The 41,617-nt window shown below is 45.0% G+C and carries 37 protein-coding genes; 15 read left to right on the top strand and 22 right to left on the bottom strand.

Translation table 11 applies throughout. From position 1 onward, the window contains the following. A partial coding sequence (locus QUB06_RS34790) for a transposase (protein ID WP_445251423.1) occupies nucleotides 1-281 on the top strand: 281 nt, incomplete at its 5' end. Nucleotides 282-460: 179 nt separating this feature from the next. Here QUB06_RS34790 and QUB06_RS25805 read toward each other — a convergent pair. From QUB06_RS25805 to QUB06_RS25770, 8 genes are all read right to left on the bottom strand, one after another. Then, the gene (locus QUB06_RS25805; protein ID WP_333437709.1) at nucleotides 461-2,380 is read right to left on the bottom strand and encodes a pentapeptide repeat-containing protein; all 1,920 of its coding nucleotides are present in this window, start codon (nucleotides 2,378-2,380) and stop codon (nucleotides 461-463) included. Between the two features lie 133 nt (nucleotides 2,381-2,513). Beyond that, a complete protein-coding gene (locus QUB06_RS25800) occupies nucleotides 2,514-2,831 on the bottom strand; it encodes a hypothetical protein (protein WP_333437708.1) in 318 nt (105 codons plus the stop codon). A 226-nt stretch (nucleotides 2,832-3,057) separates the two neighbouring features. After that, on the bottom strand, nucleotides 3,058-3,987 hold the full coding sequence (locus QUB06_RS25795) for a bestrophin family ion channel (RefSeq protein ID WP_333437707.1): 930 nt from the start codon (nucleotides 3,985-3,987) through the stop codon (nucleotides 3,058-3,060). Between the two features lie 25 nt (nucleotides 3,988-4,012). Then, a complete protein-coding gene (locus tag QUB06_RS25790; RefSeq protein WP_333437706.1) occupies nucleotides 4,013-4,816 on the bottom strand; it encodes a hypothetical protein in 804 nt (267 codons plus the stop codon). A gap of 81 nt (nucleotides 4,817-4,897) precedes the next feature. After that, nucleotides 4,898-6,043, bottom strand: a complete 1,146-nt coding sequence (locus QUB06_RS25785; protein WP_333437705.1) for a mechanosensitive ion channel domain-containing protein — start codon at nucleotides 6,041-6,043, stop codon at nucleotides 4,898-4,900. Nucleotides 6,044-6,114: 71 nt separating this feature from the next. Beyond that, a complete protein-coding gene (locus QUB06_RS25780; protein WP_333437704.1) occupies nucleotides 6,115-7,083 on the bottom strand; it encodes a DMT family transporter in 969 nt (322 codons plus the stop codon). Between the two features lie 56 nt (nucleotides 7,084-7,139). Continuing rightward, nucleotides 7,140-8,537: a hypothetical protein gene (locus tag QUB06_RS25775; RefSeq protein ID WP_333437703.1), complete on the bottom strand. Its 1,398-nt coding sequence runs from the start codon at nucleotides 8,535-8,537 to the stop codon at nucleotides 7,140-7,142. Nucleotides 8,538-9,051: 514 nt separating this feature from the next. Next, entirely contained in the window at nucleotides 9,052-9,657 is a 606-nt protein-coding gene (locus QUB06_RS25770; RefSeq protein ID WP_333437702.1) for a phosphoglycerate mutase family protein, read from the bottom strand. A gap of 713 nt (nucleotides 9,658-10,370) precedes the next feature. Here QUB06_RS25770 and QUB06_RS25765 point away from each other — a divergent pair. From QUB06_RS25765 to QUB06_RS25755, 3 genes are all read left to right on the top strand, one after another. Then, nucleotides 10,371-12,848 (top strand): ATP-dependent Clp protease ATP-binding subunit, encoded by a 2,478-nt coding sequence (locus tag QUB06_RS25765; protein ID WP_333262554.1) that lies wholly within the window; start codon nucleotides 10,371-10,373, stop codon nucleotides 12,846-12,848. Between the two features lie 398 nt (nucleotides 12,849-13,246). Further along, nucleotides 13,247-13,840 (top strand): signal peptidase I, encoded by a 594-nt coding sequence (lepB, locus tag QUB06_RS25760; protein WP_333437701.1) that lies wholly within the window; start codon nucleotides 13,247-13,249, stop codon nucleotides 13,838-13,840. A gap of 225 nt (nucleotides 13,841-14,065) precedes the next feature. After that, nucleotides 14,066-14,389 carry a DUF1825 family protein gene (locus QUB06_RS25755; RefSeq protein WP_333437700.1) on the top strand — a complete coding sequence of 108 codons (324 nt, stop codon included), beginning with the start codon at nucleotides 14,066-14,068 and terminating at the stop codon, nucleotides 14,387-14,389. A 351-nt stretch (nucleotides 14,390-14,740) separates the two neighbouring features. Here QUB06_RS25755 and QUB06_RS25750 read toward each other — a convergent pair whose 3' ends face one another. Next, entirely contained in the window at nucleotides 14,741-16,660 is a 1,920-nt protein-coding gene (locus QUB06_RS25750; RefSeq protein WP_333437699.1) for a transglycosylase domain-containing protein, read from the bottom strand. Nucleotides 16,661-16,967: 307 nt separating this feature from the next. Here QUB06_RS25750 and tyrS point away from each other — a divergent pair, with 307 nt between their 5' ends. The 3 genes from tyrS to QUB06_RS25735 are packed head-to-tail and all read left to right on the top strand — an operon-like array spanning nucleotide 16,968 to nucleotide 19,587. Further along, nucleotides 16,968-18,200 (top strand): tyrosine--tRNA ligase, encoded by a 1,233-nt coding sequence (tyrS, locus tag QUB06_RS25745; RefSeq protein WP_333437710.1) that lies wholly within the window; start codon nucleotides 16,968-16,970, stop codon nucleotides 18,198-18,200. Between the two features lie 42 nt (nucleotides 18,201-18,242). Then, nucleotides 18,243-18,953: an orotidine-5'-phosphate decarboxylase gene (gene pyrF / locus QUB06_RS25740; RefSeq protein WP_333437698.1), complete on the top strand. Its 711-nt coding sequence runs from the start codon at nucleotides 18,243-18,245 to the stop codon at nucleotides 18,951-18,953. Between the two features lie 37 nt (nucleotides 18,954-18,990). After that, nucleotides 18,991-19,587 carry a hypothetical protein gene (locus tag QUB06_RS25735; RefSeq protein ID WP_333437697.1) on the top strand — a complete coding sequence of 199 codons (597 nt, stop codon included), beginning with the start codon at nucleotides 18,991-18,993 and terminating at the stop codon, nucleotides 19,585-19,587. A 263-nt stretch (nucleotides 19,588-19,850) separates the two neighbouring features. Here QUB06_RS25735 and QUB06_RS25730 read toward each other — a convergent pair whose 3' ends face one another. Continuing rightward, a complete protein-coding gene (locus QUB06_RS25730; protein WP_333437696.1) occupies nucleotides 19,851-20,528 on the bottom strand; it encodes a uracil-DNA glycosylase in 678 nt (225 codons plus the stop codon). A gap of 193 nt (nucleotides 20,529-20,721) precedes the next feature. Between QUB06_RS25730 and QUB06_RS25725 the strand changes: the two genes are divergently transcribed. Further along, complete coding sequence (locus tag QUB06_RS25725) at nucleotides 20,722-21,393, top strand: phosphoribosyltransferase family protein (protein WP_333437695.1); 672 nt, start codon at nucleotides 20,722-20,724, stop codon at nucleotides 21,391-21,393. Nucleotides 21,394-21,435: 42 nt separating this feature from the next. Next, entirely contained in the window at nucleotides 21,436-21,726 is a 291-nt protein-coding gene (locus QUB06_RS25720) for a hypothetical protein (RefSeq protein WP_333437694.1), read from the top strand. Nucleotides 21,727-21,842: 116 nt separating this feature from the next. On the opposite strand, the gene QUB06_RS25715 is transcribed toward QUB06_RS25720, so the two are convergent. Both QUB06_RS25715 and QUB06_RS25710 read right to left on the bottom strand, forming a co-directional pair. Then, complete coding sequence (locus QUB06_RS25715; RefSeq protein WP_333437693.1) at nucleotides 21,843-22,226, bottom strand: VOC family protein; 384 nt, start codon at nucleotides 22,224-22,226, stop codon at nucleotides 21,843-21,845. Nucleotides 22,227-22,438: 212 nt separating this feature from the next. After that, nucleotides 22,439-23,059 carry a histidine phosphatase family protein gene (locus QUB06_RS25710; RefSeq protein WP_333437692.1) on the bottom strand — a complete coding sequence of 207 codons (621 nt, stop codon included), beginning with the start codon at nucleotides 23,057-23,059 and terminating at the stop codon, nucleotides 22,439-22,441. A gap of 55 nt (nucleotides 23,060-23,114) precedes the next feature. Here QUB06_RS25710 and QUB06_RS25705 point away from each other — a divergent pair, with 55 nt between their 5' ends. Next, nucleotides 23,115-23,582, top strand: a complete 468-nt coding sequence (locus tag QUB06_RS25705; protein ID WP_333437691.1) for a hypothetical protein — start codon at nucleotides 23,115-23,117, stop codon at nucleotides 23,580-23,582. A gap of 145 nt (nucleotides 23,583-23,727) precedes the next feature. Here the strand turns inward: QUB06_RS25705 and QUB06_RS25700 are convergent, their stop codons facing one another. After that, a complete protein-coding gene (locus QUB06_RS25700; protein WP_333437690.1) occupies nucleotides 23,728-24,054 on the bottom strand; it encodes a hypothetical protein in 327 nt (108 codons plus the stop codon). A gap of 159 nt (nucleotides 24,055-24,213) precedes the next feature. Further along, nucleotides 24,214-24,429 carry a hypothetical protein gene (locus QUB06_RS25695; RefSeq protein WP_333437689.1) on the bottom strand — a complete coding sequence of 72 codons (216 nt, stop codon included), beginning with the start codon at nucleotides 24,427-24,429 and terminating at the stop codon, nucleotides 24,214-24,216. Between the two features lie 97 nt (nucleotides 24,430-24,526). Here QUB06_RS25695 and QUB06_RS25690 point away from each other — a divergent pair, with 97 nt between their 5' ends. The 4 genes from QUB06_RS25690 to QUB06_RS25675 all read left to right on the top strand — a co-directional run bounded on the left by QUB06_RS25690 (nucleotide 24,527) and on the right by QUB06_RS25675 (nucleotide 27,068). Further along, the gene (locus tag QUB06_RS25690) at nucleotides 24,527-24,808 is read left to right on the top strand and encodes a hypothetical protein (RefSeq protein ID WP_333437688.1); all 282 of its coding nucleotides are present in this window, start codon (nucleotides 24,527-24,529) and stop codon (nucleotides 24,806-24,808) included. A gap of 311 nt (nucleotides 24,809-25,119) precedes the next feature. Continuing rightward, nucleotides 25,120-25,947, top strand: coding sequence for a PHP domain-containing protein (locus QUB06_RS25685; RefSeq protein WP_333437687.1), 828 nt, complete (start codon nucleotides 25,120-25,122; stop codon nucleotides 25,945-25,947). Nucleotides 25,948-26,488: 541 nt separating this feature from the next. Continuing rightward, nucleotides 26,489-26,698 carry a CsbD family protein gene (locus tag QUB06_RS25680; RefSeq protein WP_333105841.1) on the top strand — a complete coding sequence of 70 codons (210 nt, stop codon included), beginning with the start codon at nucleotides 26,489-26,491 and terminating at the stop codon, nucleotides 26,696-26,698. Between the two features lie 202 nt (nucleotides 26,699-26,900). Further along, nucleotides 26,901-27,068 carry a DUF433 domain-containing protein gene (locus QUB06_RS25675; RefSeq protein ID WP_333437686.1) on the top strand — a complete coding sequence of 56 codons (168 nt, stop codon included), beginning with the start codon at nucleotides 26,901-26,903 and terminating at the stop codon, nucleotides 27,066-27,068. Nucleotides 27,069-27,126: 58 nt separating this feature from the next. Here QUB06_RS25675 and QUB06_RS25670 read toward each other — a convergent pair whose 3' ends face one another. The 4 genes from QUB06_RS25670 to xseA form a co-directional block, all read right to left on the bottom strand. Beyond that, nucleotides 27,127-32,463, bottom strand: coding sequence for an AAA family ATPase (locus tag QUB06_RS25670; protein ID WP_333437685.1), 5,337 nt, complete (start codon nucleotides 32,461-32,463; stop codon nucleotides 27,127-27,129). Then, entirely contained in the window at nucleotides 32,456-32,584 is a 129-nt protein-coding gene (locus QUB06_RS25665) for a tetratricopeptide repeat protein (RefSeq protein WP_333437684.1), read from the bottom strand. The genes QUB06_RS25670 and QUB06_RS25665 overlap by 8 nt, the downstream gene beginning before the upstream one ends. Nucleotides 32,585-32,830: 246 nt before the next feature. Beyond that, entirely contained in the window at nucleotides 32,831-33,058 is a 228-nt protein-coding gene (xseB, locus tag QUB06_RS25660) for an exodeoxyribonuclease VII small subunit (RefSeq protein WP_333039756.1), read from the bottom strand. Beyond that, nucleotides 33,055-34,224, bottom strand: coding sequence for an exodeoxyribonuclease VII large subunit (gene xseA, locus QUB06_RS25655; RefSeq protein ID WP_333437683.1), 1,170 nt, complete (start codon nucleotides 34,222-34,224; stop codon nucleotides 33,055-33,057). Before xseA ends, xseB begins: the two co-directional genes overlap by 4 nt. Nucleotides 34,225-34,460: 236 nt before the next feature. Here xseA and QUB06_RS25650 point away from each other — a divergent pair, with 236 nt between their 5' ends. Further along, a complete protein-coding gene (locus QUB06_RS25650; RefSeq protein WP_333437682.1) occupies nucleotides 34,461-35,195 on the top strand; it encodes a hypothetical protein in 735 nt (244 codons plus the stop codon). Here the strand turns inward: QUB06_RS25650 and gmk are convergent. The 4 genes from gmk to QUB06_RS25630 all read right to left on the bottom strand — a co-directional run bounded on the left by gmk (nucleotide 35,192) and on the right by QUB06_RS25630 (nucleotide 40,570). Continuing rightward, complete coding sequence (gene gmk, locus QUB06_RS25645) at nucleotides 35,192-35,761, bottom strand: guanylate kinase (protein ID WP_333437681.1); 570 nt, start codon at nucleotides 35,759-35,761, stop codon at nucleotides 35,192-35,194. The genes QUB06_RS25650 and gmk overlap by 4 nt on opposite strands. A 78-nt stretch (nucleotides 35,762-35,839) precedes the next feature. After that, on the bottom strand, nucleotides 35,840-36,106 hold the full coding sequence (gene remA / locus QUB06_RS25640) for an extracellular matrix/biofilm regulator RemA (RefSeq protein WP_190659785.1): 267 nt from the start codon (nucleotides 36,104-36,106) through the stop codon (nucleotides 35,840-35,842). Between the two features lie 989 nt (nucleotides 36,107-37,095). Next, a complete protein-coding gene (locus QUB06_RS25635; RefSeq protein WP_333437680.1) occupies nucleotides 37,096-39,198 on the bottom strand; it encodes a M3 family metallopeptidase in 2,103 nt (700 codons plus the stop codon). A gap of 535 nt (nucleotides 39,199-39,733) precedes the next feature. Further along, nucleotides 39,734-40,570 carry a hypothetical protein gene (locus QUB06_RS25630; protein ID WP_333437679.1) on the bottom strand — a complete coding sequence of 279 codons (837 nt, stop codon included), beginning with the start codon at nucleotides 40,568-40,570 and terminating at the stop codon, nucleotides 39,734-39,736. Nucleotides 40,571-41,617: the final 1,047 nt, after the last annotated feature.

Below are 41,617 nucleotides of genomic sequence, written 5' to 3'. Positions count from 1 at the left end.
GTGCTTGTGTAGTCATGGATAATTGTCCCATTCACTTGGGAGAAGAAGTGAAAAAAGCGATCGAAAAAAAAGGGGCAAAATTAATATACTTATCTCCTTATTCACCAGATTTTTCACCAATTGAGAATCTCTGGTCAAAGCTTAAAATTATTCTCCGTTCTATCAAGACTACTAATTATCAAGAATTAGCCAAAGCCATAGAGTGGGCGTTCAGTCAAGTTACATCATCAAATATTTTTAACTGGTTTACACACTGCTGTTATTGTACCTCATCTTTCTGAGAAAGGCTATACTTGTTAGAGAGGTATATTGTTTGAAAATTAGAATTAAAGAATAATCTCTCACCATGAGTGGCGATCGCAGTAGCGCATTTCAGTAAGCCAAAGCTATTCTACTAAAAGGGTCGTCACCCTTTTAGTAGAGTAGCAGACAAAAAGGTCATCAAGAAGCTGGCATCAATTTATTTGTTTGTGACCCCATCTTCCAAAGACTTATACTTCGAGCCATCAGGCATAACAGCACCTGTGAGCAAAGCACCACTCAGGTCAGAAATGCTAACTTTAGCACCTTTTAGATTTGCACCACTTAGGTAGGCCCTCTTCAGATTAGCACCACTCAAACTAGCATTCGTCAAATTGACACCGCTCATATTTGCGTTACTCAAATCCGCACAAATTAAATTAGCGCCGCTGAGGTTAGCACTACTGAGATTAACCTGACTCAAGCGAGCAAAACTCAGGTTAGCACTACTGAGATTAGCACCACTCAATTTAGCCTGACTGAGGTTAGCATTATTGAGGTTAGCGTGGCTCAGATTGGCATTACTGAGGTCGGCTTCACTCAATTTGGTTTCACTTAGATTTGCCCGATAGAGATTAATAGCTACTAAGTCTGCACCAATAGCATCTACACCTCTAAGAGAAACACCATCTTCATTCAAATCTTGGAGTGCCAGAATTCTTGCATAGCTAACTTTTACGCCGTGTGCTGCATCAACTATACTCCAAGCTTGGTAATGAAATTGCTTCCGGCGATCGGGAGCTTCCTTAATGAATAAAATTAAAGCAACGACCATACTAAGAGCATCAACACTCTGCAAAATCTCTCCAATCAAAGAATTGTCGTCTGCCGCCACATAAATTATGATGAACAGAACTGCTGAAACACTAGCCACTAACCACGCGGGTTGTGTCCAAAAATTATCAATGAATTTTCCTAAAATTCCTTTAAGAACTTCACCCAAGCGCTGAATGAGTGATTTACCCTGAAATTGCTGATAACTATCAGTTATTTTCGAGAGCATTTTTTGGATAACTTCACCATCCAACTGAATAGATACTAAAGGCTTTTTCTCTTCCTCGGTTGGTGGCGCGATCGGCTTAGATTCGTTCAGTAATTGTGTCTGTGATTCTTGTGGCTGATGGTGGATGACATCTTTTTGATCTGGGACAACATTTGGTGAAGAATCTGCACCTGCGCCTTTTAACATCAAACCTGTAATTGTTCTGTAGGCATCTGTCCAGGCCAGCTTTACTTCGGGAGTCCAATCTTCTTGGAGATACTGCTCAAAAGCCATCAGCAGTGCGTCTCCAACTGGCCCATAATATTTGGGAATTACCCCATAGCCGATATGTCTGCCTCCCAAGGCATTGAGAACAGGCCCTAAAGCTTCTGGAGAGCGGAGATTTTCTACTACTAATACCAAAGCATTTATGAGCTTTTTCTGTTGCTTTTCTATCTCAATATTGGCAAACAGTGGTTTAAATTCAGGGTGAGCGAGGAAGAGGTTTTCGTAGAAGCTAGCGGCAAATTCATCAGCACGAGGTTTGATTTTATCGAAACTGCTTTCCAGTACATCAACGGCTAATTTGGGCGGTTTTTCGGGAACTGGTTCGAGTTGGTGATTATCTGCTATAATGACTTTTTTATGGGGAATTATCTTGGTTTCTAATTGAACTTCTTCAGGTGTAGAAACTACACCTGCGCCTTTTAACATCAAACCTGTAATTGCTCTGTAGGCATCTGTCCACGCCAGCTTTACTTCGGGAGTCCAATCTTCTTGGAGATAGTGCTCAAAAGCCATCAGCAGTGCGTCTCCAACTGGACCGTAATATTTGGGAATTACTCCATAACCGATGTGTCTGCCTCCCAGTGCGTTGAGAACTGGCCCTAAAGCCTCTGGAGAACGGAGATTTTCTACTACTAAAACCAGAGCACTTATGAGCTTTTTCTGTTGCTTTGCCATATCAGTTTTGGCAAACAGGGGTTTCAACTCTGGGTGAGTTGTAAACAATTTTTCGTAGAAGCTGGCGGCAAATTCATCAGCACGAGGTTTGATTTTCTCGAAACTTTGCTCTAAAAGTTCAACATTTAAAGACATATTTTTGTTTTTCTCTTGAAAGTTGACGCTCCCTTGTCTTTAGACAAGGTTTTTAAACTATCCGGCTCTGATGAATGCTTTTGATAGAGTGTTTGGAACCGGAGAGTTTCTTTGCTGACGCCAGGGCCAGATATTACAAAGTCAATTTTTCCAACTCTTCCTCCAGGGTAGCCATAAACTCCTCTGCATCCTTGATGCCCATTTCTCCTAAAGCTTTCCACTCTTCACTGCTGTAATCTAAATCGAGTCCCATCACGTCTTGAGTCCAATAAGGCAAATTAGATGGGTTTTCCATTAGCTCACAGGTTATTTTTAAGATGTCTGTTCCGGTAGTCTTTGGTCTAGCCTTTGTCGCTAAGCAAAAGGAGAGCAATTTCGCTAAATTACTTTCTGGTGGAATGGCTATTAGAAAAGCCATATTTTGTGCTAGTACAAACTTGTCTAACTTCATTGGATATTTTCCTCTTCCTAGTTTTAAGGTACTCAGCTAAGTATTTTTTTTCAAGCAAGGAAACCAACATGGCTTACCCTGCATTCCTCCTATTATTACACTATCTATAGTAGTAAGGTACTTCAGGCGCACACTACCACTATAGTTTGTGCGTAAGTGCTAACAATTTATCTTACCTCAAAATTCAATTTTTTTATTTGAGGTCTCCAATTGTTACAGTTGTTTATCATCCCCATCTTATTGGTAAATTTTTCTCCGACTTAGAGTTGAGGTGGGGATTACAAGTGAGAAACTCTTCAATGTCGTATTTGATTGTGTTGCAAATAGCATCAAGAGGCAAGTCGTTGGTATCGTAGCCAAACGGGTTTTCTATTTCCAGACCAATTTCTTCTATGCCAAGTAACGTAAAACTAATCAAACTAACAAATAGGCCTGTCCCCCATCCCAAATCTTTAACTAGCTGAAAAGGTAATAACAGGCAGTAAATTAATAACAGTTGCTTGAGATGAATGGAATAAGCTAGGGGGAGCGGCGTTCTTAAAATGCGTTCGCAGTGTCCTACAGACTCCATCATACTCTTCACAGTAGTTTGCAGAAAAACTACATGACTGTAATGTAAGACAGCATTACCACGTTGATACTGCTGTTGTAGATAATCTGCTATCCAAAAGACTATCTGTAGCGGTGGATTGTGGATTGTCTTTAGCTGCAAATACTGAGAGGGAGACATCAATTCTTCTAATTCGCTATTTACAGCTTCTGACCTAAGATACAATTTACACGCTACGGGGAAAGCAGCTACGAGGCGAATGAGTGCAATTCTTTTGGCTCGATCTTCTGGTTCAACGTCGTTCATCATTGCCCCAATTTGCCAAACCATGTTACGGGCGTCATTGGCTAAATTTCCCCATAACCTACGACCTTCCCAAAACCGTTCGTAAGCGGTATTAGTTCGGAAGACCAGTAATAAGCCTAAGACGATGCTGGGAATAATACTTCCCAAAATAGGTTGGGATACAGGGAGTTTGAAATAGTAAAGTACAGAAATAATAAAACTAAACAGACCAAACCCAATAACTCGTTGATAAATGGCTAAAATAACTGAGCCTCTGAACTGGAAAGCAAGTTTAAACCAGTTTTTAGTTTTTTTTTTCATTCTTATTTCAATAGCTGAAAAGTGGTTACACAGGTATTTTAGGCTCATCGTCATTCAATAGCCCCTCACGCAGTTGATGGTACGACTGCTCTAGAGATGACAAATCAATATCCGCACTAGATGTTCCGTTGTACTCAAAAGGATTTTCAAGATCGTATATCAGCAACAACAAATACATGAATGCCGTAAATAGAAAACCTGAAACAATCAAATTGGTATAAAACTCGTCGGTATGCGTTATTAACAAAGCAATGCTTGAGGCAATTATCAGAAGATGCAACAATCCATAGGCGGATGCCAGAAAGTCGGTATCGCGAATCCTTTGAATTCGGGCAATCAGAAGACGAATTTTTGCCTGTTCACCTTGAAGGCGAGCCATCAAAGGAGCTTCGCAAAATTTTGATAATGGAACCAGTGATTGATTGAGGCTTGTAACGGCATTATCAACTCTGATGAATGGCTTATTCTGTTTCAAACAGAGTAGGACTGATTTGAGTATCTCAACTAACCCTTCTGTAAGTAGGGTTGGATTATAGTCGGGCTGACGGGCTGCAATGAACCAATTCGTATCTTGAATCGTTTCAACCGCATTCGCAATCTGCGCGGGCATATCTTCACTGGTACGGTAATCAGTCAGCGTTCCGTTCAGCATAAACGCCAAGATGAACGTTACCGCCGCCAACAGAGAACCTATCTGACTATCGAACTTACCAATTTCCCACTGCATCTGATGAGCAATCCATTTTGCCAAGCAAAATAGCGCTGTTAGGGGAATAACTTTGAGTAAGATTCCCCACTTTGACATATCGGTAAAAGTTCTGAGATTCATTGCGTTTATCCTTGATTAAAGATGTGTTTTTGGTGAGTAACGAGTGCGATAGCGCTCCATTATCTCTGGGAAACTGCAACGTCAATTTAGCGCTTTACCAGTTTTTTCTAAAGTCGGCTTATAGCTTTCGAGGTATGTTCTAAATTCCAGATGCAGGGTATCTATACCCTCTTTTTCCAGTAGCGCTAGGATAGCTAAATTCAATTCTTGACAGGCGTCAAAGTATAAATCCCGATTGTTATTAAAGGCTCGAATATTTATGACGCGAGCATTCTGTTCAAGTCTGTCTAGCCAAACAAAACATTTGTCATGTAAGGAGTTAATAGAGCTAGGTTCTTTCTGAATTGCCTCGCAAATTAGGGCAGTTTTTGCCGCCGAAATACTGTCAATTTTTAGAGTTAAATTAATCCCAAATGATTCTTCCGAGGCTGGATTTTGCGACCAATTTTCGACAATTCCAGTAATCATTTTGGAATTGGGTATTTTTTTAATAGAATCCCATTTTGCTAGACGAAGCTTTGTAGTTCTGATGCCAATCTCTAAAACTTGAACGCTACCATCTATTCCCTGCACAATCACCCAGTCACCAGGTCGATATAGATTATCCGTGTAAATAATGATGGTACACAACCAGTCATAGATAATGTCCTTAAGCAATAAACCGAACGTGATTCCCGCTCCACCTAATAAACCAATGAGCGCACTTGCAGATGCTCCTAACAACAACTCACTCGCCTTTAACACTACAACAGCGAGTGCCACCGTCTGAAACAGACGAGGCACGTAGGGTACGAGCAAGTCGTCTAGTTCGGTTTTGGTGTTCAGCGTCAGTTTTCTCAGTATCTCTCCTAACAGTGGAGAGGCGCGGTAAACAATATATGCAACGGCAACAATAGCACTCAGACTGAGAATTTTAGCTAGCATCTCGCTCACTTGAGGCTTTATATGCTCTGCCAAAATCACCTGTACTATCCAAACTCCACCGATGAAAATTAGCCACCCTAATGGTTGCTCCAGAATCTCGACTAACTCATCGTCCAGTGTGGTCTCCGTTCCGCTAGTAAGAAGCTTGATTCTCTTGATGGCAATCGAAAAGAACAATCCTCTCAACAGTTGTGTGAGGGTGATGATAGTGACGACGAGAACTATTTTAGTCAGCGGTATGTGTGCAACAGTTATGTGTGAATCAAGTAGGGTTTCCTTGATTTGTTTCCAAATGATTTCCATCTAACTAAAAACCTCCATTACTTAAACAAATAAGAAATATTTTTTGACTTTTAACTTCCCACAGGCGTAAATTAGTCGCCTCCTTGGCTAGACTTTGCCAGGTATATACCTGCCAAAACTAAAGAAAACGCCAACCAGTTCAGAGGAGTTAACCTTTCAGCAAAGATTATCCAAGCAAGTATGGCAGTAATCACTGGATCTAGCAACAAGAACACGGCAACAAAGCCAGAAGAAAATCCTTTGAGGTTATAAGCCTGAAGGCTTTGACCCAAAACTTGGCAGATTAACGCTTGGGCAATTATTGCCAACCACCCAGCCCAAGAAGAGGGAAAAAGTACATCTTCCGTTACCAGAACGATGGGGAAAGTTAACACGGTGCCGAAAAAGGAACACCACAAAAGTATCGTTGTCGCTGAAAACTTGGCTCGAAGTTTTTCTACAGTCAGCAGATTGGCAGCAGAAAAGACGGCAGATAGCATGGCAAGTGAGTCACCTGTAAAGTTATCACTCCCTATATGCAAATCACCTAGTCCAATTAAGATCGATCCGCTGATGGCGACTACCATGCCAATGAGGAATCTGCCATCAAAAGATTGACTGAGAAACAGCCATCCTATCACCGTGGTGAAAAGCGGGGTTAGGTTATGTAGTAGATTAGAGTTTGCCACACTGGTCTGAGTTAGAGACCAAGCCCAAGTGATTAAGGTGCTTGAGAAAAAAACACTCATTGCCAGCAACAAGACTAGATCGCTGCTGGTGTAATGTTGCTTTTGGAGGAAGGATTCGTGGGAGTGTCTTTCGCTCAAGGTGTTGAACAGATTTCCTAATCCTAAGATCGCAGTAGCTACCCAGAAGCGATTGAATATTGTCGCAACTGGACCGAGTTCCCGTTCGCTCAATCTGATGAAGATGGCGGCAAAGGATAAGGCAAGGATTGCGAGAAATAAGGAAATTAGTCCAATACTCCCTTGGAGTCGCTGCGCGATCGCACCTGCTGTCTGCTCTATCTGTGGCTGTGATGGTTTCAGTTCAATTGTCATCTTCACCCCTCAAAGTAGTAATTGCGCCACGCAAAAGGTGGCGCAAGCTAATGGCATTACTCTTGCATTCCCGCATACAGCAGTCGGACAAATAAGCGGACACCATCATCATTTTTTAAAGTTGAATAGTAGGGAGCTTCACTGTTACCGATCGCACGCAAATCCGAGAGCAGTTCGGGATGGAACTGGCAAGTAAAGGAGCGTCTAATTTTCTTAGTTTCAAAGTCTTTGTAGTTAATGCAGGTTGCCGAACATTCGGTAACTATTTCACCATCTTCCTCTGCTGTTGAACAAAGAATTTCAATGGCGTCTGGCAGTTGTATTAGCCAACTCAGAGAACTACCAGCGATGATGTGCCGATAAGGAACAATAGCGTCATGAATACTGCGGTAAGCCCAGTTTGCAAACAATATTGCTTCTTCGTTGACTTCATCCGAATGAAACATCGAAATTGATACTCTGGCCTCATATTGAATTGTTGTGTCAATCACGCCTTCATGGCTGTCGGCTGTGACATCATGAGCATGAATAATTTCCCAAGGAATACCTAAAGCATCGCCGTCTGGAGACTGATAAGGCAACAACACACGATCGCCAACTTCTTTTAATTCATTGCGCGTCACGGCAAAATGCTCGTCATTCCAGCCAGTAGCAACCACTCGTCCATCACGCTTTTTGACTTGGAGTGTCTTGCCCCTTGCTTCGATGCGCTGGCAGACTTCTTGCAACGATCGGAGTGCTTTACTCTCCTTATCGCGTTCTAAAGATGTCATATCGAGGACTTGTTTGACTGCACGCCGGATGAGTCGGATGTGACATTCAGCAGCTAGTTGGTGTCCTACACAGATAAAGATGGCGGGGGCGCTGGTGGGCGATCGCGAGATCAATAGTTTTTCCACTAATGCAAACATATCCTCTCGCGGACACGCCGGACTTGTCCAGGTGGAGGCATCATAGGTTGATGGATCGCCACCTTCGACGACTACGGCATAACCAGAGTTAATTGCGGGAACAACTATTTCTGGATCGAGGACTCCGGTTGACCAAACAGGTAGTAATACTGAGTCCATATCGGCGACTTTCTGAGCAATGTAGGCGACATTTTTGGAAGCCCGAACATCTTCGCCAAGAGCGTTAACGCCTACGTGTTCCCAAGGTTCGATGATAGTTATACAGTTGCGTAACAAATTGGGATGCAACAGTAGAAACTCCAAGTCTGACTGTGAATTAATCACTTTTTCTAAAGGCTTGGCGTGTCCCCACTCAAAAATGCCGTCGCTGGCAAATAGTTCTTTTTCCAAAAGCGGGTCTTCTGAAGTTCGATCTGCTAAGAAACGACCTAACAAAATATGTGCGGATTCAAAATCTGAGCGGTCTTCATGCAAGTAGCCTGGAGTGAGTCGCCAATCGGCTGTGGTGATTTGATTATTCTTAAATTTGATAGCTTCTCCCATTTTTTTTAGACTTTGTAATCCGAAAGTAATAATTTGATTAGTTCGATTCTGTCTTTATTCCCTGTTCTTGGGATTTTAACCCGTTAGTCAGAGCAATAGTTAGTTGTTGATGTAACAGCAGCTCCCACCCTTTGCCGGAAAATTACAAGCAAATAGACAGGAATCTTGTGAGTCCCTTGATAATCAACCTTACCATAGTCGTCGAGGTTAAGGAAGTAATCGGTGGCGACTAAGCGCTTATCGTCTTCGGTTAGCTATATCAAATGCGCTCCAGCGTTTTCCTCCAGGTTGCCGATGACTAATATTCCAACGATAGTATTTCTGGTCAAGCGTGCGATTTTTGCCAGAGAGCGTTTCCTCGGTAGATGTAAATAAAAGGGTAGAGTTGGTTTTCGGTTGTGCAAATTGCCTAGGTTTTGTGCTTTGACTACCCCTACCCTAAACAAAGATATGATGGCTTATTGATCCCAAGTTGAGATTTGAGCAACGTTAAGGTTAGCAACCAACCCATAGGTCACACTACTAGAACTGTTTCTCCCCGTTCCAAGTGCGGTACTATTTTGTCTTCGTAGAAACGGGCAGCGCGAGAGTAAACTTGGGCAATCTTTTCGCCAGCCGGGGGTGCTTCGTTGTGCGAGTGCAACATTTCCTCGAACCCTTCGTAGCCTAGGGCTAGACGCAGCAGATTTAGGTTGCGACCCGCAAAAATGCCAAAGGATGTCTCGCTAATTCGATGGTCGATTTGAACGGGAGTATCGGGCGACTTTACGGCCTGACTTTCAGCAAGGGCGATTTCACAGGTTTGCCTAGCGCGTCTCATCTGGGAGACATATACTGCGTCAAACTTTGTACCTTTTTTCTTCAGGTCAACACCTGCACGGCGCGCCTGCAATCGGCCAAAGGATGTGAGGTCAACATCCAAAACTCCGGCAAAAAGGTTGCGTTCGTTACTGGTACTTTCACCGTGCCCAATAAAGTAGACACGTCCTAGCTGTTCTGCATTGAATTCTTTTGGTGAAGCGGCAGAAGTTGTTGTGGCTGCATCGTGGAATTTAGTTGTAACTTTGATCGATCCATTGTCGGTACTTTCTACCTGGTCATCTAAGTTTCTAGTCTTCATTATTTACTTTCACTACGCCTTAAACAGGATTTAGATTCTTTTCCACGATTGAAGTTTCAGACTTTTAAGTCAGACGAGTTAACGACCAAAGCACTCTGCTACGAAAGCAAGGTCTTGAACCGTGCTGAGTATAGTCTGAGCCAAACCCCTCAGAGTCTATCAACACTCACTAATTGCTCAGGAGCGATCGCACAACAGACAACATGAAGACTACCCAAATCTTCAACGAATCGGGGGCAAAATTTTAGATGAGTAAAGCCCAGCTCGCTCTCGCCCTCCCAAACCAACAGATTTTTTTATATGAACAGCAGCTTAATGTCTATATATCTTAGGACATAGATCCTGGATAAAACTAATAAGTTTTGTAAAAAAAAAAACCATACACTTCGAGAAATATCCATTTGGCACCTGCAGGACAGCCAAAAAGATTGTGCTAGAATCCATCAATACGCAGTCGTAGGTTGGGCACGGGCCGAGAAGAGCAATCTTCTTGCAGTCTAGGGGAGGTTGTAGGTCAGCCACCATTTGGGTCTTCCCAGTTGAAAGCCACCCTGCAACATGAGCCTGGAATCTGCAACCGCAGCCGAGTGCGGCAGATAGGTTGGGAGTGTCGCGCTAGAATAAGCAGTACGAGTTAACACTCGAACACAAACGCTCGTTGTGCGAGCGTGACCTCGAAACGGGCACATAGCAGCAGGTGATGGGAATAAATCATGTTTGAACGCTTCACAGAAAAAGCAATAAAAGTAATCATGTTGGCCCAGGAAGAAGCTCGCCGCCTGGGTCACAACTTCGTAGGGACAGAACAGATCCTCCTGGGTCTGATCGGAGAAGGAACCGGGGTTGCAGCGAAAGTCCTCAAATCAATGGGCGTCAACCTAAAAGACGCGCGCATTGAAGTGGAAAAAATCATCGGGCGCGGTTCCGGCTTCGTAGCAGTCGAAATTCCGTTCACTCCCCGCGCCAAGCGGGTTCTAGAACTATCCCTAGAAGAAGCTCGCCAACTCGGACACAACTATATAGGTACTGAACACCTGCTGCTGGGCCTGATCCGCGAAGGTGAAGGAGTAGCGGCCAGAGTCTTAGAAAACCTGGGAGTAGACTTGTCGAAAGTCCGCACCCAAGTGATTCGGATGCTGGGAGAAACCGCAGAAGTCGCAGCCACTGGCGGCGGTGCCCGCACCAAAACCCCAACCCTGGATGAATTCGGCGCCAACCTGACTCAAATGGCGGTCGATGGCAAACTAGACCCAGTAGTCGGACGCCAAAAAGAAATCGAACGGGTAATTCAAATCCTCGGTCGCCGCACCAAAAATAACCCGGTGCTCATCGGCGAACCCGGAGTCGGTAAAACCGCGATCGCCGAAGGTCTCGCCCAGCGCATTGCTAACAACGACATCCCAGACATCCTTGAAGAAAAGCGCGTTGTTACCCTCGACATCGGCTTGCTCGTTGCCGGTACTAAATACCGGGGCGAATTTGAAGAACGCCTCAAAAAAATCATGGACGAAATCCGCACAGCGGGTAACGTGATTTTGGTGATTGACGAAGTGCACACTTTGATCGGTGCTGGTGCGGCGGAAGGGGCGATCGACGCGGCAAACATCCTCAAGCCGGCTTTGGCAAGAGGCGAACTCCAGTGTATCGGCGCTACCACCCTCGACGAGTACCGCAAGCACATCGAGCGCGATGCAGCCCTAGAACGGCGCTTCCAGCCCGTCATGGTCGGCGAACCCACGGTTGACGAGACGATCGAGATTCTCTTCGGTCTGCGGGAACGCTACGAACAGCACCACAAGCTGAAAATCTTGGACACGGCCCTGGAAGCCGCAGCCAAACTCTCTCACCGATACATCTCCGACCGCTTCCTCCCAGACAAAGCAATTGACTTGGTAGACGAAGCAGGTTCTAGAGTTCGCCTGATCAACTCCCAACTGCCCCCAGCTGCCAAAGAACTTGACAAAGAACTCCGCCAAGTCCTCAAAGATAAAGACGAAGCGGTGCGTTCTCAAGACTTTGACAAAGCCGGCGAATTGCGCGATCGAGAAATGACCATCAAAGCCGAAATTCGCGCTATTTCCCAAGCCAAAAAAACCGACTCGGCCCGCACCGGCGAAACAGACCCATCGCCAGTAGTCACCGAAGAAGATATCGCTCAAATCGTGGCAAGCTGGACGGGCGTCCCGGTAAACAAACTGACCGAATCCGAATCCGAAAAGCTGCTGCACATGGAAGATACCTTGCACCAGCGCTTGATCGGGCAGGAAGAAGCAGTGAAAGCCGTTTCCCGCGCCATCCGTCGCGCTCGCGTTGGCTTGAAAAATCCCAATCGCCCGATCGCCAGTTTCATCTTCTCCGGCCCCACAGGCGTCGGCAAAACCGAACTCACCAAAGCCCTAGCCGGCTACTTCTTCGGTTCCGAAGACGCGATGATTCGGTTGGATATGTCCGAATACATGGAACGGCACACCGTCTCCAAACTCATCGGTTCTCCGCCTGGGTACGTCGGCTACAACGAAGGCGGCCAACTCACAGAAGCAGTCCGCCGCCGTCCTTACACCGTCGTACTGTTCGACGAAATCGAAAAAGCCCACCCCGATGTCTTCAATATGCTTTTGCAAATATTGGAAGACGGCCGCTTAACAGATGCCAAAGGTCGCACCGTGGACTTCAAAAACACGCTGCTGATTATGACCTCCAACATCGGTTCTAAGGTGATTGAAAAAGGCGGCGGTGGTCTCGGTTTCGAGTTCAGCGACAACCAAGCCGATGCTAATTACAACCGCATTCGTTCTTTGGTTAACGAAGAACTCAAAAACTACTTCCGCCCCGAATTCCTCAACCGACTCGACGAAATTATCGTCTTCCGCCAGTTGAACAGGGAAGAAGTCAAGGAAATCGCCGTCATCATGCTCAAAGAAGTGTTCAGCCGTTTGACAGAACAGGGAATCACCCTGGAAGTGACCGAAAAATTCAAAGAACGGCTGGTAGAAGAAGGCTACAACCCCAGCTACGGTGCCCGACCCCTGCGCCGCGCCATCATGCGCTTGCTGGAAGACAGCTTGGCTGAGGAAATCCTTTCTGGCCGCATCAAAGACGGCGACACCGCTGTTGTGGATGTGGGCGAGGACGGAATTGTTAAAGTGCTGCAAGGTCAAAAGCGGGAATTGCTGCCCCAAGGCGCTGAGTAAGTTTGAGTAAGTGCGATCGCGAGTTAAGTTTTGAAATAACCAATCTCGTAATCGCAAACAACTCAAAATCCTCCAAGAAAAAAGGTAGAGAATTTAAATTCTCTGCCTTTTTTATGAGTTAATATCAAGAGGAGAGTTATGACATAAATCTTTGATTGATAGGGAAACCACAGATGCAACGCAGATGCCTTTCAAGATACTTTACAAAGGCTTGCACTTCACGTCTAGTAATTAACAGCGACATACTTCAATGGTAAGCTGTACTGCATTTAAATTGTATATTTTGGGCGGCTTCGCGTCTCCAGCCAGCTCAGGGTTTGATTATTTCTGGAGATGCAATTTAAATGCTTAGCAAGCTTAATCAGATAATTAGTGGCAACTATTTAGCGAGGACTTTCATGACATCTGAAAAAAAGAATTTGGGTACACAAGTAGCAGAAAATCCGCCTGAAAGCTGGTGGCAGAAAGCGTGGAAGTCGCAGCGAGAAAATCTTCAAATAGTGATTATTGCTTTGAGTTTAGCAATAGTGATTCGAGCGTTGGTCGCCGAACCGCGCTACATACCCTCAGATTCTATGGTACCAACTTTGCACGTGGGCGATCGCGTCGTAGTCGAAAAAATCTCCTACTACCTCGAACCTCCAAAAACTGGCGACATAGTAGTATTTACTCCCCCGGAAAAGTTGCAAGAACAAGGCTTTACTCAAGACCAAGCATTCATCAAGCGGGTAATTGGCTTACCGGGTCAAACCGTCGCCGTTAAAAAAGGTTTAGTTTATCTCAACGACAAACCCCTCGTCGAAAAATATATTGCCGAACCTCCTAAGTACCAGTGGGGGCCTTATCGCGTCCCAGAAAATGAATACTTTGTGATGGGAGACAACCGCAACAACAGCAACGACTCCAGCAGGTGGGGATTTTTACCTAAGCAGAATATCATCGGCCGCGCTGTAGTGCGGTTTTGGCCTCTAGAACGCATCGGGGAAGTTTAAAGTCAGTTGACTGTTGACAGTTGACTGTTGACAGTTGACTGTTGTCATCGCCAGCCCAATGCCCAATTGCCCCATTCCCATGCCTTATCCTGTACGGAAATTTCTACTTATTCTTGCGCCTTAAGGGGTAGGGACTTCCTCCAGCAACTGATAAAATAGTAGAAAAAGCAGCGGGATTTCTCTCCTAGATCAAAATTAGTAGAATATTAAAAAATTAGGAAAGCTATGGGATTTTTTGATTCAGAAATTGTTCAGCAAGAAGCCAAGCTGTTGTTTGAAGACTATCAATCTCTCATCAAACTAGGTGGCAGTTACGGCAAATTCGATCGCGAAGGCAAGAAAATGTTCATCGCTCAGATGGAATCAATGATGGAGCGCTACCGTATTTTTATGAAGCGCTTTGAGCTGTCTGAGGACTTCATGGCTCAGATGACTGTAGAGCAGTTAAAAACACAGCTCAATCAATTTGGGATCACGCCCCAGCAGATGTTTGATCAAATGAACTCAACGCTGGAGCGGATGAAATCTGAGCTGGAAAAACAATCCTAGTGAGCAGAAGGAAGAAGGAAGGCACAACACGGATTTTGACACGGATACACGGATTAATTATCGAGTGTGAGCCAGAAGCCAGAAGTCAATCGATTTTAGATTTTAGATTTTAGATTTTAGATTGAAGCATTGACCCCACGCATAAATTCGGGGGCTTGTTTATCTGATACAGGTTTTTTATTTCTGGGTCCTGAGTCTGCGAAGGAATGAATCCGGGGGCTTGTATCCTGGATTCTTTCGGTCAGAGGATAAATAATGGGTAATTGTCAACTGCCAACTGTCAATTGTCAACTGTCAAACACCAACTGCCAACAGTCAACTGACAACTGACAACTGACAACTGACTGATAATTAAGGTCGCTCAAAAGCTGAAGGAGGTTTGAAACTTTCTGCGGGAACGCCTTCCAAAGCTTGGCTCATAAAATCCCGCCAAACAGGGGCGACAATCCCACCGCCAGTAGCACCGTAGCTCATCGGTCTATAATTGTCGTTGCCCATCCAAACAGCCACCGACAACTGCGGCACGTAACCCACAAACCAGATATCCCGTTCTGAGGAAGTTGTACCAGTTTTCCCAGCAGCCGGCCGGCCAAGTTGAGCCGCCCTTGCCGTTCCGCTGGTAATTACCCCTTGCAGGGCGCTGTTGACAGATGCCGCCGCCCAGGAATTGAGAACTAATTTGGGTTTGGGCGTATTGTCGAGCAAGACATTGCCGCTGCTGTCAGTGACTTGCACGATAAACGTGGTGTCAGAATGCCAGCCGTTGTTGGCGAAGGTAGCAAAAGATCCGGCCATTTCTAAAGGAGTGAGGTCAACGGCACCCAAGGGCAAAGAAATCACCGGTTCCATCGGACTTCTGATGCCGAGCACGCGGCAAATCTCAATCACTTTATTCAATCCGACTTCTTGCCCAAGCTTGACGGCGGGAATGTTCAGAGATACTTCCAAAGCTCTGCGGATGCTGACAGCACCGGAGAAGCCGCCACCATAGTTTTGAGGGTAGTAGTAGCCGTCGCCGTCGCGGTAGCCGACAGGGGAGTCGTAGACAACTGAATCCGGGCCGTATTTGCCGCTAGCAAAGGCAGCGTAGTAGATAAATGGTTTAAAAGCAGATCCGGGCTGGCGACGTGCTTGAATGGCGCGGTTGAACTGACTCTTTTCGTAATCGACGCCGCCAACCATTGCTTTGACGAAGTGGGTGCGGGGATCTACGGCGGCTAGGGCAATTTGACCTTCCTCGCGATCGTAAAACAGCCCTTGGTAGTAAAGCCGATTGTGCCACGCTTTGACGGTTTCTTCGGCTATGCGCTGCATTTTGAGGTCGATCGTGGTTTGAACGCGCATTCCTCCCTTAACCACGGCATCTCGCCCGAAACGCCTCGTCAGTTCCTGGACTACGGCTTGTGTTACGTAAGGAACTTGAGAGCCACCAAAAGAGGTAATTTTGCCTAGCTTAATTTTTTCTTGGCGGGCAGCAGTCTCTTGGGCCGGCGTAATCCATTTAAGATCCTTCATGCGGTTTAAAACGAGGATTTGCCGCTCTTTTGCCAACTTGTAATTGACGAAAGGACTGTATTCTTCGGGGGCAGAAATTAAGCCTGCCAGCATCGCTGCTTCTGCAAGAGTCAAATTACTTGCTGACTTGTTGAAATAGCTTCGAGAGGCTGTCTCTACGCCGTACAAGTTGTGACCTAAGTAGATTTGATTCAGGTATAGTTGCAGAATTTGGTCTTTGTTGAGAATTTGCTCCAAGCGGATAGACATTACCGCTTCAGCTACTTTGCGACTAAATTTTGACTGGGGAGATAGAAACAGGTTCTTGACTAGCTGCATAGTCATAGTCGAGCCGCCTTCAACGGTTCTACCTTTCTCTAGGTTGACTATGAGAGCTCGGGCTATCCCGCCGGGGTTGATGCCTTTGTGGGTGAAAAAGTTGCTATCTTCGATCGCCAGAACAGCTCGTTTCAGGTTCGGGGAGATTTGGTCAAGGGGTACGACATCCCGGTTGGCTTCATCGTGGATGCTGGCTAGGGGCTTGCCGTTGATGTCGTAAATGTGGGTGGTTTCTGTGGGAGAGTAGGTTTGCAAGATCCGAACATCTGGCAAATTGCGGAAGCTGATCGCTAAGCCAACCAGTCCACCAGCGACTACGGAACTGGCAAGCATTGTCATGCTGAGTATGGTTCCGGCGGTCACTTTACTGACTGACTGAACAAACTCAAATACGGGGGCTGAGTTTTCCGTGTTATTGCGGACGGCGTTGGTTGACACGTGGATTTCACTTCCTCACTCGATTTGGGGTTTAAGACTTTTAATTTTAGATGCGAACCCTAGAGACTGTCAGTCGATTTTAGATTTTAGATTTTAGATTTTAGATTTATTCCACAGATGAATCTGCGAGTTTGAACAAGAGTCTAAAATTTGGGGATCTCCACGACTGTTGTCGGGGGCTGGTATCCGTTTTTGGGCGGGGTCAGCTAATGAAAGCCGGTCAGCTTTGGGATTATAGTAGCGTGATAGTTATGTTTTTATGCGTCAACCAGTGAGTGTAACTAATTCTGCTGCACTTTGGCAAAATATGATGGACGATCGCTCCCCGATGATAACTCCTAACCTTTCAGCGCTTTACCGCGGCGTCAGCGAGATTTTTCCAGATCGACCTGATTCTAGCAACCCTGACGAAAATTTAGCCCAACTGCTGGCAAAAGTCGATCGACCTTTGCGAGTCAAACTCGGAATTGACGCCACAGGGGCGGACATTCACTTGGGACACAGCATTTGCTTCCGCAAGCTGCGGGCTTTTCAAGATGCCGGTCACACAGCGGTACTGGTCATCGGAGATTTTACCGCAAGAATTGGCGATCCGACAGGTAAGTCGGAGATGCGTAGCCAGTTGACGGCCGAACAAGTGGCGGAAAATGCCAAGACTTATTTAGACCAAGTGCGTCCGATTCTAGATTTTGACACACCAGGACGTTTGGAAATTCGCTATAACTCCGAGTGGTTGTCGAAATTGGACTTGGCGAAGATTTTGGAACTGTTGAGAACGATGACGGTGCAGCAGATGCTCGCTAAAGAGGGATTTGATAATCGGATGCAGCAGGAAAATGCGATTTATCTGCATGAGTTTCTGTATCCACTAATGCAGGGTTACGATTCGGTGGCTTTGGAAGCTGATGTGGAGTTGGGGGGAACTGACCAAAAGTTTAATATTGCGGTGGGGAGAGATTTGCAGCGGCATTTTGGGATGAAACCGCAGTTTGGTTTGCTGATGCCGATTTTGATCGGGACTGACGGGGTACAAAAGATGTCGAAATCTTTGGGAAATTATGTAGGTTTGTCGGAAGACCCGCTGACTATGTATTCTAAGTTGGAGAAAATTGCTGATAGTTCGATCGCCCAATATTTTGAACTATTGACAGATTTGCCACTTGATGAATTGCCCGAAAATCCGCGAGAAAAACAGAAACTTTTGGCTGTGGATGTGGTGCGCCAGTATCGGGGGAAGGAAGCGGCGGAACGCGCACAACAAGATGCAATGGCGCTGGTTAAAGGTGCTGCTGGACAAGCTGATGCAGTGCCCGAGTTTTCTTTGGCAAACGTCCAGTTTCCGGCTAAGTTGTTTTATATTCTGAGTGCTAGCGGGCTTTGTAAAAGCAGCGGTGATGGGCGGAAGTTGATGCAGGGCGGCGGGGTGAAGTTGGAGGGCGATAAAGTTTCTGATGTTAACCTCACCTTTGAATCACCTGCTGAATTGGAAGGTAAGGTTTTGCAGGTTGGGAAGAATAAGTTTGTGCGATTGGTGTCTTGAATCTCTTTTTTAACCGCAGATGAATACTGCTGATGAACGCTGATGAACGCTGATAATCGAATTATTGTTGCTTTGGATGTTTCGAGTCAAGAAGAGGCGATCGCACTTCTTGACAAACTCCCGCAAGTATCTTTCTGGAAAGTGGGTTTGGAACTGTTTGTGAGTTCCGGGCCGGGGATTTTGGAAATTTTAAAACAGCGGGAAAAGCGGATTTTTCTCGATTTAAAGTTTCACGATATCCCGAATACTGTGGCCGGTGCTTGTCGGGGTGCTGCTAAGTATAATGTGGATTTATTGACTATCCATTCTACTTGTGGTAAAGATGCTTTGAAAGCGGCACAGTTGGCTTTGACTGAAGGGGCGGCGGCTGTGGATAAACCGAGTCCTAAGTTGATTGCAATTACTCTGTTGACGAGTTTGAATTCGCGACAGTTGGCTTTTGAGTTGAAAATACCTTTGGAGTTGCCGGAATATGCTTTGCACATGGCATTGTTGGCTAAGGAAACGGGTTTAGCTGGTGCTGTTTGTTCTCCGCAAGAAGTGGAACAGTTAAGAAGGAGTTGCGGGGATGATTTTCTGTTAGTTTGTCCCGGTGTGCGTCCGAAATGGGCCGATGGAGGCGATCAAAAGCGATCGATGACTCCAAAGGCTGCTTTGAAAGCTGGTGCCGATTATCTGGTGATTGGGCGACCAATTACTGCTGCGCCCGATCCAGCGGCGGCTTTTGCGCGTATTTGTGAAGAGTTGGGATAAAAATAGGAATGTGTTTTTTAACCGCAGATGAACGCCGATGAACGCCGATAGAATTTTATCTGCGTTCATCTGTGTTTATCTGCTGATATCTGCGGTTGCAACTCCGACTTGGGCAGTTAATTTTGTGACAAATCATACTAACAGTATCAATGCAAGTCGGTATGGTTTGTTAGTGCGATCGCCCTGTCCGGCCGATTTGGAAACTTTGGTCGATCGCCTGTTGCAAGATTTGCCGAGTTATGCTAATCGCGTAATTGTGCGATCGCACTTTTCTCCTAACACTAATACACCGTTCGGTTACGCGCTGCCTCAAATAATTTTAGCCGGTCGCCCAGAGTTTGAACCGCTACCTTTAAATTCAGGGGATGCACTTCCTGAAAATGCCAGTCAAGTTTTCATTACTACTTTGGAACGGCAGTATCGCGGGGGAAAACCAGTCGAAATTGAGCAATATCATTGGTTATTTTTAACTAAAAGGGAGAACGGCTGGGAGTTGGCAAAAATTGTTTCTCGGTTTGGTACTGCGGCGGATATTCGTCCTTTATTAGGTCAAGATAGTGAAAGCGAAATTGCTGAGGCTATTCGTTTGTGGCTGCGCGATTGTCAGGCAAAAAATAAGTTGTCCCGCAACTAAATTGTATTTTGGGGCGGGCGAGACGCCCACCCCACATGAAATATTGTTTATTGTGGAACAGGCATCTTGCCTGTTCCTGACAGAAAATAATTTTATTGTGGAACAGGCAAGATGCCTGTTCCTGACAGAGGTATCAGAAAATCCACGAATTTTCGGTTGAGGGATTTACCGTGGGGGGCGGGTTTACGAGATTATCTGTTTTAGGCAATTATTGTGCGTGAAACCCGCCCATACAAAGCACCAACAAAAAAATATTAGAATTACTATTTTAATTCATCCAATTTAGCCTTGATAGCTTGCATATCTTGCCACATAAACCATTTCGGAGTCTCTGGTTCGCGGGATGGATTTCGCAGCAAGTAAGACGGGTGAAAAATTGGCATACACAAACGATTTTCCCATTCAATCCATTGACCTCGGATTTTACTAATGGGCCGCTTGTCGCTTAGCAAACCTTTGAGGGCTGTTGCACCGGTTAATAAAATAATTTTGGGGTCTAAGATGCGGATTTGTTCGAGCAAGTAAGGTTTGCAAGCTTCGATTTCTTTTGCTGTCGGAGGGCGGTTGTTGGGAGGGCGACATTTGATGACGTTGGCAATGAATACGTCCGTTTCTGCACTCAATCCCACGGATTCTAAAATCTTATCTAACAGTTTGCCCGATCGCCCGACGAAGGGCAATCCGGTTTCGTCTTCGTTTTGTCCGGGCGCTTCTCCCACAATCAAAATTGAGGCTTGAGGATTGCCACGCCCGATGACGGCGTGAGTGCGGCTGTTGCCCAATTCGCAGCGGTAGCAGCGGTTGCAGTGATCGCCGATTTGTTCCATATTTTGATAAGTGCCGGGAGGAATGGGAATTTTGGCATTTGCTGGTATTGAGTCTGTTTGGAAAGTGGCACTTTGATTGTTGTCAAAAAGGCTGAGTTGCAAGTCGCTGGACATACATTTTACAATTAGAGAGATATTTTCGAGTCTAGAGTTTATAGTTTAGATCGGGTTTGGTGATTTGAGATTGGCTAGAAGTTTGTGTGCGATGCTGTCGATTCCCTAGGGGATAGCTACGATCGCGCGCACAATCTCCAATTAACACTGGCACAATCTCCAATTTTTTGGTTGAGCTCGTACAGGCAAAAATATGTTCTCTAACCCGTTTTTTGACGATCGCGCCGATGCAGGCGAAAAACTGGCCGAGGCAGTTGTGGACGAGTTCGGCAAGTTGAGTTTAATGACACAGAAGGCGGTGAAACCGATTGTTTACGCCTTGCCGCGCGGGGGGTTGCCCGTTGCTGTGCCGATTGCGCGTCGCTTGGGCTGTCCTTTGGATGTGGTTGTCGCCAAGAAAATTACTCGCCCAGATAATTTAGAATTGGCGATCGGGGCTGCAACTGCTGACGGTCACGTCCTCTGGGAAAAGCAAAAGCAGCACAATTTACGCTTGCAAAAATCAGCACTGCCCCTGGCTCAAAATAATGCTCAATCTCTGCTGGCAGATTTGTCTCCGGGACGCCCAAATATAAGCGCGGCTGGGGCTTTGGCGATTTTGGTAGATGACGGCATTGCTACGGGGATGACGATGGCTGTGGCGGCTAAGGCTTTGGAGTCACAGCAACCGATAGCTTTGTGGATTTGCGCGCCTGTCGCCCCGGCAGATTTGATGGGATTTTTGGCCCAAATGGGCGATAAGTTGATCGTTCTGGAGACTCCTCACCCTTTTTACAGTGTCAGTCGCTTTTATGGGCAATTTCCGCAGGTTGAGACGGCGGAGGCTTTAAGGTGTTTGCAGCAACAAACTGAATGGCGATCGTAGGTTAAGCTAGAAGGCTAAATCCAAAACCTCGATCGCTAAAACATGAGACCTTGGCAATATTGGTTGGACACTTTGATTCTGTCTACTCAGCACAATCCGCCTCGCTTTGTTGAGTTGGTGATGTTGACTTTGGCGATGATTTTGCTCGCGCTGTGGAGTGTAACATTACAGTGGCAGTATTTAACGCTGTCTCTGAGTTATATAATTGGTTCGTCTTTTTCAATTTTGGTGCGGGAATACATCGGCCCGCAGCCTCAATTTCAGCTAACTCACCTGACAGCCTTGCTGTTATTAATTATCAGTTTTTATAGTTTTGCTGAACTGATTAGGTAGTTGATGTTTTTTTTGACGAACCGCGAAAACGGTAAGAACCACAGGCAGGATGCCTGTTCCACAAAGGAAGAGAAGAGGATAGAAGAGAAGAGCGAGTGTTCACAAATCATTAGCCCTCATCCTACATTCTCATGGGATTGATGTAAAATTATGCGGTTGCCTGCCGGATCGAAGGCATAAATTTCTAGACCGTGAGAAGCTTTGATAATTTCGCCACTGGGCGGATAACCTAAAGCCCAAATTCGGGCGATCGCAGTTTCGATATCGCTGACTTCTAAACACAAACTCATGCCTGTTTTAGCTCGATTTGCAAATTCCGATTTGTGGGAATCTTTTGGTTTGAATATGCCGAGTCTTAAGCCGGGGAGTTGAAATTCCGCATAAGTATTGGGAATGTAAGGATTGGGTTCTATGTTGAGAAATTTTGTGTAAAATTTAACAAGAACTTCCTTATCAAAGTCGGCTAAAGTCACTAGGGCGGCGCTGTATTGGAAACTCATATAAATTGGTAATTATTCAGTTGACAGTTGACAGTTGACAGTTGACAGTTGACAGTTGACAGTTGACAGTTGACCGCGGGGCGACCTCTACCTGGAAGGAAGAGGATTGCAGTAATGAATAGTCTTCTTTTAATTTATCCCATCAGGCTTTGGGCTTTAAACCCATTATTTAGGGTAAGGGGGAATTGTTAATATTATAACTTTCTACATATTTAAAATCCTCCAATTCGTCCGATTATTTCGATTTTACCTTGTCGAGCTCCTTTGAGAATCACAGCTTCGCCGCTTTGCGGTACAATATCAGTAATCGCGGTAATATTTACTTGATGAGTTACCAGAATAATCGCGCCTTTAGTGTTGCGGTTGTCAACAATTAATTTGCGGATTGTCGCTGTTTGTTGGGCTTCTGTGCTGCTGTCCCTAAAGAACGAGTTCAGCGCTGGGAAGGGTTCGACTTTGCCTATATTTATCAGTTTTGCTGTTTCCAAACACCTACACCACTGACTCGATAAAACTCTGGCAACTTTGATATTGCGGTTGCGAAATTCGGCTCCAATTTGCTTGGCTTGGGTTCTTCCCTGTGCTGATAAATTGCGCTGGGTGGAACAGTCGCCTAACTTAAAGTTAGCAGGATCTCCCGTACCTGGGGCGATCGCGTGTCGCATTGCTACCACCAACCCCGTCTCCCCCCGCTGCAACAATTGCCACCCTGCTTGAGTTTGCGCGTTAGTTGCTGCGTCAGAACTTGCAGTTGCAGTAATTAAGCCGATCGACAATACTAAAGCTAGCGATCCGAAAAACCATTTCCAGTTGAGGTAAATTCGCGCAGCCATTGGTGCAGAAGTTAGAAATTAACTTATCATATTATCATACAACAAATATTGCTCTATGGAACTCACCAATTTTATTGCTCTGTCTGTCATTATTGCCCTCGTGCTGGGGATTGGGTTTGGAACAATGACTTGGGCTTACTTCGGCAAGGGCAGCATTTCTGTACTCTTTAAAGAACCAATTTTAACTTACCCAGAATTTCCAGATACCGACAGCGGCAGCAAAGCTTCCGTTTATTTTCAACAAGGAATTGAGGCTTATCAGTCTGGAAAGTACCGCAAAGCAAAAGATAAATTTACCAGCGCTGTAGAACAAGTTTCAACTTTAGCAGAAGCTTACCACAATCGTGCATTGGCTTGTGCGAATTTGCGATCGGACGAGGAGGCAGTTGCAGATTTGATCCGTGCCAGCGAATTATACCAACAGCAGGGGGCTGGATTTGCGATCGACACGATTAAACAAAATCTGGCAGCCTTGAAGCAGCGCAAATTAGAACGAGAAAAACAAAAAGCAGTAGCGAAATAAATTATTATGTTTGGTCAGTGGAACTCAACCCAAACCTAGAGTTGTGGTCTGAAAAACCCGGTTTCTTTGTGGTTGGGAGAAACCGGGTTAGTTTACATAATTTTTATTAAAGTTGAAAATCAAGATTTAACCTTCTCCCGCTCAACTAAATTGTTCTGGAATCTTCTATTTTGTCGATTTTAGCAATCATCATTTCTCGGCTAGGTGCCACAACTCGATAATTAGTAATGGGATCGTAAGCTTCCCATTCTTGAGTCACTTCGCTGTCTTGCCACAAAAACCATTCCCGGTAAATTTCGCCGTCATCGATGTCGCCGCACAAGGGAAGCCAATCATCTCCTCCCAAATTATCAAAATCTCCTCCTACTAAGTCAATCCAAGCTGCAAGGATACAAGAGTCAATAGCATTATTATTAACAGTGACTGCGTTAGAGTGAAGAGAAATTTCGGGAAAACAAAGTGTGGATTTCATAAGCTGTACCTGAATGTTATGTTATTAATTTATAAAAAAATCCTCTAGGCCAGTGACAGCAGAATGCCACTATCCTAACCTCCACAGTTCCCACCTCGAAAAACCTTGACACCCAAAGCGCTCAACTGCCTCTGTTGTATGACTTGAGACCGCTTTGAGTCAAGTCGCTACAGAGGCTAAATTGAGCCACTTTGCCAACTGGCATACAAGAAAGCCCGATCGACCAAATATTGCTGGCGAAGGATCTCGCGCATTGAGGAGCGAAGACAGTGCAACTGGCAATTCTATACTGGGTAAGTTGGCAACTTTCAGTACAGTTTTTGTGATAAAATTAGCAGTAACCGGACTTTCGTACCGACAGCCTGGTTTGGTCAAAAGCTTTCCAACGAGCTTTCCAATCGTAGTGCGATCGCCAGTTTTGATTTATTGTTAATTTTGCCAAGTCCCGATCGACTATTAGGGGAAAAAAATTATGCAAGCAACCAACCAAGAAAGAATTATCGATCTGATAATCCACTATACCAACGGCAAACAGCAACACTTCCAGTTCAGTGCGCCAGAGGGAACAGTAGGAGAGCAAGCAACTTTAGGCACTCGCCTGCACAAAATGTTGACGGCAGACCCGATAATTCTCGAATTGGCAGATAAACTGGTAGTTATCCCAGTTCACAACATACAAAGTATTGAAATATCGCCGATTCCTCCCAAATTGCCAGAGGGTGTCATTTCCCCAATGCGAGAAATCAAGAAATAGCTAAGGTGTTCTGCATCTAAATTCAACTGAAAAGGCGGGCGGAATATCCACCATGTCATGCAGAGTTTGAATAAGCATAAATGTACGCATTAAAGGCGCAACAAGTTATTACAAATAACGAGGAAAAAATGTTGCTGACAGTGAAACCTGTTCCGAAAAAAATGCCACTGTAGACAAGATCGAAGCCCTTATAGTATCACTCATTACCAATCTAAAATCTAAAATCTAAAATCTAAAATAGTATGAGGATATATCTCACATGAGTGAGGGGAATAATTGCAGGTTTTACAGACTTTAACTTACCAGAAAAAATGCTAGAGCTCCACTGTCACACTACTTATTCCGACGGCACTCTCACCCCTGCCGAACTCGTAGCCGCGGCCGCGTCCTCCGGGGTTCGCGCCTTGGCCGTCACCGATCACGATACGATGTCGGGTTGGGATGAAGCCTTCGCCGCCGCTGCTTTGCACGGTATCGAAATAGTCCCCGGACTCGAACTCAGCACCGTTCACAACGGCCGTTCGCTGCACATTTTAGGTTTTTATCCCGATGCAAATAAGTTGCGCGTTCCTTTGAACGATCGCCTGGAAGGACGGTTTCGCCGATCGCAGGAAATGGTCGAAAAATTAGCAGCAATGGGATACGCGATCGAACTGCCAAAAACATCCCCAGGAATGGCACCGGGAAGGCCTCATATTGCCTCTGCACTTGTAAAAGCCGGTCACGCGAAATCATCGCGGGAAGCATTCGATCGCTGGCTGGGAGATGACGGCCCGGCTTATGTTCATTACGAGAAATTCTCGATCGTCGAAGGCATTGATTTACTGAAAAGTTGTGGCGCAGTACCAGTTTGGGCTCACCCTTATTTATTTCGCGGCGGCGCAGTTGAGGAAGTCTTAAAAGAATTAGTAGATGCTGGTTTAATGGGAGTTGAAGTATACCATCCCAGCCACAGTTCCAGCCCAATCCAAAAGTTGAAAGATTGGTGCCTTCATTACGGTTTGCTGGCAACTGGTGGCAGCGATTATCACGGCCCAGATCCGGAACGGAAAGCAGGAGATAGTACCCAATTGAATATGCTGCATTTGCCGTTAGAATTACTGGAACCAATTAAAGTTGCTGCGGCGAGCTTGAAATAGTTTTTTAGTACCAATTTTGCGGATGTATACAGTTGTTACAAAAAAATCCTTGGCTTTTTGAGTGACGAGTTTGCCGGAAGTAAATCATCAGAATAAGACCGAGGTCAAGCAGAATATAAATTAATATGAAGTTAAAGGCAATTGCAGGGGAGTTAATTTTACAATGTTAGTATAGCAACTTGCCAAACGGAGCTTATCGTCAGGAACCTCAGCCTGAAGGCATGAGGCTTGAAAGAGAAATCTGACAAGCCGTTCTGACCAGCCTAAGTCTTAACTGACTACGTTTTTTGAGTCACGACACCCTGGAATGCGTAGCTAGTTCCTTGCTCTGTCGCTGAGAGTTAAACAATCTTAAGGTCACTGAGATAGTGCTTTCAGCCTAACAAGCTCACTAAACATTGGCGAAGCTAACTTTACTCCGAAAGGAGAACGGGACAACCATATCCCGACGGAGGGGCACCCATACCCCTCCACCCCGGAAGGGGATTCAAATTAATGTAAAGCCGTCCTAAAAGGACGGGGTTTCAAACCCAATTTTCCGATGAGTACAGAAGACAGAGCGAAGGCGATCGGCAAAAATTTAGAAGGCAAAGCTCAGGAAATTTTCGGTAATATCACGGGCAACAGAAAAGACCAGGTTGAAGGCAAAGCCAAACAAGCCGAAGCTGCCGCCCGCCACGCAGCAGAAGATGCTAAAAATGCGGTGAGAAATCTGGCAGATAAAGCCAAAAGGTCGATCGACAAATTGTAGAAACCGCGCTATACCAAATCCGCGCTAATAGAATTCGCTTCATATCAAATCCTTTGCTATCAATAGGGTTTGATATGATTTATTTTTGGAATGTGCATAAACTGGCTGACTCCTGCGATATCTCTTCAAAAGCGCAATGGAAAATTCCCTATTGTAAACCCGCCCCACCCAACTCAACCCTAAAATTCATTACAATGAATCAATGGAAATCACTCAAAATAATTTACTGTCTCGCATCTCAATCGACTCGAATATCTGCTTTGGCAAACCCTGTATTCGCGGCCATCGCATCTGGGTTTCTCTGATTCTTGACTTTCTCGCTAGTGGAATGACTTTGGAAGAATTGCTTGAGGAATATCCGGGAATTTAACGAGAAGATGTTTTGGCTTGTATTGCTCATGGGGCTGAGTTGGCAAGAGATTGTTACTCTATTTCTGCTTCATCACCACCAAAGTAATATCATCAAACACCCTCTGAACACCAATATACTGTCGCACATCATCAATCACAGCTTCCCGAATTTCTTGGACCGAGCGCTGACGATTTTCAACCACCACTTGCCACAGCCTCTCTAATCCGTACTGCGCTTTATTAATATCGAAAGCTTCAGGAATTCCATCAGTATAAAGCACCACCACATCCCCAGGATTTAACTGCACTTCTTCTTGAGCAATAAACTCGCCAATCTCTGCTTCTAAGCCAATGGGAAAGCCTAAATCCATCGTATCTATGCACTCCAATTTGCCATCAGCGCGCACCACAATCATTTCCTCATGTTGTCCGCTTAATTTCAGGACACCTCCGGCATAGTCTAATATAGCTAGAGACATATTTTTCGGGCAGTCCATGCGCTGGAGATTGTCATAAAGAGTTTGGTTGAGGACATCCAAAAACTTCACTGGATCTGTTTCGTTCATTTTATGAAGCGTCCTGACTGCCGTTTGTGCCATAATCATCAACACGCCGCTTTCTAAACCATGTCCGGTGACATCGCCAATGCTAATCTTGACTTGACCATCCTGTTGCAATACGTCGTAGTAATCGCCGCCAACTTCGTCAGCAGGTTCCATGAACCCAGCTATTTCTAAGCCTTCAATTCCCTCTAATTCGGACTGTTTTGGCAACACCATTTGTTGCAGTTGTTTGACAATATCGAGTTCCGCACTCATGCGGACATTTTCGGCTTTGAGTTTCTGATTCAGGGTACTAATTTCTCCGTTAGCTTGAGCTAGTTGAGCGGTTCTTTCATTAACTTTATCTTCTAAGTTTTGATAGAGTGTGGCATTTTCAATCGAAATAGCTGTTTGTGAACATAAGATTTTTAAAACTTCCAATCTATCTGGGGTAAATGCCCCCGCAGTCCGATTATTTTCTAGATAGATAATACCGATCAGTTTGCCTTGATTAATAATAGGAATACATAAGACTGACTTGGGCTGGTTTTTAACAATATAGGGTTCACGAGTAAAAACTCCTTCGTTAGTAGCATCAAATAAAACGACATCTTCTTGAGTTCTTGCAACATATTGGATGACACCTAGTGGCAGTTGTTTGCTATTTTCAATGTTGATTGACTGTAAGACAGTGACTTGTTCTGAATCCACAGATACTTGTGCTTCAATCAGCAATTTTTCCTGAGATTCTAAAATCAGAGAACCAACTTGCGCCCCGGCATTTTCAATGAGAATTCTCATCAAGGAGGTGAGTAATTTATCCAGTACAATTTCGCCGGAAATGGCTTGAGAGGCTTTCATCACGGTAGCTAGATCCAAAGCTTCTCCTGACTGAGTGCCAGTTAAGGTACTGCTTGGTACCATGCGCGTGGAAGTAATGCTCTTTCCAGCAGATAATTTTGGCAGCAACTGCGGGTATTTTTCCTCCAAATCTTCCACCTTGCGTTTAGCACCCCAAAGCTGGTAGCCATAGTGAGCTTTTTTCATGTAGAGTTGAGCGATTTCCTCTTTGCCTTTACCTAACCAGAACTTGGCTGCTAGTTCATTGCCCAAAGCTTCATTCTGGATATAGCCATTCTCACGGGCTGAAGCGATCGCGCGATCGTATAAGTCCCATATCACTTCTATTTCTTTACCTGAGATACGAGCGATTTCTGCTTCCACTAATAGGTATTTGTGGAGGAAATTTTCCGGACAATTATCTGCCCAGATTTTCATCTTTTGTTGATTTGTTTTTAAAATTTCCCCATATTCCTTCTGCTGAGAGTTGCTGGCGATTGGATAAAGAGCGCCTAAAATTAGAGAATAGTAAAAATAATGTTCTGGTTGATTGGCTAGACCTGAAACAAAGACTAAAATTTTATCACTGTTTTTTATCTCTTTTAGAGCATTTTCATAATCTCCATAGAGGAATAAAATTTGGGCTTTCAAGATGTTATACGGTGCTATTCCAATCATAAAATCGGTTTTTTTCCACATTTGGAGGCACTGAAATTCATCAAACTCCTCATCATTAAAAGAAAACTTGTCCTGAGTTAATCCCTGTAAATTTAAGATGAAATGCTGATAGAATTGCTGAACTCCCAACCACTCCTGATTTTTGGTTTGCTTAAGAAACTCAATCAGCTTGGAGGATTCTTCAAGAATGCTACTGAAATCATCGCCACTTAAAATTCTTTGGATAATTAAATTGTTAGAATTATAAGCGCCATAAGCATCTCCAGTTTCCACTCCGGCTAGGTAGCCCTTTCTAAGAATCGGAAAACCTTGCTTAACATGGCAACGCCAAGGACTAATAAGACCACCGAATAGAAGGCAAACTTTGCTAACTAAATTAACATTATTATATTGCTCACTAAGCTGCATAGCTAATTGACCAAATTCATAACCTGTCTTATAGTCAATTAATCTCGCTCCTGCTATAAATCCCCAGCCAACATATCCATGAGCTGAAACTTCTGATTTGCCATATTCAAGAGAAAGATTGACCATTTTTAGGGAGATTAAAGCCATCAAATCTTGGTCAACCAAATAAGCAGGCGCACTAATATTCATTAAGAGTTTCATACAGAGTATGATTTCGGGATTAATCATCTCCGGTGCGTCAATTAGCTCAGCTATTTTTATTTTTTCCAACTTGGCTTTGTACAACCCTAACTCTAATTCAAATTCCGCCAGAATTTCTGACTTGGTGGTTGGCAAAGTTAATCCTAAACTCTTTAAAGTTTCTGAAGCTGTATTAATGGCCTTTAAATATTTGATACTTCGCTCGTATGCAGCTATACGAATGTTTTGAATTTCCGCTCGTTCCAAATTAGATTTGGCTCGGCTTAATATGAGATCGACCAATTCTTCTGCCTGTTCAAAATGACCGCAGAGATACTCACACTCAGACTGTTCTCGATATAAATTAAAGGTTAAATCGTAATGCTCCTGCCAAATATCTCCAGGTAAAATCTCTACTCCCGGAGTAAAGTATTGAACTAGAGCAGCAGCGTAAGCCGTTGAAGCTTTGGCTCTTCTTCCTGCCTCAAGGTTCAACCGTGCTAATTCCACAAGTTGGGATTCATCAGTTATCAATTCCCAAGCTAAATTTAGATGATCGACTATCTCAAATATTTTTTCCGGTAGCTCATCAGTAGATACATTCGTTAGTAACAACTGCCCAATCTGGAGATGCACCGCTTTTTTTAGGTCATCATCAATGAGAGCATAAGCGGCTTGTTGTACCCGGTCGTGCAAGAATTTATAATCTTGAATTAACAGTTCTGAATCTAACTCAGATATAGACAGGATTAACCCTGACTGCACTGCTGTTACCAGGTCTGGAAAAATTTCTCTCGGTGATTTTTCACAAATGATGGAGAGAGTGTTTAAGTCGAAGAAAGCGCCTACACAAGATGCTAAACGCAAAACCTGTTGAGTCGATTCTGGCAGTTTCTTTAACTTACCAATCATCAACTCCACCACGTTGTCGGTGATGCCTTGTGCTTCAATGTTTGAAATATCCCACTGCCAGCCGTGACGTTCAAAATCAAACGTTATTAAGTTTTCGCTGTGTAAGGTTTTCAGGAACTGATTGACAAAGAACGGATTGCCTCCCGTTTTGCTCATTACCAGGTTGGCTAAAGGTTGACTTTGGTTCGTAGTGCTATGTAAGGTATCGGCAATCAGTTGGTTAATATGTTCTAGTGCTAAAGGGGCTAAGGTAATAAAATTGACAGTTGCTCCCTGATTGCGTAGTCCATCCAGCATCATCATTAAGGGATGCGCGGGGCTGACTTCATTGTCCCGATACGCCCCAATCAGAAACAGATATTGCATAGAAACATCTGTCATCATCAGTTCTATTAACTTAAGGGTGGCGGAGTCCGCCCACTGCAAGTCATCCAGAAAGATGACCAACGGATGCTCTTTGGCGCACAAGGCCCGAATGAACTTGCTGAAGACAAGATTAAAGCGGTTCTGCGAGTCTGTTGGCCCTAACTCTGACACGGGCGGCTGTTTGCCCACTATCAGCTCCACTTCCGGTATCACGTCTATAATCACTTGACCGCTAGTACCAAATGCGCGTCGCAGTTTTTCTCGCCATTGCTCCAATTGTGCTTCGCTCTCGGTTAACAGTTGCCGCACCAATCCTTGAAAGGCACTAGCGATGGCGCTGTAGGGCACGCTGCGCTGAAATTGGTCGAATTTGCCATCTGTAAAGTAGCCCCGTAGTCGAGTATTTGGTTTATGAATCTCGGCTACCAGCGATGACTTACCAATACCGGAATAGCCCGCCACCAACATCATTTCGATTTTGGATTGGGGATTGTCTGCTACTCTCTCAAATGCTGCAAGTAAAGTTTCAACTTCAGCCTCACGTCCATAGAGTTTTTGGGGAATTTGAAACTTGTCAGAAATATCTGACGAGGCGAGGGGAAAGTCTGATATATTTCCACTTGTCTGTAGTTGGTAAAGACATTCTTCTAAATCGGCTTTGACGCCCCAAGCACTTTGGTATCGTTCCTCTGCCATTTTCGCCATCAGCTTCATGACAATATCCGAAACGGCTTTAGGACAAGGTTCTCCCCCTCTCCCTCTCTCCTCTCCTCCTCCTAAAAGATGAGGGGGTATTGGCTGTTTGGCGATATGACAATGCACCAGTTCCAACGCATCGGTACTTTCAAAAGGTAACTGTCCCGTAAGTAGTTCGTAGAAGGTAACGCCGAGAGAGTAAAAGTCAGTATGGTAATCTAAAGAACGATTCATTCGTCCCGTTTGCTCCGGTGATATATAGGCTAAAGTACCTTCTAAAACATTGGGATTTTTCAGCGTAGGATTTTCGCGGGTTAATTGAGTGGAGATACCAAAGTCAATGATTTTGATAATTCCTGTTTCTGGGTTAAAGACGATGTTGGCAGGATTAATATCTTTGTGGATGACATTCGCAGCGTGAATAGTACCTAAAATCTCAGCCGTTCTGATAGCGATGTTGAGAAATTCTGGTAGGGGTGCAATGCCATGCGTCTCTACACGGTCATTCATCAATTGTTTTAAGGATGATGCGCCAAAATCCTCTAAGATAATAACCAAAGTTCTTTGATACGGTTCTAAGGCATAAGCTTTAACCACACCATCTATGTCCAGATTGCGGGTGATTTCATATTCCTGCTTATATCGGGTTAGCTCAAAGGGCGTGGGATAGTCTTGTTTCAGAACTTTGAGAATTACTGTTTTGCGATCTTGTTCTCTAATTCCCCGATACACCAGGGAATTGGCACTTTCGTAAATTTGGGCTAAAACTTTAATTCCAGGAAGTCTAATCATGTTTGGCTCTCGATTTTTGGCAGTTATGAACCTTACGGGCGATGGTCAACGACTGCTGATGGTACTCAATTGCCTTGGCATAGTTGCCCAGGGAAGCGTAAACATTTCGCAGATTACCCAATGCTGCCCCCTCACCTTAACGGTCTTTAATCTCTCGGTAGATAATCTATGTCTATTGACAAGACTCAAGGCTTCTTGAAATTGACTTGTCTCACCCTACTGAATTTCTCGCTCCAACATAGTATCGCAGCCAACAGGCTAGTATTTTTTTTTAATATTCGTCGAAGCATAGCCGAAACCCTTGCCGATAGTATGGAGTTCGACAAAACACGCTATTTCATCCGCCTTAATCCCCGTTCACCTGCGCTTAAAAATCGGGTTCCGCAGCTAAAAGCTCGATCGACAAATCCATCTGTTCCTTCCCCCGCGCCAAAAATCTTTCGCACTCCTGCCAACACTCCACAGCCACCCCAAACTGCTCGAAAACCTCCTCTAGAGGCAACTCTCCCGATTCCACCCGATCGATAATCGCTTCAATTCGATCGACCGTTTCCTCATAATTCCAATCAGGCTGGCGCAACTGCGAATCAATCATAACTTTTCTTCCGCATCCAATACTTCTACAATCTTAACTTTCAGCACGCCCCGACTCAACCTCACAGTCAATTCCTCTCCCAATTCCAAACCGTCAGTTGTGCGGACGATCGTACCGTCACTTTGGATTACCGCCGCATAACCCCTTTGCAATACCGCTGCCGGATTCAGTGCGGATAACTTTTCTTGCAATACTTCCAGTTTACCAGTTGCTTGCCGCAAAGTTCGGGATGTGGCAGGTAAGCGTTTTAATCGATTTTGTAACAGTTGCAAATGCTCTTCTTCTGTCTGAAATCTTGCCCGCATAGCACTTGCTAAATTGACCATTCGCTGCTTGTGTTCAAAGTAAATATCTGCTAAAATTGGTACAGCTTGAGCGGCCGCTGCAGTCGGAGTGTGGGCTCGTTTATCTGCTACTAAATCGGCGAGAGATTCGTCTCTTTCGTGCCCGATACCTGTAATAATTGGAATCGCACAATTCGCGATCGCCCTGACAACTCTCTCATCATTAAAACAAGCCAAATCTTCCGCAGAACCGCCGCCCCGCCCTAAAATGATCACATCCGCCCTACCGTCCAATTCTACACGGGCGATCGCCCTAGCAATGGCAGCAGCAGCCGATTCTCCCTGCACTCCTGTCGGTGACAGCAACACCCGCAAACCTGGATATCTTTGGGCTAGAGTCCGCTGAATGTCTCCCCAAGCAGCGCCAGTATCGGATGTCACCACGGCCACAATTTGCGGGTGTGCGGGAATCGGGCGCTTTCTGGCGGGATCGAAGAAACCCTCAGCATCCAAGCGCGATCGCAATTGCTGTAACCGCAAAGCCTGCAATCCTTCCCCAGCCGGTAGCGATTGCACAACAGTCAACTGGTACTCGCCGCGATTTTTGTAAACCCGGATGCTTCCCAAAACCAGCAACTGTTCCCCTTTTGCGGGTATTTGCACCAATTTTTGCCGCTGAGAATTCCATACCACGCAGCGAATAGCAGCGCTTTTGTCGGTGTCGCACAGAGTGAAAAAGCAGCCGCTGGGGTGGTGCGAAACGTTCGACACCTCGCCTGTCAGCCAAACTGATTGCAGGTTGCGATCGCCCTCCAACAAGTCTTGCAGGTATGATGTTAGTCCGCCAACAGATAAAGCTGTATCGGGAAGAATTGAAGTCATCCAATTTTAGATTTTAGATTTTAGATTTTAGATTTAGGCTACTATCAACACTTCGGACAGTGTGTGATTGCCAAGGGTAAAATAAGGGTTTCAGGGCGATTGCGCCATCGAGTTCCTAACGGACAATCAAGGGTTTCCGACTAGGATCTCAAAATAGTCCGGACTATTGTAGTATATCTAAGGTAATTTATTTGTAGGCTGAGCCGGCGATCGTAAATTTAACTGCAAACAAACTCATGATATCAGATACAATGACTTCGATGAATGTGCTGCGCCAAGAGGCTGCAGCGATCGGCATTACTGAGGAAGAAGCCAGAAAATACGGCGACCTCCGACATAAAAGAACGTGGTCTTTGGCGATCGAACATCACCTCTCAATGCAAGATTTTGCCGATCGCATAGAACAATCCTTCACAACTTCCGAACCCGATTCCTCCAGCGCACTCAACCACTCTCAGACTGAGGAGTCTAAAGACTATGGTATTCAGCTAACAGCGAACCTAGGCGAATCTAGAGTAACCAGGGAGAACGAAACAGCATCTCTTGCTGCGCCACCACAGCAAGCAGTAGCAATCGGGCGATCGCCCACACATTCCGACCACCCCAGCAACCAAAACCGAGGTTTTAAACAAGTAGTTCAAAATCATATTAAAGCATTAACAATTGCATCCGCATCCCGCACAAATCTGCCCCATTCACAACTGGGCAATTGGGTTTGTCCTGAGTGTGGGCCGGAGGGCGAATTGGGCTGTTACCTTTGCGCCGGAGAAGGCAATGTAGGGGACATTGCAGCTATTGGGTGGACGCTAGCTTATATGGAAATGTTGGGCTGTTCTGCTCGCGAAATTGAACCGTTGAGAAAAATTTCGCCTTCATCGAATATTCTGGAATTGAATTTAAAAGTTTGTGTTGCTATCAAACAAAGTAGCGAAGTTTTAGCCAGGACGGAGAAATGGGTAATTAGTCATTAATTACCTGAAATCTCAACCAAATTAAGTATTGATTCTAGCTTTTTTAAAGCAACTTCCAAATCGTCATTAACAACTTGGAAATCGAATTCCCCTGCCGCTTCTATTTCCTCTTTAGCCCGCACCAACCGACGGGCGATCGCAGTTTCGGAATCTTGACCCCGACTCCGCAGCCGCCGCTCCAATTCTTCCCAAGAAGGAGGTAAAATAAAAATTCGCAGCGCCTGTGGAAAATTATTCCTAATTTGCCTAGCCCCTTCGAGCTCAATTTCGAGGATTACCCATTTTCCCTCACGAATTCCTTGCTTGAGACCAAAATAAGGAGTACCGTAAAAATTACCGGCAAACTCAGCCCATTCCGCCAACTCTCCAGCCTCAACCATTTGTTCAAAGCGGCTGCGGCTGACAAAATAGTAATGCTGTCCCTCAATTTCTCCCTCACGGGGCTCACGAGTTGTCACCGATACCGAAAGATATAATTCGGAATGGCGGTTGAGGAGCGATCGTACTAAGGTGCCTTTCCCCACACCGCTAGGCCCCGTCAGAACAATTAATTTACCGGATTTCATTTTTAGAATAGAAACGTGTAACAATTCAAGTTTTCGCTTACTCTAAACTGTAAACGCTCAAATTGCAACTGACAAACCTCAATCATCCCGACTTTGACCGTCTTTGCTGATGACAAAACGATTAGCAACCGTTTCCGGCTGAATCGCCGAGAGGATGACGTGACTCGAATCTGTAATAATTACCGCTCTCGTGCGGCGCCCGTAAGTCGCGTCAACCAGTTGTCCCCGCTCCCGCGCATCAGTAATAATCCGCTTAATTGGCGCTGATTCGGGACTGACAATGGCAATCACTCGATTAGCAGACACAATGTTACCAAAACCGATATTAATTAATTGAATATCCATGAAAATCTTAATCTATGGGTGAACGACTAACTATCAATCCTTACTTTTTATCATATATACAAAAATTTTTTATTACAATCCTAAAATTAATCCCAACTAAGTTTTTTAGTTGAGATTGATTTTTTACCCTTTTGACGCCGAGTACCCCGTTCTTTATCAAAATTTTAAAAAAGACTCGCTGTTGCCACTCTATCTTAAAGATTCGGTAAAATCCTCGATTTTTAGTTGCTAATAAAAGCATTACCTGTATCGAGAAAATAGCCGTAAATGTTGCGAAATATAAACTTAATTTCCAGGGGAGGGAAAGTTAAGTATAATCAGTAATAAATAACAGCAAATATTCGCAAATGCTGGTTTGAGCAGCATTCAACCTAAACTCAAAGCGGCTGGCGATCCTCTTCGAGGGCTTCGCTAACGCACTTTTTGCCCGATTTTTTACCAAAAGATTGGGGATAATGTGCCAAACTACAGATTTTTATTGCATGATGTTCTACAATAAAATGGGTTTGTAGTGAAAATTTTAGTTTTATTAAGACCAATAAAAAAGTGTGGTTAGAATTATCAATTTTATAACAAATCTGAAAACTTGCAGAGTCTAGCGCCGGACACGGCAGTGCCGTTTCCCTACAGATGGTCGCAGGATTATATGTAGCAATAATTGTGGGAATTAGTATAAAAATCTGACCACTTTAGTTTTATTACAAACATTTTGAATTCAGCACAAGTTAGGCAAAAAGTGGTTTTACGCATGAGATGAATTCCGGTTGAATTGGAATGATTAAACCGCAGAAGACACAGAGAACACAGAGTCAGAGAACAGAGAGATGAATAATTCCGATGCTACCTGATTTGATATAAATTATAGCGGTAAGAGTTCATGCACACCGCACCCTACACATACAGGATATGCCTAAATCTTATTCAACAAAAAACAGGGATTAATGCAGATAAATTCACCCGCATTAATCCCCAGTTATTCCACACTTAAATTAAGCTGCAACTAAACCGCTGTGTCTCAACAAAGCTTTAGTGCTCGGTTCGCGTCCCCGGAAAGTTTTAAACACTTCCATCGGGTGCAAACTGCCGCCCAATCCTAACACTGTATCTCGGAAGCGCTTGCCTGTAGAGGCGATCGCACTTTCATTTTCCAAGCCCGCTTCCTCAAACGCCGCAAAAGCATCAGCGCTGAGCACTTCCGCCCATTTATAACTGTAATACCCCGCCGCATACCCGCCCGCAAAAATGTGTCCGAAAGCGCACAAAAATGCGTCTTCTTCCAGAGGAGGCAAAACTGTCGTAGTTTTAGCGATACGGTTGCGGACATCGGCCACAGTTTCGCTGCCGCCCGATCGATAGCGGTGGTGCAATTCGATGTCAACGCTGCTAAAATGTATTTGCCTGAGCATGGCGGTGCCGCTCATGTAGTGGCGCGCTGCTAGCAGTTTTTGGTAGTAGTGTTCCGGCAAAATTTCCCCGGTTTCGTAATGCTTTGCCATCCCGAACAAAGTCGCGCGGTCGTAACACCAATTTTCCATAAATTGACTGGGCAATTCCACCGCATCCCACTCAACATTATTGATGCCCGAAGCCCCCGGATAGTCTACCGTTGTCAGCATATGCTGCAAACCGTGACCGAATTCGTGAAACAAAGTTTCGACTTCCAAAAAAGTCATTAAACTCGGTTTCCCGTCAACAGGAGGACTTTGGTTGCACACCAAATAAGCCACCGGCAACCGTGTTGTTGTCTTTCCGGCTTCCACAAATTTAGCGCGCACCACGCACTCGTCCATCCAAGCACCGCCGCGCTTTTCTTCGGGGCGGCTGTAGGGGTCTAAATAGAAATTGGCGATCGTATTTCCTGCTTCGTCATCTATTTGGAAATAGCGCACATCTTCGTGCCAGACAGGAGTTTGACCGTCCGCCGCAGTTACTGTCACGCCGAACAGCCGCTTTACTAATCCAAATAACCCCTCTAATACCTGTGGCAAAGCAAAATAAGGCCGCAATTCTTCGGCACTAAAAGCAAACTTTTCTTCCCTGCGCCGTTCCGACCAAAAACCTACATCCCAGTGCTTCAAATCTCCAGCTTCCGGCGCGCCTTTTTCGGCAGCAAAATCTTTCAATTCTTCTAAATCTTTAACAGCCGCATCATAACTAGCCTGACGCAATTCTTCTAACAAAGCTTCCACTGCTGTCACGTCGGGAGCCATTTTGCTCGCCAGACTCAATTCGGCATAACTGCTAAACCCGAGCAAAGCAGCTTTTTCCTGGCGCAAAGCTAAAATGCGATCGGTCAACGGCCAGTTATTCAATTCTCCGCTACTTGCTCTGCCGATAAAAGCTTTGTACAACTTTTCGCGCAAATCGCGGCGGGTGCTGTGCTGCATGAAAGGGCCGTAACTGGGAAAGTCTAAAGTAATCCGCCAAGGGCCGTTTTCGGCATCCGCATTTTCTTCGCCGGCGCTGCGAGCGGCTTGAGCTGCTAAACTCAACAAACTCGGCGGCAAACCGTCAATTTCGTCTTTGTTTGTGAGGGTGATGCTGAATGCTTTGGTAGCGTCTAGGACGTGATTGGAAAATTGGGTAGTAATTTCGGCCAATTCTAATTGAATGGCATTAAAACGCTCTTTTTGATCGCCTTCTAAACCGACGCCGGAGAGTTGGGCGTCTCGGAGAGCGGCTTCGACAATTCGCTTTTGAGCAGGCTCTAAGCTGTCCCAATTTTCGCTAGCCCGCAGCGCTTTAAAAGCTTCATAAAGCGGTTTGCTTTGACTGAGCTTGCTCCAAAATTTTACTACTTCCGGCTGCACTGTTTCGTGAGCCGATCGCAGTTCCGGGCTATTTTTCACGCCCATCAAATGTCCGACAATGCTCCAGCTCCAATTTAAACGCTCTCCGAGTCGCTGCAATGGTTCTACTAAGCCGCTCCAAGTCGGCTCTACAGACGATTCTAAGTCAGCTAGCGAAGCTTCTAGTTCGGTCAGTAGTTGGGTAACAGCGGGGACTACGTGTTCTGGTTCGATCGCGTCAAATGGAGGCAATCCTTGACCGATTAGTAACGGGTTATCAGCAATAGTTACGGTTGCAGTCATTGATTTTTCTTGTAACAGGTTGAAAACAGTTGACACTCTCCGGGAATCAACGCCACGGAGATTCTTAAGACCACAATTTGAGTCTTAAAGGCGCTGACAAATCGCCTCTACACGCTCAAAACAACTACTAATACCAGAAGTATTGCAATTGCGCTTACTTTTGTCTTTTTATACTTTCAGAGTCCATCACCAAGCCAGTTAGGTACGCTCAACAATTCACTATTGCTTGTTTAACCAGACTACGATCGAGTCGAGGCGAGCTAAATCAGGAGTTACACCTTTTGAGATTGTTTCAACACGTAGATGGTTGTTCTTACTTGCCTTTCTAAATGTTCTAACACAAAGCCGTCAAGCGAAGGACGGGGCTTCAGACTCATTTTGTTGGTGAACTAGACAGATTAGCTTTTCATTTTGTAACACAGTTGTCGAAAAATTTGGACTCGATCGGGCGTGAGTCGGAGAGTCGGAGAATGTCTCAGTGTCCGAGGGGAAAAGTATTCCTTCTGACTGATGACTAATGACAACTGACAACTGACTAATGACTACTCTCTTGTGTGTGCTGCAACTCCTTGACAACCGTGATTAAGCGCTTGAGGTGAGGTTTGACAACTTCTTGCTGCTCGTGTTCCAAACGGTGGATTTGAGCTTGGACGATCGACAAATCAGCAGTCGATTGGTGCGCGGGAGCTTGCAGTTGGCTTTGCAAATTGGCCATGACTTTCTGGATTTCCAAAAATCGAGTATTTACTACTTCCCAGTCGTCTCTGGTGATAGAAGTTTCTGTCAAGCCTTGCGTCGCGCTTTGCAGTTGCTCTATAGCCTGTTCCACAGCTTGGAGATTCGCCCGTTGGCCAACCGATAAATCTTGCAGTTGTTCGCTCACCTGCTGGCGGACATCGAGCACAGCAGACGCCACGATTTCTTGCAAAGAAGCTACCGACTCTCCTAAACTCAGCAACTGCCGCTGAATGTCGATCGACTCCTCAAAGCCCTCAGCCCTAGGCATTGCAGCCATTTGCTGGCGCAGCGCTGCTATATCGGCAGATAACTGCTTGCGTAATTTAACGATTACCGTCACGGCCGTTTTTTCGACTTTATTGACAGACTTTTGGACTTGGGCCATTTCCGAATTTTGATGCACCCGCACTTGCTGCTCGAACCGATACCGGTTAGCAACATTCAGCGACAAAGCCAAAGTTAGGGGAGCCACCCCGTAAAAAGCTTGACCCGACACTGCCACCGCCAGGGAACCCACACCAGAGGCCGCCAGAGAGGCGTACTCTGCCAGCTCCAGCCAGTGCCTTTGAGGAAAACTTGGTCTCAAGTGGTTTGCAACAGAGGGTTTTGGCTTCCGCACGGCTCTTTGGGTCATAGTATTTGCTCGTTGTTGGTAAGGTTGCGAGACTGGGTGGAGCATCGATTTCTATCCTTTTTTCAGTTATATGTTTTAGATTATTTCTTGGCACTCTTCTATTTTTACCTTTGTGAGTAAGTTAAGGATGACTGCCATATTATTATGTATTTGGGAGCCTGTGGCGATCGCGCCCAATTCCGGCGGTTAAAAGGTTCGCCCCAACGCGCCCTCTATTTTACAGGAGTTAGGGTTATTCGGTGAGGGCGATCGACAATAGCTGTCCAGGCTAACTGAAAAATGCCTAAGACTATTTTAGATTTTAGATTTTAGATTAAAAGTAAAAAAAATGCGACCTACTGAGGGCGATCGGGATTTGGAGCTTGTCTGGAGTTGCATTTTTGTTCGCCCATTGGTATAATCTACTCTTTCTGAATTGCCCCTCTCAAATTTACTGTAAAAATTGACCAATGAACTCAGAAAAACCCGGAATTGGCGATCGGCTAAAGTCTATTTTCAGTATCTCCATCTTTATCATTCTCGTACTAGGAGTAGGCTTTTTAAGCGTGAATTTTATTTCAGCTCTCTATGCAAAATTTTCTTAAAATTAGTCCTGGACGCATTGGTTCCAGAAACCGTTTTTTTTACGATAATAGTTAGTCGCACTCGGCAGATTAGGTAAAAAACCCGGTTTCTTTAGTGGGAGTGAGCCCCAAACTGTTTGAGATTCCCAACTTCTTCAAGAAGTCTCGAATCTTAAGCACGAGATCATTTGTTTGGATTGCATTCTCCTTCTTCCTTCTTCCTTCTTCCTTCTTCCTTCCTCCTTCTTCCTTCTTCCTTCCTCCTTCTTCCTTCTTCCTTCTTCCTTCTTCCTTCTTCCTTCTTCCTTCTTCCTTCGGCTATAATTTCAACTATAAAGATTGTGGTCGGGGTCTAGCCAGACAATATAAAAAACATTTTCACTAAAAAACCCATGCACCCTGCCGTATTGGAGTTTAGACTAAGCAGGTCAAAAAGTGCGCTCGCACTGAGAGTAGCGAACAGTTCTCAAGAACGGCAATGGTC

The organism is Microcoleus sp. D2_18a_D3 (assembly GCF_036702455.1).
Classification (GTDB): Bacteria; Cyanobacteriota; Cyanobacteriia; order Cyanobacteriales; family Microcoleaceae; genus Microcoleus.
The sequence above is the reverse complement of the archived record's forward strand: the minus strand, read 5'-3'. Positions and strand labels throughout refer to the sequence as shown.

Bases quoted from the DNA above. Each gene is read 5' to 3' on its own strand.
- QUB06_RS25800 (WP_333437708.1), bottom strand. From the start codon at position 2,831: ATGAAGTTAGACAAGTTTGTACTAGCACAAAATATGGCTTTTCTAATA.
- QUB06_RS25670 (WP_333437685.1), bottom strand. From the start codon at position 32,463: ATGATTAGACTTCCTGGAATTAAAGTTTTAGCCCAAATTTACGAAAGT.
- QUB06_RS25700 (WP_333437690.1), bottom strand. From the start codon at position 24,054: ATGAAATCCACACTTTGTTTTCCCGAAATTTCTCTTCACTCTAACGCA.
- QUB06_RS25795 (WP_333437707.1), bottom strand. From the start codon at position 3,987: ATGAAAAAAAAAACTAAAAACTGGTTTAAACTTGCTTTCCAGTTCAGA.
- QUB06_RS25630 (WP_333437679.1), bottom strand. From the start codon at position 40,570: ATGACCCAAAGAGCCGTGCGGAAGCCAAAACCCTCTGTTGCAAACCAC.
- QUB06_RS25755 (WP_333437700.1), top strand. From the start codon at position 14,066: ATGGGATTTTTTGATTCAGAAATTGTTCAGCAAGAAGCCAAGCTGTTG.
- tyrS (WP_333437710.1), top strand. From the start codon at position 16,968: ATGATGGACGATCGCTCCCCGATGATAACTCCTAACCTTTCAGCGCTT.
- QUB06_RS25725 (WP_333437695.1), top strand. From the start codon at position 20,722: ATGTTCTCTAACCCGTTTTTTGACGATCGCGCCGATGCAGGCGAAAAA.
- xseA (WP_333437683.1), bottom strand. From the start codon at position 34,224: ATGACTTCAATTCTTCCCGATACAGCTTTATCTGTTGGCGGACTAACA.
- lepB (WP_333437701.1), top strand. From the start codon at position 13,247: ATGACATCTGAAAAAAAGAATTTGGGTACACAAGTAGCAGAAAATCCG.
- QUB06_RS25710 (WP_333437692.1), bottom strand. From the start codon at position 23,059: ATGGCTGCGCGAATTTACCTCAACTGGAAATGGTTTTTCGGATCGCTA.
- QUB06_RS25805 (WP_333437709.1), bottom strand. From the start codon at position 2,380: ATGTCTTTAAATGTTGAACTTTTAGAGCAAAGTTTCGAGAAAATCAAA.
- QUB06_RS25765 (WP_333262554.1), top strand. From the start codon at position 10,371: ATGTTTGAACGCTTCACAGAAAAAGCAATAAAAGTAATCATGTTGGCC.
- QUB06_RS25780 (WP_333437704.1), bottom strand. From the start codon at position 7,083: ATGACAATTGAACTGAAACCATCACAGCCACAGATAGAGCAGACAGCA.
- QUB06_RS25720 (WP_333437694.1), top strand. From the start codon at position 21,436: ATGAGACCTTGGCAATATTGGTTGGACACTTTGATTCTGTCTACTCAG.
- QUB06_RS25775 (WP_333437703.1), bottom strand. From the start codon at position 8,537: ATGGGAGAAGCTATCAAATTTAAGAATAATCAAATCACCACAGCCGAT.
- QUB06_RS25785 (WP_333437705.1), bottom strand. From the start codon at position 6,043: ATGGAAATCATTTGGAAACAAATCAAGGAAACCCTACTTGATTCACAC.
- QUB06_RS25730 (WP_333437696.1), bottom strand. From the start codon at position 20,528: ATGTCCAGCGACTTGCAACTCAGCCTTTTTGACAACAATCAAAGTGCC.
- pyrF (WP_333437698.1), top strand. From the start codon at position 18,243: ATGAACGCTGATAATCGAATTATTGTTGCTTTGGATGTTTCGAGTCAA.
- QUB06_RS25685 (WP_333437687.1), top strand. From the start codon at position 25,120: ATGCTAGAGCTCCACTGTCACACTACTTATTCCGACGGCACTCTCACC.
- gmk (WP_333437681.1), bottom strand. From the start codon at position 35,761: ATGAAATCCGGTAAATTAATTGTTCTGACGGGGCCTAGCGGTGTGGGG.
- QUB06_RS25680 (WP_333105841.1), top strand. From the start codon at position 26,489: ATGAGTACAGAAGACAGAGCGAAGGCGATCGGCAAAAATTTAGAAGGC.
- remA (WP_190659785.1), bottom strand. From the start codon at position 36,106: ATGGATATTCAATTAATTAATATCGGTTTTGGTAACATTGTGTCTGCT.
- QUB06_RS25705 (WP_333437691.1), top strand. From the start codon at position 23,115: ATGGAACTCACCAATTTTATTGCTCTGTCTGTCATTATTGCCCTCGTG.
- QUB06_RS25715 (WP_333437693.1), bottom strand. From the start codon at position 22,226: ATGAGTTTCCAATACAGCGCCGCCCTAGTGACTTTAGCCGACTTTGAT.
- QUB06_RS25675 (WP_333437686.1), top strand. From the start codon at position 26,901: ATGGAAATCACTCAAAATAATTTACTGTCTCGCATCTCAATCGACTCG.
- xseB (WP_333039756.1), bottom strand. From the start codon at position 33,058: ATGATTGATTCGCAGTTGCGCCAGCCTGATTGGAATTATGAGGAAACG.
- QUB06_RS25770 (WP_333437702.1), bottom strand. From the start codon at position 9,657: ATGAAGACTAGAAACTTAGATGACCAGGTAGAAAGTACCGACAATGGA.
- QUB06_RS25690 (WP_333437688.1), top strand. From the start codon at position 24,527: ATGCAAGCAACCAACCAAGAAAGAATTATCGATCTGATAATCCACTAT.
- QUB06_RS25650 (WP_333437682.1), top strand. From the start codon at position 34,461: ATGATATCAGATACAATGACTTCGATGAATGTGCTGCGCCAAGAGGCT.
- QUB06_RS25790 (WP_333437706.1), bottom strand. From the start codon at position 4,816: ATGAATCTCAGAACTTTTACCGATATGTCAAAGTGGGGAATCTTACTC.
- QUB06_RS25635 (WP_333437680.1), bottom strand. From the start codon at position 39,198: ATGACTGCAACCGTAACTATTGCTGATAACCCGTTACTAATCGGTCAA.
- QUB06_RS25735 (WP_333437697.1), top strand. From the start codon at position 18,991: ATGAACGCCGATAGAATTTTATCTGCGTTCATCTGTGTTTATCTGCTG.